Origin of the sequence: Clostridium ganghwense, from assembly GCF_026735165.1 — a bacterium.
In the GTDB taxonomy this organism is placed as follows: Bacteria; Bacillota; Clostridia; order Clostridiales; family Clostridiaceae; genus Clostridium_H; species Clostridium_H ganghwense.
In genome coordinates this window covers 57,672-115,342 of the sequence record NZ_JAPQES010000001.1, presented here as the reverse complement: position 1 = coordinate 115,342, position 57,671 = coordinate 57,672, and the positions used below count along the sequence as shown (strand labels likewise).

At 28.5% G+C, this 57,671-nt stretch carries 52 protein-coding genes (1 of these 52 only partly in view); 37 read left to right on the top strand and 15 right to left on the bottom strand.

Annotated features, from left to right (window positions below):
- Positions 1 to 18 carry the end of a nucleotidyl transferase AbiEii/AbiGii toxin family protein gene (locus tag OXH55_RS00555; protein ID WP_268047457.1) on the top strand. The gene continues 1,176 nt to the left of window position 1, outside the view, so only the last 18 of its 1,194 coding nucleotides appear in the window; the start codon falls outside the window, past its left edge; its stop codon occupies positions 16 to 18.
- A gap of 80 nt (positions 19 to 98) precedes the next feature.
- Here the strand turns inward: OXH55_RS00555 and ndk are convergent, their stop codons facing one another.
- Both ndk and trxA read right to left on the bottom strand, forming a co-directional pair.
- A complete protein-coding gene (gene ndk / locus OXH55_RS00550) occupies positions 99 to 494 on the bottom strand; it encodes a nucleoside-diphosphate kinase (RefSeq protein WP_268048997.1) in 396 nt (131 codons plus the stop codon).
- A 432-nt stretch (positions 495 to 926) separates the two neighbouring features.
- A complete protein-coding gene (trxA, locus tag OXH55_RS00545) occupies positions 927 to 1,190 on the bottom strand; it encodes a thioredoxin (RefSeq protein ID WP_268047456.1) in 264 nt (87 codons plus the stop codon).
- A 139-nt stretch (positions 1,191 to 1,329) separates the two neighbouring features.
- Here trxA and OXH55_RS00540 point away from each other — a divergent pair, with 139 nt between their 5' ends.
- Positions 1,330 to 3,147: an EAL domain-containing protein gene (locus OXH55_RS00540; RefSeq protein WP_268047455.1), complete on the top strand. Its 1,818-nt coding sequence runs from the start codon at positions 1,330 to 1,332 to the stop codon at positions 3,145 to 3,147.
- Between the two features lie 74 nt (positions 3,148 to 3,221).
- Here OXH55_RS00540 and OXH55_RS00535 read toward each other — a convergent pair whose 3' ends face one another.
- From OXH55_RS00535 to OXH55_RS00520, 4 genes are all read right to left on the bottom strand, one after another.
- Positions 3,222 to 4,259: an ABC transporter substrate-binding protein gene (locus tag OXH55_RS00535; RefSeq protein WP_268047454.1), complete on the bottom strand. Its 1,038-nt coding sequence runs from the start codon at positions 4,257 to 4,259 to the stop codon at positions 3,222 to 3,224.
- 59 nt (positions 4,260 to 4,318) lie between these two features.
- The gene (locus tag OXH55_RS00530) at positions 4,319 to 5,395 is read right to left on the bottom strand and encodes an ABC transporter ATP-binding protein (RefSeq protein WP_268047453.1); all 1,077 of its coding nucleotides are present in this window, start codon (positions 5,393 to 5,395) and stop codon (positions 4,319 to 4,321) included.
- 39 nt (positions 5,396 to 5,434) lie between these two features.
- The gene (locus OXH55_RS00525) at positions 5,435 to 7,150 is read right to left on the bottom strand and encodes an ABC transporter permease (protein ID WP_268047452.1); all 1,716 of its coding nucleotides are present in this window, start codon (positions 7,148 to 7,150) and stop codon (positions 5,435 to 5,437) included.
- Positions 7,151 to 7,943: 793 nt separating this feature from the next.
- Positions 7,944 to 9,374 (bottom strand): cation:proton antiporter, encoded by a 1,431-nt coding sequence (locus OXH55_RS00520; RefSeq protein ID WP_268047451.1) that lies wholly within the window; start codon positions 9,372 to 9,374, stop codon positions 7,944 to 7,946.
- Between the two features lie 484 nt (positions 9,375 to 9,858).
- Between OXH55_RS00520 and OXH55_RS00515 the strand changes: the two genes are divergently transcribed.
- Positions 9,859 to 11,241, top strand: coding sequence for a citrate/2-methylcitrate synthase (locus OXH55_RS00515; protein WP_268048996.1), 1,383 nt, complete (start codon positions 9,859 to 9,861; stop codon positions 11,239 to 11,241).
- Positions 11,242 to 11,435: 194 nt separating this feature from the next.
- Positions 11,436 to 12,101: a phosphatase PAP2 family protein gene (locus OXH55_RS00510; protein ID WP_268047450.1), complete on the top strand. Its 666-nt coding sequence runs from the start codon at positions 11,436 to 11,438 to the stop codon at positions 12,099 to 12,101.
- Between the two features lie 101 nt (positions 12,102 to 12,202).
- Here the strand turns inward: OXH55_RS00510 and OXH55_RS00505 are convergent, their stop codons facing one another.
- Positions 12,203 to 13,060, bottom strand: a complete 858-nt coding sequence (locus OXH55_RS00505; RefSeq protein ID WP_268047449.1) for a mechanosensitive ion channel family protein — start codon at positions 13,058 to 13,060, stop codon at positions 12,203 to 12,205.
- A 229-nt stretch (positions 13,061 to 13,289) separates the two neighbouring features.
- Here OXH55_RS00505 and OXH55_RS00500 point away from each other — a divergent pair, with 229 nt between their 5' ends.
- The 10 genes from OXH55_RS00500 (at position 13,290) to nagB (ending at position 24,778) form a co-directional block, all read left to right on the top strand.
- The gene (locus OXH55_RS00500; RefSeq protein WP_268047448.1) at positions 13,290 to 15,134 is read left to right on the top strand and encodes an AAA family ATPase; all 1,845 of its coding nucleotides are present in this window, start codon (positions 13,290 to 13,292) and stop codon (positions 15,132 to 15,134) included.
- A 124-nt stretch (positions 15,135 to 15,258) separates the two neighbouring features.
- Positions 15,259 to 15,738 (top strand): PTS sugar transporter subunit IIA, encoded by a 480-nt coding sequence (locus OXH55_RS00495; RefSeq protein ID WP_268047447.1) that lies wholly within the window; start codon positions 15,259 to 15,261, stop codon positions 15,736 to 15,738.
- Positions 15,739 to 15,942: 204 nt separating this feature from the next.
- Positions 15,943 to 17,292: a PTS transporter subunit EIIC gene (locus OXH55_RS00490; RefSeq protein WP_268047446.1), complete on the top strand. Its 1,350-nt coding sequence runs from the start codon at positions 15,943 to 15,945 to the stop codon at positions 17,290 to 17,292.
- A gap of 58 nt (positions 17,293 to 17,350) precedes the next feature.
- The gene (locus OXH55_RS00485) at positions 17,351 to 18,430 is read left to right on the top strand and encodes a DUF871 domain-containing protein (protein WP_268047445.1); all 1,080 of its coding nucleotides are present in this window, start codon (positions 17,351 to 17,353) and stop codon (positions 18,428 to 18,430) included.
- A gap of 78 nt (positions 18,431 to 18,508) precedes the next feature.
- The gene (gene glcT, locus OXH55_RS00480) at positions 18,509 to 19,357 is read left to right on the top strand and encodes a glucose PTS transporter transcription antiterminator GlcT (RefSeq protein WP_268047444.1); all 849 of its coding nucleotides are present in this window, start codon (positions 18,509 to 18,511) and stop codon (positions 19,355 to 19,357) included.
- A 224-nt stretch (positions 19,358 to 19,581) separates the two neighbouring features.
- On the top strand, positions 19,582 to 20,982 hold the full coding sequence (gene nagE, locus OXH55_RS00475; RefSeq protein ID WP_268047443.1) for an N-acetylglucosamine-specific PTS transporter subunit IIBC: 1,401 nt from the start codon (positions 19,582 to 19,584) through the stop codon (positions 20,980 to 20,982).
- A 73-nt stretch (positions 20,983 to 21,055) separates the two neighbouring features.
- Positions 21,056 to 21,973 carry a DUF7916 family protein gene (locus OXH55_RS00470; RefSeq protein ID WP_268047442.1) on the top strand — a complete coding sequence of 306 codons (918 nt, stop codon included), beginning with the start codon at positions 21,056 to 21,058 and terminating at the stop codon, positions 21,971 to 21,973.
- Between the two features lie 123 nt (positions 21,974 to 22,096).
- Positions 22,097 to 22,831, top strand: coding sequence for a GntR family transcriptional regulator (locus OXH55_RS00465; protein ID WP_268048995.1), 735 nt, complete (start codon positions 22,097 to 22,099; stop codon positions 22,829 to 22,831).
- A gap of 59 nt (positions 22,832 to 22,890) precedes the next feature.
- Entirely contained in the window at positions 22,891 to 24,039 is a 1,149-nt protein-coding gene (nagA, locus tag OXH55_RS00460) for an N-acetylglucosamine-6-phosphate deacetylase (RefSeq protein ID WP_268047441.1), read from the top strand.
- A gap of 13 nt (positions 24,040 to 24,052) precedes the next feature.
- On the top strand, positions 24,053 to 24,778 hold the full coding sequence (gene nagB / locus OXH55_RS00455; protein WP_268047440.1) for a glucosamine-6-phosphate deaminase: 726 nt from the start codon (positions 24,053 to 24,055) through the stop codon (positions 24,776 to 24,778).
- A gap of 34 nt (positions 24,779 to 24,812) precedes the next feature.
- Here the strand turns inward: nagB and OXH55_RS00450 are convergent, their stop codons facing one another.
- Positions 24,813 to 26,192 (bottom strand): MATE family efflux transporter, encoded by a 1,380-nt coding sequence (locus OXH55_RS00450; protein ID WP_268047439.1) that lies wholly within the window; start codon positions 26,190 to 26,192, stop codon positions 24,813 to 24,815.
- A gap of 221 nt (positions 26,193 to 26,413) precedes the next feature.
- On the opposite strand from OXH55_RS00450, the gene OXH55_RS00445 reads away from it, so the two are divergent.
- The 5 genes from OXH55_RS00445 to OXH55_RS00425 all read left to right on the top strand — a co-directional run bounded on the left by OXH55_RS00445 (position 26,414) and on the right by OXH55_RS00425 (position 28,223).
- The gene (locus OXH55_RS00445) at positions 26,414 to 27,025 is read left to right on the top strand and encodes a hypothetical protein (RefSeq protein WP_268047438.1); all 612 of its coding nucleotides are present in this window, start codon (positions 26,414 to 26,416) and stop codon (positions 27,023 to 27,025) included.
- Between the two features lie 122 nt (positions 27,026 to 27,147).
- Positions 27,148 to 27,330, top strand: a complete 183-nt coding sequence (locus OXH55_RS00440; protein WP_268047437.1) for a hypothetical protein — start codon at positions 27,148 to 27,150, stop codon at positions 27,328 to 27,330.
- A gap of 25 nt (positions 27,331 to 27,355) precedes the next feature.
- Positions 27,356 to 27,604: a spore coat protein gene (locus tag OXH55_RS00435; RefSeq protein ID WP_268047436.1), complete on the top strand. Its 249-nt coding sequence runs from the start codon at positions 27,356 to 27,358 to the stop codon at positions 27,602 to 27,604.
- A 23-nt stretch (positions 27,605 to 27,627) separates the two neighbouring features.
- Positions 27,628 to 28,032 (top strand): hypothetical protein, encoded by a 405-nt coding sequence (locus OXH55_RS00430; protein WP_268047435.1) that lies wholly within the window; start codon positions 27,628 to 27,630, stop codon positions 28,030 to 28,032.
- Complete coding sequence (locus tag OXH55_RS00425) at positions 28,029 to 28,223, top strand: hypothetical protein (RefSeq protein WP_268047434.1); 195 nt, start codon at positions 28,029 to 28,031, stop codon at positions 28,221 to 28,223. Before OXH55_RS00430 ends, OXH55_RS00425 begins: the two co-directional genes overlap by 4 nt.
- A 47-nt stretch (positions 28,224 to 28,270) precedes the next feature.
- On the opposite strand, the gene OXH55_RS00420 is transcribed toward OXH55_RS00425, so the two are convergent.
- A complete protein-coding gene (locus OXH55_RS00420) occupies positions 28,271 to 29,125 on the bottom strand; it encodes an SDR family oxidoreductase (RefSeq protein WP_268047433.1) in 855 nt (284 codons plus the stop codon).
- A 232-nt stretch (positions 29,126 to 29,357) separates the two neighbouring features.
- Between OXH55_RS00420 and OXH55_RS00415 the strand changes: the two genes are divergently transcribed.
- The 3 genes from OXH55_RS00415 to OXH55_RS00405 all read left to right on the top strand — a co-directional run bounded on the left by OXH55_RS00415 (position 29,358) and on the right by OXH55_RS00405 (position 35,330).
- Positions 29,358 to 34,442, top strand: coding sequence for an ATP-binding protein (locus OXH55_RS00415; RefSeq protein WP_268047432.1), 5,085 nt, complete (start codon positions 29,358 to 29,360; stop codon positions 34,440 to 34,442).
- Between the two features lie 85 nt (positions 34,443 to 34,527).
- Positions 34,528 to 34,866, top strand: a complete 339-nt coding sequence (locus tag OXH55_RS00410; RefSeq protein ID WP_268047431.1) for a YtrH family sporulation protein — start codon at positions 34,528 to 34,530, stop codon at positions 34,864 to 34,866.
- Positions 34,854 to 35,330, top strand: a complete 477-nt coding sequence (locus tag OXH55_RS00405; RefSeq protein WP_268047430.1) for a sporulation membrane protein YtrI — start codon at positions 34,854 to 34,856, stop codon at positions 35,328 to 35,330. Before OXH55_RS00410 ends, OXH55_RS00405 begins: the two co-directional genes overlap by 13 nt.
- Positions 35,331 to 35,362: 32 nt before the next feature.
- Here the strand turns inward: OXH55_RS00405 and OXH55_RS00400 are convergent, their stop codons facing one another.
- The gene (locus OXH55_RS00400; RefSeq protein WP_418921814.1) at positions 35,363 to 36,688 is read right to left on the bottom strand and encodes an aminotransferase class V-fold PLP-dependent enzyme; all 1,326 of its coding nucleotides are present in this window, start codon (positions 36,686 to 36,688) and stop codon (positions 35,363 to 35,365) included.
- A gap of 258 nt (positions 36,689 to 36,946) precedes the next feature.
- Here OXH55_RS00400 and OXH55_RS00395 point away from each other — a divergent pair, with 258 nt between their 5' ends.
- Entirely contained in the window at positions 36,947 to 38,554 is a 1,608-nt protein-coding gene (locus OXH55_RS00395; RefSeq protein WP_268047428.1) for a ClC family H(+)/Cl(-) exchange transporter, read from the top strand.
- A gap of 60 nt (positions 38,555 to 38,614) precedes the next feature.
- Here the strand turns inward: OXH55_RS00395 and OXH55_RS00390 are convergent, their stop codons facing one another.
- Positions 38,615 to 39,229 carry a hypothetical protein gene (locus OXH55_RS00390; protein WP_268047427.1) on the bottom strand — a complete coding sequence of 205 codons (615 nt, stop codon included), beginning with the start codon at positions 39,227 to 39,229 and terminating at the stop codon, positions 38,615 to 38,617.
- Between the two features lie 174 nt (positions 39,230 to 39,403).
- A complete protein-coding gene (locus OXH55_RS00385; protein WP_268047426.1) occupies positions 39,404 to 39,994 on the bottom strand; it encodes a superoxide dismutase in 591 nt (196 codons plus the stop codon).
- A 196-nt stretch (positions 39,995 to 40,190) separates the two neighbouring features.
- Here OXH55_RS00385 and OXH55_RS00380 point away from each other — a divergent pair, with 196 nt between their 5' ends.
- The 3 genes from OXH55_RS00380 (at position 40,191) to OXH55_RS00370 (ending at position 43,014) form a co-directional block, all read left to right on the top strand.
- Positions 40,191 to 40,847 carry a hypothetical protein gene (locus tag OXH55_RS00380; RefSeq protein WP_268047425.1) on the top strand — a complete coding sequence of 219 codons (657 nt, stop codon included), beginning with the start codon at positions 40,191 to 40,193 and terminating at the stop codon, positions 40,845 to 40,847.
- Positions 40,848 to 40,947: 100 nt separating this feature from the next.
- On the top strand, positions 40,948 to 41,622 hold the full coding sequence (locus tag OXH55_RS00375; protein WP_268047424.1) for a response regulator transcription factor: 675 nt from the start codon (positions 40,948 to 40,950) through the stop codon (positions 41,620 to 41,622).
- Between the two features lie 18 nt (positions 41,623 to 41,640).
- Entirely contained in the window at positions 41,641 to 43,014 is a 1,374-nt protein-coding gene (locus OXH55_RS00370; protein WP_268047423.1) for a sensor histidine kinase, read from the top strand.
- A 30-nt stretch (positions 43,015 to 43,044) separates the two neighbouring features.
- Here the strand turns inward: OXH55_RS00370 and OXH55_RS00365 are convergent, their stop codons facing one another.
- A complete protein-coding gene (locus tag OXH55_RS00365; RefSeq protein ID WP_268047422.1) occupies positions 43,045 to 44,418 on the bottom strand; it encodes an MATE family efflux transporter in 1,374 nt (457 codons plus the stop codon).
- 138 nt (positions 44,419 to 44,556) lie between these two features.
- On the opposite strand from OXH55_RS00365, the gene OXH55_RS00360 reads away from it, so the two are divergent.
- From OXH55_RS00360 to OXH55_RS00335, 6 genes are all read left to right on the top strand, one after another.
- A complete protein-coding gene (locus OXH55_RS00360) occupies positions 44,557 to 45,060 on the top strand; it encodes a flavin reductase family protein (RefSeq protein WP_268047421.1) in 504 nt (167 codons plus the stop codon).
- Positions 45,061 to 45,174: 114 nt separating this feature from the next.
- Positions 45,175 to 45,537 carry a transcription factor gene (locus OXH55_RS00355; protein WP_268047420.1) on the top strand — a complete coding sequence of 121 codons (363 nt, stop codon included), beginning with the start codon at positions 45,175 to 45,177 and terminating at the stop codon, positions 45,535 to 45,537.
- Between the two features lie 286 nt (positions 45,538 to 45,823).
- Positions 45,824 to 47,089, top strand: a complete 1,266-nt coding sequence (locus OXH55_RS00350; RefSeq protein ID WP_268047419.1) for a uracil-xanthine permease family protein — start codon at positions 45,824 to 45,826, stop codon at positions 47,087 to 47,089.
- Positions 47,090 to 47,320: 231 nt separating this feature from the next.
- A complete protein-coding gene (locus OXH55_RS00345) occupies positions 47,321 to 49,318 on the top strand; it encodes a methyl-accepting chemotaxis protein (protein ID WP_268047418.1) in 1,998 nt (665 codons plus the stop codon).
- 111 nt (positions 49,319 to 49,429) lie between these two features.
- Entirely contained in the window at positions 49,430 to 49,693 is a 264-nt protein-coding gene (locus OXH55_RS00340) for a YkuS family protein (RefSeq protein WP_268047417.1), read from the top strand.
- 236 nt (positions 49,694 to 49,929) lie between these two features.
- Entirely contained in the window at positions 49,930 to 50,547 is a 618-nt protein-coding gene (locus OXH55_RS00335) for an acetate uptake transporter (protein WP_268047416.1), read from the top strand.
- Between the two features lie 51 nt (positions 50,548 to 50,598).
- Here the strand turns inward: OXH55_RS00335 and OXH55_RS00330 are convergent, their stop codons facing one another.
- A complete protein-coding gene (locus OXH55_RS00330; protein ID WP_268047415.1) occupies positions 50,599 to 51,165 on the bottom strand; it encodes a hypothetical protein in 567 nt (188 codons plus the stop codon).
- Between the two features lie 201 nt (positions 51,166 to 51,366).
- Between OXH55_RS00330 and OXH55_RS00325 the strand changes: the two genes are divergently transcribed.
- The 5 genes from OXH55_RS00325 to OXH55_RS00305 all read left to right on the top strand — a co-directional run bounded on the left by OXH55_RS00325 (position 51,367) and on the right by OXH55_RS00305 (position 55,566).
- A complete protein-coding gene (locus OXH55_RS00325) occupies positions 51,367 to 52,230 on the top strand; it encodes a methionyl aminopeptidase (RefSeq protein ID WP_268047414.1) in 864 nt (287 codons plus the stop codon).
- A gap of 36 nt (positions 52,231 to 52,266) precedes the next feature.
- The gene (locus OXH55_RS00320) at positions 52,267 to 52,422 is read left to right on the top strand and encodes a hypothetical protein (RefSeq protein ID WP_268047413.1); all 156 of its coding nucleotides are present in this window, start codon (positions 52,267 to 52,269) and stop codon (positions 52,420 to 52,422) included.
- 96 nt (positions 52,423 to 52,518) lie between these two features.
- On the top strand, positions 52,519 to 53,391 hold the full coding sequence (locus OXH55_RS00315; RefSeq protein WP_268047412.1) for a DegV family protein: 873 nt from the start codon (positions 52,519 to 52,521) through the stop codon (positions 53,389 to 53,391).
- 5 nt (positions 53,392 to 53,396) lie between these two features.
- A complete protein-coding gene (locus OXH55_RS00310; protein ID WP_268047411.1) occupies positions 53,397 to 54,149 on the top strand; it encodes a hypothetical protein in 753 nt (250 codons plus the stop codon).
- 100 nt (positions 54,150 to 54,249) lie between these two features.
- The gene (locus OXH55_RS00305; RefSeq protein WP_268047410.1) at positions 54,250 to 55,566 is read left to right on the top strand and encodes an aspartate kinase; all 1,317 of its coding nucleotides are present in this window, start codon (positions 54,250 to 54,252) and stop codon (positions 55,564 to 55,566) included.
- Positions 55,567 to 55,704: 138 nt separating this feature from the next.
- Here the strand turns inward: OXH55_RS00305 and ilvD are convergent, their stop codons facing one another.
- Entirely contained in the window at positions 55,705 to 57,366 is a 1,662-nt protein-coding gene (gene ilvD / locus OXH55_RS00300) for a dihydroxy-acid dehydratase (RefSeq protein ID WP_268047409.1), read from the bottom strand.
- Positions 57,367 to 57,671 lie beyond the last annotated feature (305 nt).

Below are 57,671 nucleotides of genomic sequence, written 5' to 3'. Positions count from 1 at the left end.
TATTTTAATAAAAACTAAGAGTATATAAAGTTTTATTTAAAGGTAATATTATAGAATATTAAGGTAAAGTTTTAACACTACTTGCTATTTAAGTAGTGTTAAAACCAGATGCTTATTTCTTTTTGCGCAGTTTCTGTACTGTCAGAAGCATGAACTGAATTTTCAGTTTTAGAAACAGCAAAAGTTCCTCTTATAGTGTTCTGTTCTGCTTTTGATGGGTCTGTATTTCCATTTATTTTTCTAACCTTTTCTATAGCATTATCTCCCTCAAGGATAAGTGCACATAGGGGACTTCGTGTTATATAAGCTATTAAATCCTTAAAAAACGGTTTATCTTCATGAATTTTATAATGAAGGTGAGCCATATCTTCCGTGGCTTTTAACATTTTAAGTGCAGTTATTTTTAAGTTTTGTTTTTCATAAAAAGTAAGGATTTCACCTACAATGTTTCGTTCTACTGCATCAGGTTTTATTAGCACAAGAGTTTTTTCCATAAATTCACTACCTTTCACTTGGAATTATTTTTATATATTAATATATTATTCCAATATATATAGATTATATACTTAATAATATATTATGAATAAAATAAAATCTCTCTAACAAAGTTATTTTGTTAGAGAGATTTTATAGTTAATCTTTTGTTTCAGGAACTGCGTTAGGATGATTTCTTATGATTCTTTGATTGGTTTGACCTTTTTGATTTTCTTTTGGTGATGGTCGTTTCATACCTTTTTTTGCCATGTTTATCCCTCTCTTATAAAAGTATTCCTTATTATTTTTTACAGTATTTTTTATTTAATACTTATAGAATTTACATAAGTCGTTTTTTATGAATTTTATTTATGTCTTTTTTAGTTGTTAGGTTTAAAACTACAATAATTTTTTTATATTGTGTGCTAGCTCATCTTTTGGAGTAAATCCAACTATAGTTTTTTTAGTTTTCCTTTCTTAAATATTATTATTGTTGGTACACTTGATATTCTAAATTTTCTAGCTAATGTAGGACTTGAATCAACGTTAATTTTCACAAATTTAACTTTAGTTCCTAATTCTTTAGCTAATTGATCAATTATAGGTGATACCATTCTACAAGGACCACACCAAGGTGCCCAAAAATCAGCAACTACAACAGATTCATCATTACCTATTTCTCTATTAAATGTTTTATCATTTACTTCTGTTATCATATATAATCCCTCCTAAAGATATCTTATACCCTAACAGGGTATGCGGAGAAGGACAGTTTTGTGCAAGTAATTTTTAATAAAATAATTATTTTAGGTACATTTCATTATGAGTATTTATATTATATATTGAGGTGATATTATGTCTTATAAGTTAGAAAAACTTTTAGATGTAATAGTATTACAACAACTGTTATATATGATATATAAATATATGGAAGTTCCATCAAAAATAATAGATGTTAATAATAATGTATTAGTTACGTGTGATCCTAATAATAAAATATGTATTAATATCACTAAAGAATTTTTAAATAAATTCAAAAGTGGACAAGGATATATAGAAATACAGTGTATAAATGGATTGAACAATATATGTATACCTATTATTGTAAATAAAGAGGTAGCAGCAGTAATTTGTGAAGCTATATCAGAAGATAAACAAAGAGAATCAATAAACTTTATTTGCCAATTAGCAAAAAATTTTGGATATATATGTTCACGAAAAATACAATTATTAATAGAAGAAGACCAATTAAATGAAAGATATGAAGAGATACGAGGAGTTTATGAAGCATTAATAGTAGCAGAAGAAGAAATTAGAAAGCAATTTGATAAACTTATGAAAAGCCAGAAGCTTTTAAAAGAAAGGGAAGAGAAAATTTATAATTTGGCTTTTATAGACTCTCTCACAGGACTTCCAAATAAAAATTCATTGTATAGAGATTTGGAAAATATGTGTGAGAAAAAGAACTTATTTGCTCTTATATTTATAGATATTGATAAATTTAAAGAAATTAATGATACATTTGGACATACTTTTGGAGATAAGGTATTAGAGGAATTTAGTTTATTTCTTAATAAATTTACAGGATATAAATATAGAGTATATAGATGGGGTGGAGATGAATTTGTATTAATATTAGAAACAAAATTTGCTGCAAATACAAAAGAATTTTTAGAGAAGATGAACAGTGAACTAGGAAATACAATTATGATAAATGATAAGGAAATTTTTATTACATCAAGTATGGGAGTAAGCATATATCCTGAGCATGGTAGTACACCAGAGGAACTTATAAAAAATGCAGATATTGCTATGTATACTGCTAAAAGTTTAAGAAAAAACTCTTGTGTAAATTATTATAAAATATATGATAAAGAATTTTATATAAATAAAATTAAAAAAATTACTCTAGAAAAAGACTTAAGAAAAGCTTTTGATAATAATGAATTTTATGTTTTTTATCAACCTCAAATAGATATTAAAACTGAAAAGTTAATAGGAGCAGAAGCTTTAGTTAGATGGATAAATAAAGAGGGTAAGGTAATTGCACCATCAGCATTTATTCCGTCAACTGAAGAAACTGGACTTATTGTACCTTTAGGAGAATATGTTTTAAAAACATCCTGTAATCAAGCTAAAAGATGGCATGATATAGGATATCCTAATTTGAAGCTTTCTGTTAATTTATCTGGAAGGCAGTTGGAAGATAAAGAACTAATTTCTACAGTAAAAAAAATATTATATGATACTAAATTTAATCCTAAATATCTTGAGCTTGAAATAACAGAAAGTATTGCAATGAAGAATATGAATTTAACAATTCAACTTTTAGAAACCTTAAAGGCTATAAATATAAATGTAGCTCTAGATGATTTTGGAACAGGCTATTCTTCATTGAATTATCTTAGACAATTTCCTATAAATGTGTTAAAAATTGATAAATCATTTATTGATAAGATAACTACGAAGTCTGCTGAAAGTGAAATAATCAAATGTATAATAAGTTTGGCTCACTCGTTAAATTTAAAGATAATTGCAGAAGGAATAGAAAACATTGAACAGCTAAAGTCTTTGAAAAGTATTGATTGTGATGAAGGGCAAGGATATTATTTTAGCAAACCCCTTAGTGCTAAAGCGTTTGAAGAATATTTAAAAAATCATTATAAAGCTTAATAATGATTTTTAAAAAGGGTTAGGACATATACTAGTGTCTAACCCTTTTTAGATATAAACTATTTTAAATTATATTAATTATCCATAACTTTATTTCTGAAGGTTTCTTTAATTGTTTCATTGTCATTTGCAATTTTAGCCCAATTAACTTTAAAAGCTCTTCCAGAGAAGGTACTGAATTCAGGAGCACCTTTTGGAGGAGTTACGTCTTTACGAACAGAGTGCATCCAACCTTTAACTATAGCTTCTTGACCTTCTTTAGATAGCCACCAATTTTCAACAGCTTTAGCTGCTTCTATATTTTGTGAAGTTTTAAAGATAGATATTGGACTTGGAACTACAACAACACCATCTTCTGGATAAACGACCTTTAAAGGTTCACCTTTAGCAGCCATTTTTAAAATGTTTTCTTCTAATATAATACCAACATCATATTCGCCAGTTATTAATTTATTTTGAACTTTAGAGTTACCATCTTCTACTTTTAGACCATTAGCTTTTAATTTTTCGAAATAATCCCAACCAAATGCATCAGATAAAGCAGCAGTTGTTACAAAAGCAGTACCTGAAAGTAGTGGATTTGGCATAGCAATTTTATCTTTCCATTTTGGATCTAATAAATCTTTAAATGACTTTGGAGCATCTTCTTCTTTTACTTTGTTTGTATTATAAGCAATTATCATATTAGAAATTCTAACACCTGTCCAATATCCTTCAGCATCTTTTGATTCTACATCCTTACGATTAGGAGCATCATATTTAAGTAGAAGATATTGATCTTCTAATGTTAAATAATAAGATGGATCTGCAACCATAAGTAAGTCTGCACCAATTTTATTAGCTTCGATTTCACCAGTGAGTTTAGTTACAACTTTTTCTGTTCCACCTTGAAACCACTCAATTTCAAGATTAGGAAAAGCTTTTTTTAATGCAGGTTTTACACTTTGAATAATATCTGGATATATAGAAGTATAAATCATAAGTTTGCCGCTAGGCCCCTCTACCTTTTTTTTAGTGTCATCAGTTGCTTGATTACCGCAACCAGTAAATAGTGCTAATAGTAAACAGGAAAGCATAGCAAGAATGGTAAAAATTTTAAACTTCTTTTTCATTTTACAATCTCCTTTATTTTATATATTTTATAATTTATTAAAAATTATAAACAAAAATATTAAATAGCTTTTTCATTTACTTGGATTTCTTCGCTTCCAGGAAAAACTATAAGTTTGTTAAATTGTAAATATATTTCTTCACCATCTTTATAATCTGCATAAACATTAGATTCATCTGTTACACGAATGGTTTGACCGTTAACATTTATTCTACAGTCTGCTGAGTTACCTAAATAAAATTTACGAAGTAATATACCTTTTATTCCTGGTCCATTTCTACTTATAGAAATATTTTCTGGTCTTACGGCAACAATACCTTTTCCAGTAAAATCATTTTTCATTTCAAAACTATAGTCTAATTCAGGTATTATTACTTTATCTTTTTCAACATCTGCTTTTATAAAGTTTACAAGACCAATGAAATCTGCAACGAATTGATTAACAGGGTTTTCGTATATATTCATTGCAGTATCTACCTGTTGAATAACTCCTTTATTCATTACAACAATTCTATCAGACATGGCCATAGCTTCTGCTTGGTCGTGAGTAACATATATAACAGTAATCTTCAATTTTTTTTGAAGGTCTTTTATTTCAAAACGCATGCTTTCTCTAAGCTTTGCATCTAAATTACTTAAGGGCTCGTCTAAAAGTAAGAGACTAGGTTCTGCAACTAAGGCTCTAGCTAATGCAACTCTTTGTTGCTGTCCTCCAGATAATTGATTTGGATATCTTTTTTCGTATGCGTCAAGATGAACAGCTTCTAAAGCTTTCATAGTTTTTTCTTTGATTGCATTTTTATCTAACTTTTTTATTTTAAGAGGATAAGCTACATTATCAAAAACTGTCATATGAGGCCAAACAGCATATGATTGAAAAACCATACCAATATCCCTTTTTTCAGGAGGTACGAAGGTTTTTGATTTAGAAGAACTAACAATAGTATTTCCTATACGAATTTCTCCACCAGTAGCTTTTTCAAAGCCAGCCACCATCCTAAGGGTAGTAGTTTTTCCACAGCCTGAAGGGCCTAAAATAGAAACAAATTCTCCATCTTTGATTACTGCATTAAAATTATCTACAGCTTTAACTTGGCCAAATTGCTTAATAATATTTGTTAAAACTATTTCTGACATGATTATTCTCTCCTTTGCTTATTTAAATTTTAATCAATATTAAATTCCAATATTTCCTTTTGAGAATTTTCTCATGATTAAATTTCCTCCAAGAACTATAAACAGTATTAAAACAGAAAGAACCGAAGCACTTTGAGGATCTGCATAGGTTTGAAGTTCATATAAAAGAACACCTATTGTTTTGGTTTTTGATCCGTACAAAAGTATAGACATAGTCAATTCATAAAAGCAAGGCATAAAAATTAAGAACCAACCTGCTATAATTGAAGGAGCTATAAGAGGTAGAATAATGTCTTTTAAAGTTCTAAGCCAAGAGGCACCAGAATTTAAAGCAGCTTCTTCTAAAGATTCATGTACTTGAGAAAGTGAGGCAGAGATAGTTCTAACGCCCATCATTAGGTATTTAACTAAATAAGCTATAACTAGGATTGCTATGGTAGAATATAGGTTCAAACCAAATTTACCTGAAAAAGTTATAATCATGGCTAAAGCAATAACAACACTTGGTGTAGCAGATCCTAAAGTTACTAAAAAATCAGGTATTTTACGACCTTTTACATTGGTTTTAACTACGAGATAAGAGATTAAAAGCGCTACAATAGTACCAATTACAGCAGTAATTGTTGCATATATAAAACTATTTTTTATAGTTACCATATATTCTGGATTTGAAGCTGCAATGGACCAATTTTCAAATGTAAGATTTGATAATGAAATAGGCTTAGACATTGTTTTCAATAAAGAAGTAATGACAATAGAGCCTAAAGGTAAAATAACAGCAATAAAACCGTAAAGACTTACAATAAAGGTAATTAATCCTTTCCATTTTCCAAGTTCTACAAGAGTTGGTCTTGTGCTTTTACCAGAAATAGTAACATATTCTTTTGTAGCAAGTACTGTAGTTGTTAAGAATAAAATTAAATTAGCTACAACCATTAAAGAAACGGCAAGGGCTGTTGCTTCTGATACTCCTTTGCTAGAACCCATATATACATAAGAGACTATTCTAGTGGTAAGAACTTCTATTCCGCCAGGCATACCTACTATTGATGGAATACCAAAAGCTGAAGCAGCAGATACAAAAACTAGAAGTCCACCTGCAAGTATACTAGGGAAAGTAAGAGGTAAAGTAATATTAAACATTGTACGAAGAGGAGAAGCACCGGATATTCTTGCACCTTCTTCTAAAGTAGGATCCATTTTTTCTAGAGCACGAGATATAGTTATAAATGCAAAGGGAGAATAAAAAAGTGTTAATACCCATACAAGTCCACCTGTAGAGTATATATTAAAGGGGGCAGAAGACAAATGAAAAACTTTCATTAAAAATTTATTTAGATATCCAACATTAGGATTTAATAATTGAGTCCATGCTATACCTCCAACGTAAGGTGGAATCATGTAGGTGGTTATAAAAAATGTTCTGAAAAATTTTTTAGCAGGTAAGTCTGTTCGTCCTACTAACCAAGCTAATGGAAACGTTATAACTAAACTTAATAGCATAACTAATAAAGAAATTTTAAAAGTATTTATAAAAGCGCTCCAATTTGCAGATTTTGAATATACTACATTATAATTTTTAATGCTAAAATTTCCCTCTAAGATAAAGCTTTTAATTACTAAATAAATCATAGGAATAACTTCGAAGATAACTAGAGCTAGAACTGCCAAAATAATTATTAACCATTTAACGTTAATATGTATTTTAGAAGATAATGATTTCTTTTCAGATATCACTATAGGGGTTTTGTCCATATATTTTTCCTCCTTTTAAAGTTATGGCTTTATAAATAATAAAACATTCATCGCCTCCTCACATATTTTAAGGTTTTTATGTTTTTTATTTAAGAGAGAATATATACTATATATAGTTACAAAGATAGAAAATAATGATAAGTTATATTATAATTTAAGGATGTATATTATATAGGAGAATAAAGTATAGTAGATAAGAATGGAAATGTTAAAAAATGTAAAAAGTATCAAATAAATAATAGCACAATGAAAATTTCAAGTCAATTTATCTATGGGGAAATTTTCAAATGAGTGATTTTCAAATACTAAAAAAGGTAGATGTATAAACATCTACCTTTATCCTAAATATAGGAATCAAAAGTTTAAAATTAGTTTAACTAAATATTTTATACATCCACTGTAACTCCCATAATCACACCCTACTAAAAAAATTTTGCAAAACACTGTAAACATTTCATACAATCCTTTGGATAACACAAAATATCTACTACACTTACAAAATAATTTTAAGTTTTAAACGGATTTCTGTGCCTTACAATGGTTTGCTTTGATTACTGAATATAGATGAGTAACAGTAATCACTAATAATGTCCAATGCAAACACCTCCAGTATATTTAAACTGTTACCAATTCAAGTAATACCTTTAGCTCTGTCTACGGACTTTTTCATACCAAAGCTTCAATAATTAACTGAATCTTTAATATTGTTTAGTTAAATAATTTTAAATCTTTTGACATTAATTATGATAACCAAATTTTGATTTTATATACTTGATGTTTTTAGCTTAAAAATTTACCCGTTTAACAATTTTATTACATCTTCTGATTTATTTGCTAGTCCAGCAATAATAAGTCTATCACCCTTTAATATCTTTGTATCTGCTACTGGTAATATTTCAATATTATTTCTTACTATCATAAAAACTCTGAACTTATAAGGAAAATCAATCTCTTTTAATGATTTGTCGAATAATTCTTCATTCATTGGCACTATTTCCATAATGCATATCTTATTAACAGATGAATTTGCTGATTCTTTAATATTGTCAGACTTAAATATTATATCAAAGCAAAGAGGAAATAATATACATGATATAACTGTTGTAACAACGAAGGAGGAATAGTCTGCAGCAGTAATAATTTGTAAATTATAAGCCATTTGTGCACCAACTATTAATAAGCTAAGTTGTGAAGAAAATATAAAAGCACCAGATATAGCTTTATTAAAATCATATGTAAAGTTCATAAGTAGTGATGGTATTAGTTTAACTGTAAATATTACAAGTAAGAATAGTGGTATATTTAAAAGAGCTTGAGGATTCTTTAATATAGAAGATAAATCTAGATTAACACCAACCATAATAAAGAATATAGGAATTAGAAATCCATATCCAAGTATATCTAATTCATATTTAAGTTCCTCTTTTTGTTTATCAAGTATAAGTGAAAAAATAAAACCTGCAAGGAAAGAACCTAATATTATTTCAGTACCAATTTTATCTGAAATAGTTACAAGCACAAGCATTAGTGCAAAAGCAGCACGAACTCCTATATGCAAGTTTGAAAAAAAAGAAGAAGATAAATCAAATATATGTGAAGTTTTTTCAATAATTTTAAAGATAATAAATGCTGCTATAAATAAGATTATGAATAAAAAGTTTTTATAAGTTAATCCATGTGTAATAGTAGAGGAAATAAGTGTTAGGGCTATTAAACACACAAATTCACAAATTAATGTATATATTAATAGGAGTTGTCCGTAGTCTGTGTTTAGTATCCCTCTTTCCTTTAAAAATGGAACAATTAGTCCAGGGGCAGCAGCTGTAAATAAAAAAGTCATAAATAAAATATCTTTAATAATACCTAATTTATACATAGGTTTACACATGAGGTATGAAACTAATAGAGAAATGCCAAACATTCCAAAACACATAAGTACACGAAGAGCTACTTTCTTTTTTTCTTTTCCAATCCTAACTCTATCAATATCAATTTCTAATCCGCTTAGAAACATGAGATAAGCCAGACCCAGGTGCGATAAAAAGCTTATCCATATGTCTTCGTGTACAAGATTTAAAAAGCTTTTTCCTATTATAATACCTACGAAAATTTCTCCAACAACAAAGGGTATTCTAAATTTTTTTATAGCATTTACAAAAATAGGAGTTATAAATGCAAAAATGGTTAGTATTAGTAATGAATCATAATTTATAGCTTCTGCCATTAATAACACATCCAATCTCTCATGAAATTTTTAATAATACATAATTTATGTATATAAAGTTTATATAGATATAGTTTAACAAAAAAAGATAAAATTACAACTATCATATGAATAAAATATATTTATTTTAATATGTGTAACTTTTAAAAAATATATAAATATATTAAAAATGCAAACCAATATATAGAAATGTGCAATGGATTATTTAGATGAAATTTTAAAAATAATAATTGCAAAGTTGAAAAAATTTTAAAAGTATTTTGTAGTATCTAAATATATATTAAACAAAAGGAAAATGCGAATATAAAAGGCGTTGAGAATGTTGTTGACTTTGAATTTTAATGATGGTTTTGAAAGAAATACAGAATAAAATGAAATAATAGAAAAATAAATATTCAATTTTACACAAAATTCTATTTCATAATAGCTTGTTATGTGGTAAAATATATTAAATCAACTATTTATTTTATGGGGGGGCTGACAAATAGTGATTAATTTTAGAGATAGTATATTTACGCATAATGTATTTAATGAAAATATTTTAAATGAATTAACATTTTTAGCTGAAAAGAATAATGTTATTGATTCTCAATTTTATAGTGAATATGATATTAAAAGAGGACTAAGAAATGAAAATGGTACAGGGGTTTTAGTGGGACTTACTGAAATTGGAAATGTGCATGGATATATAATGAAGGAAGGAAAAAAAATTCCTGACGAAGGTATGTTAACTTATAGAGGTATGGATGTAAAAGAAATTGTTAAGGGCTTTCAAAGGGACAAAAGATTTGGATTTGAAGAAGTAAGTTATTTACTTCTTTTTGGAGAACTTCCTAATAAAGATAGATTAGAGGAGTTTAAATATCTTTTAGGAGAATGTAGAACTTTACCTGATGGTTTTACTGAAGATATGATTTTAAAATTTCCAAGTAATAATATAATGAACAAATTAGAAAGAAGCATACTTGTCGCTTATTCTTTTGATACTAATCCAGATGATATAAGTGTAAAGAATATATTAAGACAAAGTATAGAATTAATTGCTAGAGTTCCTACAATGATAGCTTATGGATATCAAGCTAAGGCTCATTATTATGATGAAAAAAGTTTATATATACATTCACCTAAAGCTGAGCTTGGAACGGCTGAGAATATATTACATCTTATAAGACCTGATAATTATTATACCAGGACTGAAGCTGAACTTTTAGATTTGGCATTAGTGTTACATGCTGAACATGGTGGAGGTAATAATTCAACTTTTGCCACTCATGTAGTGTCATCAACAGGAACGGATTCTTATTCCGCTATAGCAGCTGCTGTTGGTTCACTAAAAGGGCCTAAGCATGGGGGAGCTAATATTAAGGTTAAGAGTATGATAGAAAATATAAAAGAAAATATAGACGACTGGGAAAATATCAATGAAATAGAAAATTATCTTGTTAAAATATTAAAAAAACAAGCTTTTGATAGATCAGGATTAATATATGGTATAGGACATGCGATATATACTATTTCAGATCCTAGAGCTGTTATGCTAAAAGAAAAAGCTTTGAAATTAGCACAGGAAAAAAATAGAGTACAAGAATTTAATCTTTATAGAAATATAGAAGATACGGCTATTAAGATTTTCAGAGAAATGAAAGGAAGAGAAGATATATCAGCAAATGTAGATCTTTATTCAGGATTTGTATATGATATGTTAAACATACCTTCAGAATTGTATACACCATTATTTGCAGCAGCTAGAATGGCAGGATGGTGTGCTCATAGAATAGAGCAGGTTGCAAGTGAACCTAAAATTATAAGACCTGCATATAAGAATGTAGAAGATAATTGTAAATACATTCATTTAAGGGAAAGATAAAACCTAGAAGATACAAACTTCTAGGCTTTTCTTTTGTAAGATAAAGGTATTTAAAACAAGAAAATCTTTTTATAAGTAAAAATTTAAGGAATTATTAAGAATTAAGGTAAGGATTTTTTAAGAGAATTAATTTAAAATTATATAGTAGAGACTGTATATAATTTTAAAAAGGACTATTAGAAAGGAGAAATTACATGAAAAAGTTAAAGGACAATATAATTCCATTAAGTCTTATGATATCAATTCCAATTTTAAATATTTTTTATGGGATATTAAACAATGATAGTAGAGGCGTTTATAGTTTGATGACTAGTATAGATCGAGTAATTCCTTTTACAAAGAGTTTCATTATTCCTTATATAATATGGTATCCTTTTATATTTTTAATAATGGTATATTTATGTATAAAAGATATAAAGGCTTATTATAAAACATTACTTTGTTTAAATATAGGATTTATTGTTAGTTACATCATATTTTATTTTTTTCAAACAGCAGTTTCGAGACCAGTACTTGGTGAAAGTGATATATTGATAAAACTAGTAGGGATAATTTATAAAACGGATAATCCTTATAACTGTTTTCCAAGTTTACATGTATTAACTACTTATTTTGTTATGAAGGGAATAAGTGAAGTTGAAAAAAATAAAAAAATTACTTTACCTGTAAATATTATAGGAATATTAATAATATTATCTACATTATTTATTAAGCAGCATGTAGTTTTAGATGTGATATTTGCCATAGTATTAGGAGAAATTATTGTTAGAGTGGTTAGTGTCATGCGTATGGATGATGTAGATACATGGATAAAGAAACAGTTCTCAACTTTGATAATGAAAAACAAATTGGAGAATTAATTAAAATACATTTAAAAATTAAGATTATAACATATAAAAAAATAAAAACTATCTTGTGAAAAAGATAGTTTTTATTTTTTAGTAGTAATACACCTGATAAATTATAGCATATTGATATCCTTTTGTTTTTCAAATTCAGTAAGAATACTTTCAACAATATTATGTTCTATATTTCTAAAATTTCTAGATCTACAAATAAATCTTAAGGTTAAAACTATTTTCCCAACATCAATAGAAGTGTAAATTGTATGTGAAAGATTTTGATAATAAATAGGATGAGTTTTAGAAGCTATTTCTAAAGAATGTTTAGCATCTTCTTCAATATTACCAAGTTCATTTTTTGCAATGTTCATTATTAAATCTTTAGCTTTTTTCCAATTGCTATTAAGGGTTAGTGTAATCTCAAGTTCATTCCATGTATATGGAAAAGTATTTGTTTCGTTTATTACTTCAACTGAAAGTAATTTTATATTTGGAATATATACAAGTCTTCCAGTACTTTGACCGTAAGTCTTATTAGTCTGTGTAACTTCGATAATGGTAGTATAAAACCAATCTATTTCTAATATATCTCCAATACTGTCTCCAATTTTAATTCTATCTCCTACTTGAAAAGGTTTATGAGAGTTTATAATAAGCCATCCAAGAAAATTTGACACTAGGTCCTTAAAAGCAAAAGCTAAACCAGCAGAAAATAGTCCTAGAAATGTAAGGATATCTTTAGATTCATATATCCATATTGGAATTATAAGTAATATAAAAAATATTTTATTAATTACAGAAAATATTTTTTTATATTTTATTGTTTGATGAGAGCTCCAATTGATTCTGTTAATAACTTTAAATGTACTTCTATTAATTAGATGAAGTAAAATGAATAGAGCTATAGTTATGATAAGTTTAACTAAAATACTTACTGTTTGAAATTTAATTCCTAAATTTAATACAAAATCACCCAATTCTTTAAATCCTTTCTTCTTATATTTATACTTATTTTACTAAAATTTTTAGGTTTTTTATAGTATATAATTCAGATTATAATAAAAATATTTCCAAAAAATAATTATATATCAATATTAAAAAAAATTAAAGATAAAAAAGAATTGTAAATATTTTAAAAAATATTACTTGTATGGTAAAATATTCTTAGATATAAATTAAAAATAATTATGATATTGAGGTGATGTTTTGGCTAAGTTATTTCCAAGTCTAGAAGAAATAAATGAAAAAAGTATAGAAGTAACGGAAGGAGAAAAATCTCTATTAGAATTTTTAAATAGTGAACTGGATAATGCTTATGAAGTATTTTTTAAGCCAAACTTAAATGGGGACAAGCCTCAAATTGTAATAATAAAAAAAAAATATGGAATAATTATAATTGGAGTGAAGGATTGGAAGTTAGAAGATTATTATTGGAATAGAAGTAGGGGTTTTAGGAAGAAAAGAGATTTTAATGTATTTAAGTCTCCTTTTGAACAAGTAAAAGAGTATAAAAATAATATGTATGATTTACATAATGAAAGCTTATTAAAAAAAAGTATAGAAAATAAAGAAGTATATAATTTGATACAATGCGGGATATATTTTCACAATGAAAGTGTTGCTAAGGTAAAAAGAGAGTTGTTTTTGAATAGGGATACTGAATATGAAGAAGTTGAAATTATAGGGAAAGATTCTCTTGAAAGGGAAATTTTTTATGAATTTTTGACGAGAAATCACATGTATGGTTCTTCTTTTAACAAAAGTTTTGATGACAAAACATATGAGAGTATAAAGGCATTATTGCAACCACATATACATACAAGAGATTGTGGAAAAAGTATTAACTATAGTAATAAACAAATTAAGCTTATGAAAAGTAGAGCAGGCAGTAAAAAAATCAAAGGTGTTGCAGGTTCAGGAAAAACCTTAATGTTGGCACAAAGAGCTGTAAATGCAAATATAAGAACAAAAAATAAAATTTTAATTTTAACATATAATATAACTTTAAAAAATTATATATATGAAAAAATGAATTCTATTAGAGAAGAATTTAATCCAGTAGATTTTGAGATAAACAATTATCACAGGTTTATAAAATTTCAGTTAAATAATTTAGCAATTCCTTTTAAGTGGCATTGTGATTTTGATAGTGAGGAACTTGGTAAATACTTAGAATCTGCAAAGAATAGAATAGAAAGATATGATGCTATATTTATTGATGAAGTGCAAGATTATAAATTGGAATGGCTTAGAATTATAAAAAAATATTTTTTGAAGAAAAATGGTGAGTATGTTCTTTTTGGAGATGAAAAACAAAACATCTATATGAGACAGCTTGAAGAAAATAGAACTTCTCAAACTAATGTTTTAGGGGCATGGAATGTTTTGGATCAATCTTTTAGACTTTCAACTAAGTTAGTAATTTTGGCAATTAAATTTCAGAAAGAATTTCTAGCTTCAAAGTATAATGTAGATGAAGTAAAGACTTTTAATATACAGAAAACTATGTGGGATGATAAAGGTATAATAGAATATTTTTATTTTGATAGTTTTGAATTAAGGGAAATATTTAATAAAATACATTTTATAATATATAAAGAGAAGATAAAGCTTAGTGATATATGTATTATAGGATCATCAATTAAAAATTTAAAAAAGATAGATTTTTATATAAAATCAGAAAGAGGTTATGAAACCGAAACCACCTTTGAGTCGGAAGAAGAATATAATAAAGTTAAGGCAAGATTAATTAATAATTTTGAAAATACAATAGAAAAAAACAAATATAATAAGAGATTAAAAAGAGAAATTCAAAGAATTAGAGATAGTAGAAAATACAATTTTAAAATGAATAGTGATAAAATAAAGTTAACTACTATTCACAGCTTTAAGGGATGGGAGGCAGACACTTTAATACTTATTATAGATAATACAGAAGAGATGATAGAAGAGATTATTTATACTGGAATAACTAGATGTGTTAATAATCTAATTATAATAAATGTAGGAAATGTAAAATATGATGAATTTTTCAAAGAGTTATTGACATAGATATTTATACCATTTATAATTAAACATGACGTGTAACTGTTAAATATGGCATGAGTCTTTGGGACTCATGCCTTTTGTTTTAAAGTAAATTAATTAAGTATAAACTTATTTAGGAGGAATTTATATGTTTGGATTTTTTAAAAAGGCATTTAAACTTGTTGCACCAGTAGATGGAAAAGTTATAGACTTATCAAAGGTACCAGATGAAGTTTTTTCTCAAAGACTAGTAGGAGATGGAGTTGCTATAGATTCAACAGGAGATACAATAGTAGCACCAGCAGATGGAGTTTTGAAGATGATTTTCAAGACAAATCATGCTTTTGCTCTAGTTTTAGAAAATAGAGCTGAAATATTAGTGCATATAGGTCTTGATACTGTAGCATTGAATGGTTATGGATTTGAAAGAATAGCTGAAGAAGGAAAAAGAGTAAAAAAAGGAGAACCTATTATAAGAATAAATAGACAAGCTATTGAAGAAAAAGGATGTTCATTAATCACTCCTGTTTTAATAACTAATATGGAAATTATAGATGAATTGAATTTTAGTATTGATAAAGATGTAAGAGCAGGAGCAGATGAAGTTGTAACTTATAAAACTAAATAAGCTATAAAATATACTGAAAATAGCATATAATTTATTTATTAACATATTATATAAGTGTATACATGATATACAATTTTATGGTTTGTATATTTTTATAACGAAAGTGTGTTACTATCAATGCACATAAGAGCTTAGAAAATAGAGAGAAAGACTTTATATTTTCTGAGCTCTTTTTTTATTTATATTAAAAGGAGGTATCATTGTATGTCTAATTCAATTAAACCTAAAGATATTGCTGAGCATGTTCTGCAGGTTGTAGGAGGAAAAGAAAATATAGTCTCAGTTGCTTATTGTATGACCCGTCTTAGATTAGACATTGTTGATGAAGAAGTGATTGATAAGGAAGCTTTAAAAAAAGTTGAAGGGGTTATGGGATTGGTAGAACAAGGAGGACAAATCCAAATAATCCTTGGACCTGGTAGAGTAACAAAAGTTGCAAATGAACTTGGAGTAATCACTGGTATGAAGGTTGGAGAATTAGATGAAGCAAAAATAAGGCATGATGAAATTAAGGCGAAAAATGCAACTCCTTTTAAACTATTACTTAGAAAGATAGCAAGTATTTTTATACCACTTATACCTGCATTTATTGGTTGTGGTCTTGTAATGGGAATAAATAATATGGCAATTAAGGCCACTAATGGAGCGTTTGCAAAGACTACATTTGGTGGAATTTTAGTAGTAATAGGTGGTGCTGTATTTTTTGGACTCAACTTATTTGTTGGTGTAAATGCTGCAAAAGAATTTGGTGGTTCACCAATGCTTGGTGGTACAATGGCAGCAGTTATCACTTCACCAGCTCTTGCAAAAGTTGCAATAGGTGGAAAAGCTTTGTTACCAGGTAGAGGTGGAATTATAGCTGTTTTATTAGTAGTAGCTTTTTCAAGCTGGTTTGAAAAGAAGGTTAGAAAAGTTGTACCAGAGGTTTTAGATTTATTTTTAACACCTTTAATAGTTGTTCTAGTATCAAGTTTTGTTGCAATATTTGTACTACAGCCAGCAGGTGGAGTTATTTCAGATTCTATAGGTTCAGCTGTTAAAACAGCTATTGCTGGTGGTGGAGCTATAACGGGATTTATTTTAGGCGGAACCTTCTTACCACTTGTTATGACAGGGTTACATCAAGGATTAACTCCAATTCATGCAGATTTATTAAAGGCTACAGGAGAAAATTTATTACTTCCTATACTAGCTATGGCAGGTGCAGGACAAGTAGGAGCAGCTATTGCAGTTCTTGTTAAAACTAAGAGCAAGAGATTAAAGAAAACTATAGCATCCGCTCTTCCAGTAGGCATTATGGGAATAGGGGAACCTTTAATATATGGCGTTACATTACCACTTGGAAAGCCGTTTATAGGAGCATGTATAGGTGGAGCTTTTGGTGGAGCAGTTCAAGCAGCTTTAAATGTTGCTTCAACTAGCATGGGACTATCAGGACTACCATTAACTGTAATAACTAATAAACCTCTATTATATTTGATTGGTGTAGTATCAGCATATGGAGCAGGGTTTATAGCTACAGCTTTTTTAGGATTTGAAGATCCAATAGATTAATTTAACGATGTTAATTATTATACGTTAACTGATTAGATATATTTAGGAGGTAGCAAAAGTGGCAAAGGGAATATCAATTTTTATAGGTATGGATTATACCTTAGAAGAAAATTTAAAATATATAGAAATGGCTAGAACAAAAGGTTTTGAAAGGATTTTTACATCACTTCATATTCCAGAAGCAAATTATGAAAAAGTATTAGAAGATTTTAAAGAAATTACAAAACTTGCAGACAGATTGAACATGAAAATTGTTGCAGATATTTCACCGAGAGCTTTTAGTTATCTTAATGCAAATATGAATAACTTGAAAGTCATTGCTGATTTAAATATATATGGAATTAGAGTGGATTTTGGATTTACCCCAGAGGAAATTGCCACTTTTACTAAAAATTCATATGGATTAAAAGTAGAAATTAATGCTAGTACAATTACTGAAAGATTTCTACAACAGTTTGAAAAATATCAGCCAAATTATAAGATGATTCAAGCTTGTCATAATTACTATCCTAAACTTAATAGTGGAATATCGGTAGAAAGCTTTAAAAAGAAAAATGACATGCTAAAAAAATACAATATAGAAATATCAGCATTTATACCGTCTCTTCAAAATAAAAGAGGACCTATTTATGAAGGACTTCCAACTCTTGAAATTCATAGATTTATGAAACCTGAAATTTCAGCTAAACATTTATATGCTTTAGGAATAGATAATGTGTTTTGGGGTGACAGTATACCATCACAATTAGAAATTGAAAGTGTAGGTCAGCTTAGCCAAGATATTTTAGAATTTAAAATTAAGCTTTATACTAATTGTGAAATTGAAAAGAAAATTATTTTTAAAGAGTATCATATAAATAGACCTGATAGCGCAGAGGATGTAGTTAGGTCTACAGATTCACGAATGTTTTTAAAAAAACAGGATGAAATCAATCCTTATAACAATAGTGAGAGAAAGTCAGGAGTTATAACTATTGATAATAAAGAATATTTGAGATATTGTGGTGAACTTCAAATTTGCAAAAAGGATTTGCCGCAAGATAATAGAGTGAATGTAGTTGGAGAAATAATTGATGAAGAAAAATTTTTAATTAATTATATAGAAGATGAAACTAAATTTAGATTTAAAGCAGTTTAAATTTATGTGTACTAATGATGAAAATTATAGTAAGTAAGAAGTACCTATAAACATAATTTAAAAGGTGGTTATGTAAATATGAAGAACCATAATTACGAAATAAAAAAAATATTTAATAATAACGTAATATTGGTATCTCAAAATGGAGAAGAGAAAATTATTTTACGAAAAGGATTAGGCTTTGGTAAAAAAACAGGTGATATAATTTCAGGAGATACTCCTATTGAAAAGATTTTTGTTATAAAAGATGAAGGGAATTCTAGTAAGTTCAATCAATTATTGACTAAAGTAGATGAAGATATTGTAGGAATGTGTGAAGAGATTATTCTTATGGTAAGTCATAAACTTAATGAAGAATTAAATGAAAAGATTCATATATCTCTTATAGACCATATTGCTTTTACTTTGCAAAGACTAAAGAAAAACGATGAAATAATAAATCCATTTTTAGTTGAAACAGAAACTTTATATAGAAAGGAGTTTCAAATAGCAGAAAAAGCTATTAGAATTATTGAAAATTATACAGGGATAAAGGTACCTGATGGAGAAATAGGATTCATAACCTTGCATATTCATTCTGCTAGAAATAAAGGAAATCTTTCAAATACAGTAAAGTATACTTTTTTATGTAATTCTATAGTTGAATTTATAGAGGACAGTCTTAATATATATATTGATAGACAATCTTTGGATTATGCAAGATTTTTAACTCATATTAGATTTGCTATAGAAAGAATCCTTACTAGTAATCCAATAAAGAATGAATTATTGAGTGTTATAAAAAAACAATATAAGCAGTCATATAAATTAGCTAAAAATGTGGCAAAAATAATTGAAAGAGAAATAGAGATTAAAGTTGTTGAGGATGAAATAGGATATATTAGTATTCATATAGAAAAATTTAAAAATTCTGCTACAATATATTGACAATTAACTATAAATGAGTTACACTTAAATTAACAATAATAGAATAAAATGTAAAATATTTTTCGGTGTGTAACCATAAATATGAATGGGCAAGAGCTGGAAAAGGGGAACCTTTTCGGCTCTTTTTTGTTTCTCGATTTAGATATTTATACTAGTTAATAATTCTATGTTTTACGCATGAATTATGATATATGCAATTATAAATTATTTCAGGAGGGAAAGTTATGGCAAAGTCAAAAGGTGGACTATTATCAAAGCTTCAAAGACTAGGTAAAGCACTTATGACTCCAGTTGCTGTATTACCAGCAGCAGCATTGTTATTAAGACTGGGACAGCCAGATGTTCTTAATATTAAATGGATGGCAGCAGCAGGTGATGCTATCTTTGGTAATTTAGCACTTATATTCGCTATTGGTATTGCTGTAGGACTTGCGGAAGAAAATAATGGAGTTTCAGCACTAGCTGCTGCTGTTGGTTATTTTGTATTAACTAAAGTAGCTACTACTTTTAATGACAAAATCAATATGGGAGTACTTGCAGGTATTATAGTAGGTATCTTAGCAGCTTATTTGTATAACAAATATAAAGCAATTAAAGTTCCAGATTTCTTAGGATTTTTTGGAGGTAAACGTTTTGTACCTATTATCACTTCAATATATACTTTAATTTTAGGTGTTATATTTGGATATGTATGGCCAGTAATTCAAAATGGAATAAATTCAGCTGGTAACGCTGTAGCGGGTTCTGGAACTATAGGAGCTTTCTTCTTTGGATTCTTTAACAGATTATTAATACCTTTTGGATTGCATCACGTTGTTAACTCTTTATTCTGGTTTCAATTTGGTTCATTTACAGATGCAGCAGGAAAGGTTGTAAATGGAGACCTTTCAAGATTCTTTGCAGGAGATCCTACTGCTGGAACATTTATGACAGGTTTCTTCCCAATCATGATGTTTGCTCTTCCAGCAGCATGTTTAGCTATGATTACTGCGGCTAAGAAAGAAAACAGAAAAGTGGTAACAGGTATGCTTTTAGGTATAGCATTTACATCCTTCTTAACAGGTATAACTGAACCTATAGAATTTGCATTTATGTTCTTAGCACCAGTATTATATGTAATACATGCATTACTAACAGGTGTTTCTCTTGCAGTTACTTCAGCATTGGGGATGAAATGTGGATTTGGTTTCTCAGCAGGATTAATAGATTATGTTCTCAATTTTGGGATTTCATCTAAGCCAATTGGATTATTAGTATTAGGATTAATATTCGGAGCTGTTTATTATGTAATATTTTTATTTTGCATAAAGAAATTCAATATTCCAACCCCAGGTAGAGGGGAAGAAGAGAAATGTGTTGGTTTATCAAAATTAGATAATGATGGACTTACGATGAAAGCAGCTGAAATACTAGAAGCTATAGGAAATAAAGAAAATATTGAAGTTATTGAAGCTTGTATAACAAGAATAAGATTAATAGTTAGCGATGGGTCAAAAATACAAGAGGCTAGATTAAAAGAAATAGGTGCTACTGGAATTATGAAGATTAACGAAAATAATTATCAAATAGTTGTTGGTACAATGGCAGATCCATTAGTAACTCGTATTAAAGCCTTAATGAAATAATAAATAAATTTAGCCAAGTACAAAGGCAGTTATAGCAATTGTTTTTGTGCTTGGTTTTAATTGGAGGTTAAAGATGAAACGGTTATTAGATTGTAATTATTCGGATTTAAAAGGAATAAGTAAAAAAGAATTACTTGAAGCTATTACTGCTAGTGAAGGAAGGACTTTAATTGCTGAAATTATAGGACTTGCTATGCCGTTATATTATAATGTAAGTAATGCAGAGATTGCAGCAGCTTTTGGAGCAGACATTATTTTGTTAAATATGTTTGATGTATATAATCCTGTTTTCAATGGAATTCCTAAAGTTGATAAGGATAACATAATAAAAGAGATAAAAAGACTTACAGGTAGAGTGATAGGAATTAATTTAGAACCAGTAGATAGTGAAATGGAATCTGTAGGGGACATACATGAGATTTCCAAAGGAAGATTAGCTACTAGAGAAACTGCTGTTAAAGCTTATGAAATGGGAGTAAATATGATAGTTTTAACAGGAAATCCTGGAACAGGAGTTTCTAATAAGGCTATTGTATCTTCAGCCAAAAGTATAAGAAAAGATATAGGAGATAAAGTTATTCTTTGTGTTGGTAAAATGCATGCAGCAGGTTCATTAAATGAAGCTGGTGAAAACATTATAACAAAGAAAGATATAAAAGAATTTGTAGAGGCTGGAGCTGATATAATTCTTATGCCTGCTCCAGGAACGGTGCCTGGAATAACGGTTGAATATATTAAAGAGCTTATAGTATATACCCATAACTTAGAGGTATTAGCATTAACTTCTATTGGAACTTCTCAAGAAGGAGCTGATTCTGAAACTATTAAAAGAATTGCACTTATGTGTAAAATGGCAGGGACAGATATACATCATATAGGAGACGCAGGATATACTGGAATTGCAGTACCAGAAAATATTATGGATTATAGCATTGCAATAAGAGGTAAACGACATACTTATATTAGAATGGCAAGGTCTATAAATAGATAATATATGGAAAAATAAATGGAACTAACTATACTTAAAAGATAATGTTATTGAATTGTTCCATTTATTATGATAAAATTGGTATATACAATATAACAATATATTATTATGAGATTTGGAGGTTGAATTTTGAAAAAGGTTTCTAAAGAAAATCCAATACCGCTATATTACCAATTGAAAGAAATACTGCAAGAAATGATTGAAAATGAAGAGTTAAAGCCTGGTGATTTGATACCTACAGAAAGACAACTTTGTGAAATTCAAAATGTAAGTAGAATGACTGCAAGGAAAGCAATAATGGCCCTTGTGAATGAAGGTGTACTTTATAGAGAACAGGGAAAAGGAACCTTTGTTTCACAGCCTAAGATAAATCAACCTCTTTCTGAACTAAGTAAAGGGTTTACAGAGGCATTGGCTAAGAGAGGGCTTAAAAGTTATACAAATATATTATCCTTTGATATAAAAGATTCAACTTTAGAAAATAGAAAGCATTTAAATTTAATAGATGATGAAAAAGTTATAGAATTAAAAAGATTGAGAACTGTAGAAGATGAGCCTTTTGGTGTAGAAGATGTTTGTATTCCGTATAGATTATGCCCAGATTTAACTAGAGAAATGTTAGAAGGCAGATCTTTATATGTTGTATTAAGAGAAAAATATGGATATTGTCCTGAAAGTACAAAGCAAACTATAGAGCCTATAAAGGTAAATGAATATGAAGGTGAATTATTAAACTTAGAAAGTGAGGATTTAGCTTTGCTTGTTAAAGGAACTGCATATTTAAGTGATGGAACTGCTATGGAATATACAAAGACTACTTTTAGGTGTGATAAATATAAATATGAGATAAGACTTAAATAGCTATTATCTTATTTTACAAATATTTCATGTATAAAATATATAATAAAGAAGGGATTATTATGAAAGCAATAACAAATGGAAAGATAATTACTGAAGAAGGTATATTGCAGAATAGTAGTATCTTATTTGATAATAAAATTAAATACATTATTAGTAAAGACAAGCTTGGTGAATATGATTTAGAAGAAATAATTGATGTTAATGGAAAATATATATCTCCAGGATTTATTGATTTGCATATTCATGGCAGCGGTGGTAGTGACACTATGGATGGAAGTATTGAAGATATTATAAAAATCAGCAGTACTATCTGCCAAAATGGAGTTACAGCATTTTTACCAACTACAATGACAATGAGTAGAGAAGCCATATATAATGCATTAGAATGTGTTAAAGAATGTATGGGTATGGAATTAAATGGAGCAAAGGTCTTAGGTGCTCATCTGGAAGGTCCTTTTATAAATGAAAAGTATAAAGGAGCTCAGAATCCAGAGTTTATACAGAAACCAAGTTATGATTTTGTTCAAAATTATTTAGATGTAATCAAAATAATCACTCTAGCTACTGAAATGGATGAAAATGATGAATTTATGAAAAAGATGAAGGTTCATCCTGATGTTGTTTTATCAATAGGACATACAAATGCAACTTATGAGGAGGCTATATATGGTATAGAAAAAGGAATTACCCATGCAACACACATTTTTAATGCTATGACTCCTTTGCACCATAGAAAACCAGGAGTTGTAGGAGCTGTACTTGGAAATGATGTTAACTGTGAACTTATTGCAGATACTATACATGTTCATCCGGGATTATTTCAATTTCTTGTAAATGTAAAAGGAAAAGATAGACTAGTTCTAATAACTGATTCTATGAGAGCAGGATGTATGAAGTGTGGAGAGTATGATCTTGGAGGTCAAAAGGTTATTGTTGATGAAACATCTGCAAGACTAAAAGATGGAACTCTTGCTGGAAGTATTCTCACTCTTAATGTTGCACTTAAAAATATGTATAAACATACTAACCTAAAAATTGATGAATTGGTCAAAATGGCTTCGTTAAATGGAGCTAGGGAATTTAAGATTGATAAATTTAAAGGAAGTTTAAAAGAGGGTAAGGATGCAGATATAACAATTTTTGATAGTGAATTTAATGTATATCTTACCATAGTAGAAGGTAAAACAGTATATAATAACTTAGATTAGGGGAGGGCTTAGAATGAGAATAATTGCTGTTGATAATTATGAAGAAATGAGTATAAAGGCTGCAAAAATTATTGCTAGTCAAATAATACTAAAACCAGATAGTATTTTAGGTTTAGCTACAGGTTCTACTCCTGTTGGAATGTATAAAGAACTTATAAATATGTATAAAAATAGAGAACTAGATTTTAGTAATGTTAAAACTTTTAATTTAGATGAATATTATGGATTAAGTGAGGAAAATGATCAAAGTTATCATTACTTTATGAGGAAAAATTTATTTAATTATATCAATGTTAAAGAAAAAAATATTCATATACCTAATGGGAATGTTGCAGATATAGAAGCGGAATGTGAGAATTATGAAAAAGTAATAAAAGAATCAGGAGGAATAGATATACAGGTTTTGGGAATAGGTGGTAATGGACATATTGGTTTTAATGAACCAGATATAAATTTTGAAGCTTCTACTCATTTAGTTAATCTTACACAAGATACTATAGAAGCAAATTCAAGATTCTTCTCTTCAATAGAAGAAGTTCCAACAAAAGCTATAAGTATGGGAATAAAAACTATAATGCAGTCTAAGAAAATTTTGTTGCTTGCAAATGGAGAAGGTAAAGCTGATGCAGTTTATGGAATGATAAAAGGGAAAATATCGCCAGAGGTTCCAGCTTCAATTTTGCAGCTCCACAATGATGTAACTGTAATTGTAGATAAGGAAGCTAGTAGTAAATTATAAGGATATTACGTGGTAATATCCTTATAATTTTTAATTATGCTAAAACTTCTTTATTATCTTTAGATTTTTCTAAACGATTTAGTTCTTTTATATCTCTATATAAGAAGTAACCAGTAACTAAAGCAGCAGCTATATCAGCTAGCGGCTGAGAAAGCCAAAGTCCTTCTAATTTTAAAAATCTAGGTAAAATAATGATTATAGGAATTAATACAATTACTTGTCTTAAGAAACTAAGGAAAATAGAGATTTTAGCTTTACCAATAGCTTGAAAATAATTTGCACCAACTATTTGATATCCTACTATGGGAAGAAACATTAAATCTATTCTAATTCCATGAGCACCGAGTTTTATAAGAGCTGGATCATTTTTACTAAACATGGATATAAGAACTTCAGGGAAAAATTCTACTACTATAAATCCAATAGAAGCTATAGTTATTCCTGAATATATACCAAGTTTTAGAGCCTTTTTTACTCTTTTATAAGATTTAGCACCATAGTTATAACCTAAAATTGGTTGAACACCTTGGTTTATACCAAAAATAGGCATAAAGATAAGCATACAAATACTAGCTATAATTCCCATGGCTGCAACAGCAATATCTCCACCATATTTAAATAAACCTTTATTGTATAGTGCAGTAACAGCACCAGCAGCAAGTTGCATTGAGAATGGAGAAAGACCTATTGAAAATATTTCTAATGAAATTTTTATATTTAAATTAAAGGTTGATTTTTTTATTTTAAGAGTACTTCCACTATTTTTACTTAAGAAATAATGCATAACTAAGATTGTATTAACTGTTTGTGAAATAACTGTAGCAATAGCAGCTCCTTTAATCCCTAAGTTGAATACAAATATAAATATAGGATCTAAAATTATATTTAAAATTCCTCCAACAAGCATAGTTCGCATTGCGATTTTAGGATTACCTTCAGAACGTATAATATTATTTATACCAAAGCCAATATTTTGAAATACAGCCCCAACAAGAATAATTACTATATATTCTTTAGCGTATGGAAGACTTGCATTACTTGCACCAAAAAGTTTTAAGATTGGATTAATAAATGTAAGTCCTAAAATACTTATAATAACAGAAATTACAATATCTAAAATTACACTTGTGCTAAGAATCTGCTCAGCCATAGCTTTATCTTTTTCACCCAGTTTAATAGAAACTAAAGTAGAAGCACCAATTCCAACTAGCATTCCAAAAGCCATAATAATACTAGAAATAGGAAGTGTTATAGCAAGTCCAGCTAAACCTATTTGTCCTACACTTCGTCCAATGAAAATTCTATCTATTATATTGTATAATGCATTAACAAGCATTCCGATAATTGCAGGTATAGAAAACTTCCATAGTAAAGTTGAAATTTTTGCACTACCCAATTCTTTTGAATTATCCATAAAATCTTTCCTTTCTTATGTGGTAATACTAAATTAAAGATATTAAACAATAAGTATATCATATATTTTCCAATTAAGCTATGTTTTCCTGAATGATTGTTCATAAAATGAGTACAAAATTATTGCAACTATATACGTCATTAATTATTAGAATAAAATAATTTTCTATGGAAAATATAGTATTATAACTTTATCTTCTTAAGGAGAGGAGTTGTAAGTCGGTGTTCTTATTACAAATTATTCCTGAAAAATACATATCAACAATATTTTCAACTGCTGCAATTATTACTGGATCCTTAGTAGGTGGACTATGTAGTTGGATTATAACTAAACATTCTACAAAAGATAATAGAAGATATGATTATAATGAAAAAATAAATAAAATTTGTGAAAATATAAATATTATAAGATTAGATATATGTAATGCTATATTCCAGAGTATAAGAACTTTAAAATATTTTAATAATGAAAATAGTGTAAACAAATATCCAATACCAATAAATAAAGATTATTCAAAAGTAGTGGCTTCTCTTACAAATAAATTTGAGTTAAAGGAAATGAGTTATATATATCAATTATATGGAATTATAGAAACATTAAATACTCATATTAAAGATCTTCATTATGATGATAAACAAGGCTGTGAATTAATTAAACAGGATTGTGAACTATTTTTAAAAAAGCTTTATGGAGAAAATTTTATCAAAATAATAGAAATAGATATAGAAGAGACAACTTATCAAGAGTTATACGATAATGAATTAATAAAAATAGACTATAGAGAAGTACTAAAAAAATTAGATAAAAACACTTGTACTAAAGGTTATAAATAATGTGAAGAATAATTTTACATTAAAGAATAAATGAAGAATTTATATAAAGATTTATTTAGTATATTTAAGTTAAATGTGATGAAAAATACTAGAGAAAATTATAATTCAAAGGAGGAGTTAGAATGGCACAGTTAAATCAAATAGAATTACAAAATTTAAGACACCTTGTAGGCGGTTATCAAACTACTGCTTCTAAACTAAATGATTATGCTAATCAGTGCCAAGACCAGCAAATTAAGCAGATGCTTCAACAAGCAGCTGCATCAGCTCAAAATACTACACAAAAATTAATGGGATTTCTATAAATTAAGTTGAAAAGAGGGATAAGTTATGCAAGAAAAGGAAATGGTAAATGACGCGTTGTCTACCCTTAATAATAGTATTACTGAATATGGTGCTATTATAGCTCAATGTGATAATCAGGAATTGAGAAAATCAATTCAACAATTGAGAGATGCAGACGAAAAATTCCAATACGACTTATATAAAATTGCAGTTCAAAAAGGTTATTACAAACCAGCAGTACAAGCAACTCAGCAAGAAATACAACAAGTTAGAGCACAATTAAGTGAAGAATAAGGAGTATAAGAGGAGGGATTTTGGTGAGTCATAATAAAGATAATCATGAAAATAGGACAAAAGGTATGAATGGAAAAATAGAAAATGAGCATAGAGTTGAACAATTAATGAATACAGTAGAAAATTATACTAGAACAGAACGTCATATGGAACAGCATTCAGATATTGGAGATCCTAAAAGACTTGATCATGCAAAAGAAATACAAAGAAAAAGAGAAGAAGAAATGGAAGAGTTAAAAAATACAATTGTTTATGGACCAGAAACTTCTAGTGGTGGGGTTAAAAATGACCTAGAGAATTTACAAAAAAATTATGAATATGCGCAAGGATATATGGAGCATAATGCTGACAATATGAATAAACAAAACTTAGAAAATTTAAAGAAAAAACAAGAAAATAGAAGAGAAAAAATGGAGGAATTAAAGTGAACCATAAACAAAATCATTTAGAAAGACATCCATATATAACAGGTAATGAGAAAATTTATGAGTCTAAAGAAGTAGAAATAGCTAGAGAAGCTGAAGTAGAAAATGTAAAAAATACTTTTGAAGATATGAATAAAAAGTATAATACTGAGAGGGAAAATATAGAGCATAAATATGGTCATGATTCATATTAATATAATCATATAAAATGGAGGTTAGCATTTTGGCTAACCTCTAAATATTAACTAGTTGTAATTTTTCCACCGTTTATATGTATTACTTGCCCAGAGATATATGAAGAATCTTCAGAGGCTAGAAATGCATAAGCACCTGCTACTTCACAAGGCTGACCTGCTCTTCCCATTGGTGTATTATGTCCAAAATTAGCAACCTTTTCTTTGGAAAAGCTGGAAGGTATAAGTGGAGTCCAAATAGGTCCTGGAGCAACTCCGTTTACTCTAATTCCGGCATTAGCTAAATTTAGAGATAGGGAACGTGTAAATGTATTAATTGCTCCTTTAGTTGCTGAATAGTCAATCAAAGTTTCATGACCTTCATAGGCGGTAACAGAAGTAGTGTTAATAATACTGCTTCCTTCTTTCATATGAGGAACTGCTGCTTTTGTTAGATAAAACATTGAGAAAAAGTTTGTTTTGAAGGTTAGCATAAGTTGTTCAGCAGTAATATCCATGATACTGTTTTGAGGATATTGAACGGCTGCGTTGTTTACTAATATGTCAATATGACCAAAGGTGTTAATCGTATCATTTATTATTTTATTACAAAACCCTTCTTCACCAATATCTCCTGGAATTAGAAGACACTGTCTCCCTTTTTTTTCAATCAAAGTTTTAGTTTCCTCTGCATCACAATGTTCATTAAGATATGATATGACAATATCTGCACCTTCAGCTGCAAAAACAAGTGCAACTGCTTTACCAATGCCGCTATCTCCACCAGTAATTACAGCAACTTTATTCATTAACTTATTACTTCCTTTGTAGTTGGGATTTTCAAAAATTGGTTTTGGATTCATAAGAGCTTCAAGACCAGGTTGAGTATCTTGATGTTGATATTCAAAATCTTTTGGATACATATATAAACCTCCATTGTTTTAAGTATTTATATTTATTTTGTTTACTTGTAGTATTTTTATTCAAATTCTTATATATAAAAATTTGAATAAAAATACTACAAAATTAGATAATACTCATCACGATACATTTACATATATACAAAAAAATGGTACAATATTTGGTATGTATATATTTATTTGTATATATATGTAATAATTTATTTATTATGGTATAAGGGGGCGGTGCTATATTATGCATACACCACAGGGATTTAATGGGTATTCTCTCCATAATTTAATTTGTTCAAATAATATAATGGATATAGAAACATTTCTAGAAGTAGCACTTAATCTTAGTCAAATCATAGGACAATTTCATAAAAACGGTATTATTTACAAATATATAAATCCACATAATATTCTTATCGATATTGATACAAAAGATGTAAAATTTGTAGAACCTAAGGATATATCTAGTGATATGGTAGGAAATCTTCCTTATATGTCACCTGAACAAACCGGAAGGATGGCTAGAGAAATAGATTTCAGTACAGATTTTTATTCATTAGGAGTAACTTTTTATGAAATGCTTACAGGCATGCTTCCCCTACAAGGAAACAATGAAATAGAATTAACATATTCACATATTGCAAAAGAACCTTTATATCCTCATATAATAAATGAAAGAATTCCTCAAGTTATTTCTGGAATTATAATGAAACTATTATCAAAAGATCCAGAAGATAGATATAAAAATGCTTATGGACTTAGAAATGATTTAATTAGATGTATGATTGAATTAGAGGAAAATGGGCATATTGAAAAATTTCAATTAGGTGAAAAGGATATTACAAATAAACTTAAGTTTTCAGAAAAGCTATATGGAAGAGATAAGGATATAAATGAAATTATAGAAAAATATTATAGCGTTAAAAATGGAAATAATGAGGTAGTTTTAATATCAGGAGCTGGGGGTATGGGAAAGTCTACTTTAATGAATGAAATACATAGACGAGTAGTAGCTGATGGAGGTATATATATATCTGGAAAATGTACACAGTACAATAACAATACTCCATATTCTCCAGTAATTCAAGCAATTACTAAGCTTATAAAACAGACACTGATGGAAAGTCAAGAAAAAATAGAAGAGTTTAAAAAAGAATTTTTAAAGGCTGTTGGAAACAATGGACAAATTATTACTGACTTTGTTCCTGAGGTTGAATATATTATTGGAAAACAACCAATAGATGAAGAACTTACAGTTGGTGAAGGACAAAATACATTTAGTATGGTATTTGTGAAATTTATTGAGATTTTTTTAAGAAAGAAGTATCCTATAGTATTTTCTTTAGATGATTTACAGTGGATAGATTCTGCTTCATTGCAATTTGTTGAAATGCTAACAAATTACACTAAGGATAGCAGTCTCTTGATTATTGGTACATATAGAGAAGAAGAGATGCATAAAAACTATATTTTATCAAATCTAACTGAAAGAATAAATACAAAAGGAGAAAATTTAACAACTATAAGTTTAAAGCCTTTTGGAGAAAATGAAGTAAATAGTTTAATTTGTGATACATTACATTGCGGTAGAAGTTCTTCTTTACCATTAGTAAAATCAATTACTTGTAAAACTGGAGGAAATCCCTTTTTTATAAAGATATTTTTAGAATCAATGGTAAATGAGCATATATTAGAGTTTAATTATGAAAAAAATTGTTGGAAATGGGATATAAATAAGATTACAAAAATAAAAGTAGATGAAAATTCACTAAATTTACTTATAAAAAAAATAAAAAAGTTACCAAAAGATACAATTGAGATTTTAAAATTAGCAGCATGTATAGGAACAGAATTTGATTTAAAAATATTGTCACAATGTAATGAAAAATTATTATCCCAAAATGTAATAAATATACTTCCAGCAATAAGAATGGGAATTATATCTCCAGTTAATAAACATTATAGTAACCTTTCAAAAGATGGTACTATTAGTTATATAAATAAGGTTACTCATATATACATATTTTCTCATGATCATATTCACGAACAATTTTATTCAATGATTAAACAGAATGAAAAAAAAGAATTTCACCTTAAGATAGGTATGGTTCTCTTAGAAAATGTATCTTTCAGAGAAATAGAAGGTAATGTTTTTGAGGTTGTAAATCAACTTAACAGAGCATACGAATTGATTAAAGAAGAGGAACAAATATATAATTTAGCAAAACTTAATTTGGAAGCTGGAAAGAAAGCAAATGCATCTGCAGCTTATAAAGTGGCTTTAGATTATTTAAGATTTGGATACAGATTATTAAAAGAAGATAGCTGGGAAACACAGTATAATTTAACTTATGAAATTTGTATAACACTTTCTGAATATGAATGTACTAATGGTGATTTCCAAGCAGGGGAGGAATTATTTAATATTGTTTTAGAAAATGCTAAGACAGCGAAAGAGAAGGCGGTAGTTTATAATTTAAAGATTATGTTTTTTACTTCCTTGGGGAATTTTAAGAAAGCTGTGGAAATAGGACTACAAGGATTAAAATTATTTAATATATCTATTCCACCACATCCACATAAGGTATATATATATACTGAAATAATGAAGATGGAGAGATATCGAGGATATCTAAAGTATATAAATATAAGTAATGAAGAAGAGATATTTAATGAAAAAAAAATAGAAAAGAATGATAAAGAAGCGATAAAAAAAATCTTTAGTAACTTGAAATTAGCTTCAATGTATTACAATAAAAATTTATTTTATTTATTAACTTTAAAAGAAATGAATTTTATTTTAAAATATGGAACTGGAAATGATGATATAAGTGCATATATAGACTATGCTATATTGTTAAATATGTTTTTTAATAATTACAAAGAAAGTTATGAGGTGGGAATAAAGGCTTTAAATAGATTTGAGAATTCAAATAAATCCTATGTAAGTAAGGCTTTGAGTAATTTTTCGAATATGATTGTTTTATGGAATAAAAGCTTTGACCTAGCCATTGATTATGCACATAAAGCTTACAATTCCTGCTTAAATTGCGGAGAGTCAATGTATACAATATATTGTGCATATTCTTTAGTTGGTTTTTCTTTTATGAGGGGAGATTCTCTAGATAAGATATATGAGAAGAGTAATAAGTATTTAGAGGTTGCTAAAAAGATAGAGTATAATCAAGCAAAGCTTGGAATACTACTGATGAGACAACTCATATGTAATTTAAAAGGAGAAACTACTCATAGAGATAGTTTAAGTAATGATAAATATGATGAGAATATAGATTTTGAAATAGATAGTGAAATAGGTACTATGGGCTATCATACATATAAATTATTTATAAGTTATATATATGGTGATTTTAAAGAAGGCAAGATTTATTTAAAAGAAGCTGAAAGAGAAGGAGAGTTTTACAAGGGAACTTTTATATATGCTCTTAGTAAAATTTACGCTTCTCTTACTATGACGGCAATATATAATAATAGTAGTAAAGAAAAACAAAAATTTTATACTAAGAAACTTAAAAATAATTTAAAAATAATAAAGAAATGGTCAGAGAATTGCCCAGAAAATTTCTTAAGTTATTATTTATTATTAAAGGCAGAGTTTTATCGTGTAAAAAATGATTATGAAAAAGCAGAAAGGTTTTACTATAAGGCTATGAAGAATGCAACAAAAAATGGATTGTTATTAAATATGTCTATTATTAGTGAAATTATGGGGTGTTTTTATAAAGAAGAAGAAAGAATTTGTGTAAGCTATATAAGACAAGCATATAGATTATATAAAAGATGGGGAGCTACTGAAAAATTAAAGGATTTGAAAGAAAAATATTCCAAAATATTTTTGGATGATGAGGAAAGAGATGAAAAAAGACTAATATCAAAGCCTTATACAGCAGAAGATATGGTTGCTTGTGCTATAACTGAAGTAGATAATCAAAAATTTGACCTTGCAGCAGTTATAAAAGCTTCACAAGCTATTTCAGGAGAAATAGTACTTGAGAATCTGTTAGAAAAATTAATGAAAATATTAATTCAAAATGCAGGTGCTCAAAGAGGATATTTAATTTTAAATCAAAATAATAGTTTGATAATTGAAGTAGAAGGAAGTATAAATGAGCTTAACTCTATGGTAACAAAACCTGTAAAAATTAAAGAATATAATAATATTGCAAAATCAGTAATTAATTATGTTGCACGAACTAAACAAAATATAGTTTTAAAGGATGCATCCAAGGAGAATATGTTTATACATGATGCATATATAGTGAAAAATAATATAAAATCTGTTTTATGTTCTCCTATAATAAACAAAGGTAAATTTATGGGAATTATATATTTAGAAAATAATTTTGCTACTGATGTTTTTAGTGAACAAAGATTAAGTATTGTTAACTTTTTATCTTCTCAAGCAGCAATATCTATAGAAAATGCTTATATGTATAAAACAATAAAAGAACTTAATGCTCAATTAGAAAAGAAGGTTGAAGAAAGAACTAAATCTTTAAATGAAACTATGAAGTATGAAGAATTAAGGACTGAATTTTTTGCAAATATTTCACATGAACTTAGGACACCTCTTAATGTAATTTTTGGGGGACATCAAATGCTTGAACTGTTAATAAAGAATAATATGCCAATGGAAAAAGGGGATAAAATTGAGAGATATTTAGCAACAATGAAGCAAAATTGTTACAGACTTGTTAGACTTATAAATAACTTAATTGATATTACAAAGATAGATGCTGGATATTTTCAAGTTAGTTTAAAAAACAGAAATATTGTGGATATAGTTGAAGCTATTACTCTTTCGGTAGTAGAATATATAGAAAATAATGGTGTGAATTTAATTTTTGATACTGATGTAGAAGAGAAATTTATAGCTTGTGATCCTGATAAAATAGAAAGGATAGTGCTAAACTTACTTTCAAATGCTTTAAAGTTTACTAATGCAGGAGGTAACATATTGGTAAACATGTGTGATAAGGGGGATAAAATAGTTATATCTGTAAAAGATGATGGAATAGGTATACCAGAAGAAAAGCAAAAGACAATTTTTGAAAGATTTGTTCAGGTAGATAAATCTCTATCAAGAAACAGAGAAGGAAGTGGTATAGGTTTATCAATTGTCAAATCTCTTATTGAAATGCATGGAGGAAGAATAAATCTTATAAGTGAATGGGGAAAAGGTAGTGAATTTATAATTGAACTACCAAATAGAACAGTAGAAGAAGATAGAGATCATTCTAGTAATCACAGTTACCTAGCGTCTAATAAAATTGAAAGGATAAAAATAGAGTTTTCAGATATATACTCATAGACACTTTAATTTATCAAAGTAATAATGAAGATACTAGTATCATAAATATATAGAAACAATTTTTTGATAGAAAAAGGTGATATTAGTGTCTAATTTTATTTCTAATATTATATATAGTTTTTTTATTTCTTTTGGAGTTATAATTGGAGGAAGCTCTTTTGCTGGACTAGGTGCATTAGTAAATAATCATCCACCTTTTAAAACTATGGTGGATTTGGCAGATTCTATAAAGATATGGGCAGTGGCAATAGCTTTGGGTGGAACTTTTTCTTCCTTCCAATTGATTGAAGAAGGAATTTTTAGAGGAGAAACAACATCCCTTGCTAAGCAAATAATATATATATTAGCAGCACTTATTGGAGCTAATTTAGGGGTTAGATTTATTAAATTAATTCAGAAGTGTGGTCAAATATGGATGCAGTAAATAATAAGAAAAGGTATTTTTTATTTTTTATACTTGGTTTATTTATAGGGGGAATGTTGGGAGTAATAGTTATAAACCTTTTAATAAGCTATAGAATAGATAATTATATGAAAGAAATTCAGCGTTTAGAAAAAGTAATAGAAGAGAAGGAGTTTCGACTTGAAAGACTTGAGGAAAAAATAGACAATAAAAGGCTTATGGTAAATGACATTCAGATTCAGCTTAAATATGAAGATGAGGAAGAAAATGATGATATAGTAAAGATTGCTTTAGAAAAACATGTTAAAGATAAATTTAAATGCTTATTAGGAAAAGAAATTGAAAAGACTGATGGAGAAGTTTTATTAGAAATTATAGATAATAGAATAATGAAGATTGGAAGCAAGGAATATCAGCTTAAAGTAAAGAGAATTATGATATCGCAAGTGGTTAAATTTTGGATAGAAATTAAAGTGCTAAAATAAGAATGTTGCGACGCAACATTCTTATTTTATGGTTATATAGTAGAGCCATATTTATTTATATAAGCTTGTTTATTTAAAACAATTTTATTAAGAATACTTACTAACTTATCTATTTCTTTTGTGGTGTTATAAAGTCCAAAGCTTATTCTAACCATTCCAGGTTTACGGCTGCCAGTTTTAATTCTAGTTATTACTTCTTCCTTTGTCATACGCAGAAGTCTCTGTACATAAGGGTGGGCACAAAAACATCCACTACGAACTGCAATACCTGATTCATAGGAAAGGATTTTTGCTACCACTTCATGTGGGATATTTTCAATGTTGAATGGAATAACACTTATTCTTTCTTTAATGTTACTTTTAGAATAGTATATTTTAATATCAGGAATTTCTTTTAATTTATCAAGAGTATAATGTGTTAAAGTATTTTCGTGAGCTTCAAGATTTTTCATTCCAATTGAAGTAAGGGTTTCTATAGCAACTGCTAATGCAACTACGCCCATTACGTTTGGAGAACCTGCTTCATCTTTGAGAGGAGTTTCAGTCCATTTTATATAATCGTGAGTAACTATATCTATAGTTCCTCCACCTGGGTAATCAGGAGGAATATTTTCAAAATCATTTTTACATCCAATTAAAACTCCAGTTCCAAAGGGAGCATACATTTTGTGAGCTGAGAAGACAAGATAATCTATATGCTTAGGGGAAGTATCTGCTTTTATATCTACAACAGCGTGAGGTACAAGTTGTGCACCATCTACCATTATTTTAGCGCCATATTTATGTGCAAGCTCTGCAGCTTTATATATGGGATTTCTATATCCTGTAACATTAGAAGCACCAGTTATAGTAACTAGTTTAACGTTACCATCATAATTTATTAGCTTTTCTTCTAAATCTTCTAAGGAAAGCACACCATATTTATCTACAGATACATAATCTATAGCGTATTTTCTCCAAGGTAAGTCGTTTGAATGATGTTCCATATCTGTAGATAAAATAACACCATTTTTATATTTCTTATAAAGTATATTTGAAAGCTTATTTATAGCTTCAGTTGCATTTTTTACAAAGATAACCGTATTAGTATTTAAGTCAGCATTGACAAATTTAGCAACAACTTTTCTTGTTTCCTCATATATTTTTGTGGAAATTTGAGATTTATATCCAAATCCACGATGAACGGAAGAATATAATGTTAAAAAGCGCATAACTTCTTCTGCTACTGATACAAAAGGTGGAGTTGTTGCTGCATTATCAAAATTGATAGCTTGTACATACCTTCCGTTTGCTAAGGGAGCTTTTATATTAACTCCAACTACTAAATCTCTATAATTAGAAGTACTCATACTTATCACACTCCAACTAGTACTCTATAATACATTTTATTAGGAATTCTACAAAAAGGTGTTATAATAAATGCTATATTATAAATAAAAATTTGTTTTATAAAATACTACGAAAATTCGTGAAATAAAAAGTATACTAAGGAAAAACATATAGTAATGGAAATATTATATATGAGATTATATTAAATATAGTTGATTATATTATTTTATAGGATTATAATTAACTTGTAATTAAAAACTAAATAAGTATACATTGGAGGAAGGATTGTGAAAGAGAAAGATAAAAATGGGATTTATAATACTTTATTTCATTGGCAAAAATTCCGGTTAAAGCTTGTTGGAGAAGGAATTGCTATAGGAATATTATCAGGATTATTGATAGTATTATATAGATTTGCAGTAGAGAGATCAAGCCATATAACAAAAGAACTATATTCCAAGGTATCACAAAATGTAGGGGATATTATTCTTTTGTTTATTGGTTTGGTGACAATTGCTTACTTGGTAGGCCGAATGATGAAGGAAGAACCTATGGCTACTGGAAGTGGTATTCCACAGGTAGAAGGTATTCTTCTTAGAAAGATGGATATGAATTGGCTTAATGTTGTAGTCAAAAAATTTATTGGTGGAGTTTTAGCTCTTGCAGCAGGGCTATCTTTAGGAAGAGAAGGTCCATCGGTTCAAATGGGTGCAGCCATTGGTCAAGGGTATAGTAGAGGATTTAAGAGAGTAAAAATTGAAGAAAAGTTTCTAATTACAAGTGGTGCCAGTGCAGGTCTTGCCGCTGCTTTTAATGCGCCTTTGGCAGGAGTTATATTTGCCCTAGAAGAAGTGCACAAAAACTTTTCACCATTAGTGTTAATATCTGCGATGTCTGCATCGCTTACGGCAGATTTTATAGCAAAACAATTTTTTGGACTTAAACCTGTGTTTGATTTTCATGAATTATCAGCATTACCTCTTAGATATTATGCATATTTAATAGTATTAGGTATTATTATAGGAATCTTTGGTGTGGCATTTAACAAGGCTTTGACCAAAACACAAGATATGTATGCATCTCTGAAATGGCTGTCTGTTGAATTTAGACCAATCATTCCTTTTATAATTGCGGGAATAATAGGATTGACTAATCCAAAGTTGCTTGGTGGTGGACATGAACTGATTATGGAACTAACTAAAAGTAATTTTACCATAGCTATGTTGTTACTTTTCTTAGCAATTAAATTTTTCTTTACTATGATAAGCTATGGTTCAGGTGTACCAGGTGGTATATTTTTACCTTTATTAGTAATTGGGGCTTTAACAGGAAATATATATGGAGCTACTTTAACAAAAATAATCCATATTGACCCTAAATATATTACAAACTTTATGATTTTAGCTATGGCGGGATATTTTACTGCTATTGTTAAAGCACCTATTACAGGGAGTATTTTGATTACTGAAATGACAGGTTCATTTACTCATTTACTTCCACTAACTTTAGTTTCTATTACAGCTTATATTATAACGGATGTTTTAGGTTCTGAACCTATTTATGAAACTTTATTAGAAAGATTTTTGCATAATAAAGGTGCAAATGAATTTATAGGAGATAGTAAAAAGAAAGTACTTATTGAGAGTGTGGTAACGCTAGGCTCAATTGTAGCAGGTAAGAAAATAAAAGACTTGAAATGGCCAGAAAAGTGTTTGCTTGTAGGAGTTAAAAGAGGAGAGAAAGAACTTATTCCTAAAGGAGATACAACTATTTATGCAGGCGATTATATTATAGTTTTAGTTGATGAAGACAAAGCTTCAGACATAACAGAGGCTATATCTGAAATGTCTGGACGATGTATAATAGAACAAGAATTGAGAAGTAAGCATGCTTAAAATAAAAGACTATATTTGCTAATGCAAATATAGTCTTTTATTTTAAACAACTATTTTTTATTATGCCTTAGAATAGTTAGTGATTACAATTGTATTATTAAAGAAAATGTAATTAAATATATGTTTAGAATTTGGACGCTTAGCAGTATATCCAAATTTAGAAGTTTCAGATGAAGGAGGGTAAGAAGATTGTAATGCTATTTTAAAATTTTTAAATAAGTCATTTTGAGTAACTAAATCTGTCTTACAGTAATTAACTCTAGCATAGTTCTTAAAAGCTTCATGAACATTAATTACATTATAATTTATAAATCCTTCTTTGGAATCTACTAGAGCGATATTTCCAAGCATACTACTAACAGGAACAAAATGGATTTTCTTTGCTACTTGTTTATTTATATATTCTGTATCTTTGCTTATACCTAGAGTTTTTAAAGGAATATAATTAAACAAAATCTTATGAGAATCGTTACTAATAAAGCAAAAAGCATAATCTTTATAAACAGCTATTTCTTCTTTAAAGTTTGAAAGAGAAGAATCAATTGGTAATAGTTGAGAGGTATTATGTGCCTCTACAGATAAGCTTTTGAGTTCTTTATTCTTTGACTCAAAATTGTTATTATGATTCAAATAGTTAACAAGAGCATTGTAAGTATTTAGATAAACTTCTTTCATTATATATATTTACCTCCTTAAAGGAATATTAAAGCAAATAAAAATTTTATTTGAATACTTTGCTTATACTGTAAAATATGTGCCCATAATATAATTTATGACTAAAAGAGATTAAATAAAAAAGAAGCAAAAGAATTAATTTTTAAATATCTTTCTACTTCTTTTTTATTATTTTTAAGATAAGGCTTCTAAGTATCGTCTATTAACGTCATCCCAGTTTACGATATTCCACCAATCATTTATATAATCAGCTCTTCTATTTTGATGTTTTAGATAATATGCATGTTCCCATACATCAAGAATTAAAAGAGGAATGCATCCCCACAAAGTTAAATCTTGGTGTTTTTCAATTTGAAGTATTTCAAGCTTTTGGAATTTAGGAACCCATACAAGTGTACACCATCCAGAGCCTTCTACACCTGCTGCTGCAGCAGAAAACTGTTTTTTGAAGGCTTGAAAATTTCCAAAATCTCTGTCTATTCTACCAGCAACTTCACCAGAAAGTGTAGAACCACCAGGTATCATATTTTCCCAGAACATAGTGTGTAATATATGTCCAGAACCGTTGAAGGCAAGTTCACGTTCCCAGTGCTTTATAAGAGAAAAATCTCCTTGGTCTCTTGCTTCTTGAAGTTTAGTTTCAGCTTTATTAAGTCCATTAACATAACCTTGATGATGCTTGTCATGATGAATTCTCAATGTTTGTTCATCATAATAAGGTTCTAATGCATTATATGCATAAGGTAATGAAGGTAAAGTAAACATATTGATCACCTCATTAATAAATTTTGTCTATATTATATTATTTTACCATACTTAATAATTATATGTATTAATATATTATTGTATTCAATAAATAAATTTCACATAATTTCACATAATTTTGAGATATTTATTCCAAAATGTATCATTATAATAAACTCATAAAGAAACACAATATTTTAAGAGGAGTTGTGATAATATGTTAAAATTAAAGAAAATTATTTTGTCAGGAGTACTGGCAGCTTCAGTGTTAGCACCAAGTGCTGCTTATGCGCAAGGATCTGTAAAAGAAGGAACGATTGATAGACAAACAAAGATTGAGCAAAGACAAGAAAAAATGGAGAAAATGAAAGCACATCATGAGAAGGTATTAGATAAAGCGAGTAAATATGTTGAAGGAATAAAAGAACAAGGAAAAGAAATATTAAATGAAAGAATAGAACTTAGAAAGCAGTTATCAGAATTAAAGAAAGATATAAGAAAAGATAAGAGACTTCCAATGAAAGAGGAAGTGAAAGAAGAAATTAAGAGTATAAAAGAAAAAGTTAAAAATGGTGAAATGACTAAAGAAGAAGCAAAAGAATATATGAAGAGCAAGAAAGAAGAAATTAAAGCTGAAATGGATAAGAATAAAGAAGAGTATAAAAATCAGCATTCAGAAGAAATAGAGGCAAGAAAAGCTCAATCAGAAAAGACAAGAGTATCTTGGAAAGCTTTTGTAGAAGCTGTTAAATCTAAGGATTCAGAAGCTATACAAAAAGCATTTGATGTTTATGTAGAAAATGTTAAAGAAGGAAATAAACTTTTACAACAAAGAATAGATACAATTAAAGCTGAAATTGCAAATAACCAATAATAAAAATACTTCGATTAAGGATATGTTTAAATTAAAGCATATCCTTTAATTTTATATTATAATAAAGTTAAGTAAATACCTTAGGGTAGGAGGAATAGTTATGTTCTATAATATTTATTTAGTAGAAGATGAGGAGAACTTAAATAATATATTAACTTCGTATTTAGAGAAAGAGGTATGGAAAGTAACTTCTTTTTTAAATGGAAGAGAGGCAGAAGAAGCTATTAAAAATCAGCCTCATTTGTGGATTTTAGATATTATGCTTCCTGATATGGATGGATATGAATTAATAAGAAAAATAAAAGCTGATAATAATGATATACCTGTTATTTTTATTTCAGCAAGAGATGAGGATTTAGATAGGATTTTAGGTCTTGAAATGGGCAGTGATGATTATTTAGCTAAACCTTTTCTACCTAGAGAGTTAGTAATTAGAACTAAAAAATTACTTAAAAGAATTTATAACAATGATAATTCTATAAATAAGTCTAAGATAATTAAGATTGATGAATATTATATAGATGAAGAAAAAAGAAGTGTTAAGGAAAATGATAAGGAAATTGATATAACTTCAAAGGAATTTGATTTATTAATATTATTTATAAAAAATTCTTCTACAGCTTTTTCAAGAGAACAGATTTTAGACAAAATTTGGGGTCAAGATTATTTTGGAAATGACAGAGTGGTGGATGATTTAATAAGAAGGCTTAGAAAGAAAGCTCCTAAATTAAAGATAGAAACTATATATGGGTATGGATATAGATTATGTGAATAAATATGAAAAGGTGGAGTTATGAAAAATAAATCATTGGTATTTCAAATTTGGATTGTTATAGCTGGTATTATATTAGGTTTATCTATAATATTAAGTGTAGTTTTTCCTTTTGCTTTGAGAAATTTTTTTACTGAAGAGAGTTATAAGACTATTGAAGCAGCACAAGCTAGAGTGATTTACGGAAAGATAAAGAAAGATTTATTCAGAGATGAAAATAATGTTAAGCTTGAAAAGAACTTAGATATAAGAGAGGTAGCTCATATAAGATATGTATCAGGAGCTAAAAATGAAGGAGCAAAACTTAGAGTTAGTAAATTGATAAAATATTATAATTTGCCTGTTAAGTTTTGGGGGGAAGTATTAAAGCAAGCAAGAAACCAGCAGGAAGAGAGTAAAAGATATGTAAAAAATATAAGAAATAAAAAAATATTTTATGTAATTAGAAAATATAATCATAAGGGAAGACAAGAATTTATATTTTCATATATGGGAGATACATATAGAAATAGTTTAGCTAGGGAACTTCTTAAAAAGCTGATGCTTATAACTACTATTACAATTTTAATAAGTTTATTTTTAGCAGTATGTTTTGCAAAATACTTAACTCGTCCTTTAATTAAGCTTGAGAAAAGTGTAAAAAGAATTGCAAAAAGGGAATGGGATGAGCCTATTAACATAGATAGAAAGGACGAAATAGGTAGCCTTTCTAATTCAATTGAGTATATGAGAAGAGAACTTATAAAAAGAGATGAAGCTCAGCAAAGTATGCTTCAAAATATATCTCATGAATTAAAAACTCCTGTTATGGTTATTAGAAGTTATTCTGAAGCTATAGAAGATGGTATTTTTCCTAAGGGAGACTTGAAAAGTACTATTAATGTGATAAATGATGAAGCTAAAAGATTACAAAAAAGAATAGGTGATTTAATTTATTTATCTAAGTTGGAGTATATGTCAAGACATGAAATACCTAAGAAAACTATAGATTTAAGAGAGCTTATGGAAGAGATTATTGAAAAGTTTCAAGTGGCAAATACCAGTATTGAATGGAAGATCCAATTAGAAAACATAAATATTTTAGGAATAAAGGAACAGTGGAATGTCGTGGTGGAAAACTTATTAGATAATGCAATGAGATATACTAAAGAAGAAATAAGGATTTCCTTATATAGTAAAGAAAAATTTGCTTTTATTTGTGTTCATAATGATGGAGAAGCAATAGATGATGTTTTAATTGACAATTTATTTGATAAATTTAAAAAAGGAAAAAAAGGTAAATTTGGATTAGGTATGAGTATAGTAAAGACAATAGTGAATTTTCATAAAGGAGAAATTAGTGCTGTAAATGAAAAAGATGGAGTTTCATTTTATATAAAGATAGAGAAAGTTTAAATGGACAAATCATAATATTTGTCCATTTTATTAAGCTGAAATTTTATTATGAATAACTTTATTTTGCCACTTTCCAGATAAATAGATAAGCATTCCTATACCACATATAATAGCATTACTTAAAACCATAGAATACCAAATTGATGTAGGTCCTAAATTTGTAAATCGTTGAATGCAAACTATCATAGGTAATCTAAGAAGCCAAAGTCTTCCCATGTCCATAAACATAGAATAAAAAGTGTGACCAGATCCTTGAAACGTTCCTCTTAATATTTGAAAGATACCTATAAGAGGAAGACAAGCAGAAATTATTTTTAAGTATTCTTGTCCTTGTATAATAACTTCAGCGTCTTTTGAATTTGGAACAAACACTTTAATTACATTTCCAGCAAATAAAAATAATATCGCTCCTCCAACAATTGAGAATATAGTAGAGATTATAATTGCTGTTTTAAAAGCATGTTTAGCTCTAGAAGTTTGATCAGCACCTAAATTTTGCCCTATTATTGATGCAAGAGCACTACCTATTCCCATAGCAGGCATCATAACAATTGAATTAATTTTATTACCTATATTAAAGGCGGCTAGAGTATCGTTACCGTATAAAACAATAAATATATTAAGGATTATGAATCCTAAAGCGGCACCGGATTGTCCTATAGAAGAGGGAAGACCTACTTTTAAAATTTTATTAATAACACTTTTTTGAAGTTTTAGATTTTTACGAGTAAGGTGAACACCGTTGTGGTTAGTGAATAAAATATAAATTATATAAGGTGTAAGTATTAGTTTTGAAATTACAGTAGCTATTGCTGCTCCTTTAATTCCCATATTAAGTTTTAAAATGAATAAAGGATCTAAAATTACATTTGTAATTACACTAATTGTACTTAAAACCATAGGAGTAAAAGTATCCCCTTGAGCCTGTCTAATAGCTCCAAAAACCAGAAAAATAAATAGACAAGGAACATCGAGAAACATAATTTTTAAATATATGCAGCTGTTTGTAAAAAGAGCATTATCAGCTCCCATAAGTTTTACAACAAAAGGAGTTATAAAATATCCAATTGCTGCAAGGGCAATACTTAAAATTATTGAAAAAGAAAAAATTTGTGATGCAATTAAATTTGCTTCTTTCTTTTGATTAGAACCTATATATTGAGATATTAAGGATGTACCTGCTATTGTAACTCCCATTCCAAATGATATCATAAGAAAAAGTACGGGCCATACAAAACCAGTAGCGGCAACTTCTACAGCGCCTAGTTTACTAACCCAATAAGTATCTGCTAAATTATATAAGGTTTGTACTAAATTATTAAACATAATAGGAAAAGCTAAGGTTAATAAAACTTTTTTCATATCCCCATATAATATCATTTCTCTTTTGTGTTTGTAGTTCATAAATATCCCCCCATTGTCAATAGGGCCATTGTAACATATTATATAAAATATGTATACAAAACTAAAGCTACCAATTAATATATAAATAATAGGTATGTTAGAATTATAATATAAACAAACTATAAAGGAGGAATTTTTATGGCAGTTAATTTCACTGAAAATCTTGAAAAAGGAATGGAATACCTTCATAAGAGAGGGGCTTTTTTAACAACAAAAGTTGATGATAAAGTAAATACTATGACAATAAGCTGGGGAAGTATAGGATTTGAATGGAATAAGCCAATTTTTACAGTGTTTGTTAGGAAGTCACGATATACGCACCAGTTTGTTGAAAAATCAGGAAAATTCACCGTTAGTATACCTGTAGATGATTCAATGAAAGAAGATTTAGCTTTTTGTGGTAAAAAATCAGGTAGAGATGTAAATAAATTTGAAGAGTGTAATCTAAAGATTGAAGAAGGAAAAGAAATTAATGTTCCAGTTGTTGGAGAATGTGGTCTTGTTTATGAATGTAGAGTTGTATACAAACAAGATATGGATTTAAACCTTATAGATGAAGAAATTAGAAAGGTTAAATATTCAGATGAAGATATTCACACAGTATATTATGGAGAAATAGTAGCATGTTACTTAAATAAATAATGGATATAAAAAACTCCAAGCGTAAAAAAAGACGCTGTGGAGTTTTTTTATGAATTTTATTGCTTGGAAAACATATATTTAAATATAAAATAATGAACACAGGAGGGGGATTTAATGAAATTTAAAGTGGAAAAAAAAGAGACTTTAACAGCAGTAGTTGCAGCTATTGGGTTATTATCAATTCCTGCATTGGTAGTAAGGGATAGAATTAAGAACATAAGAGCTGAGGAAGAAGAAAAGAGAATTATTAAAAAACTAATAAAAAATACAGTAAACCTAGAAGAAAATTTAACTAATGAAAAAGTAACTGAGTATATAGAGTTTGTACGACAAATAAAAATACCAAATAAGGTTATGTGTAAAAATATTGCAAGAGATGGTTATGATATGGTTAAAGCTAGTGAGAATATAGAGGATAATTTGAAATCAAATCTTAGAACTATCCTGGAATGTAAAGGAGTAAGAGAATTATATTAGATAATTTTTAAAAAAAATGTTGTATAAAATAACAAGATATGATAAAATTAATTAGGTTAAGCAAATAATCTTTAATATAGTCCAGTGAGACTGACAAGATTTAAAGTTATGAAACTATGTATTTTTATTTTGTAAGATAGTTATAACTTCTTGTCAGCGGACAAGAAGTTTTTTTATTGCAAATTTATAAAGTAATAGTTTACTTTTTAATTCAGTCCTGTGAGGCTGAAAAAAGGAGAAGAATCATTTTTTCTCCTTAGTATTTAAAATATAAGGAGGTTTTTTTATGTCAGAAAACGTATTGTCAAAAACAAATGTAGAAGTAGAAGAAAGTTCAAAAATTCTAGAATCATCTAAAAAGGTTATTTTAGCACTTCAACATTTAATAGCAATGTTTGGAGCTACTGTTTTAGTACCAATTCTTACAGGATTTGATCCATCAGTTGCGCTTTTATCAGCAGGAATGGGAACCCTTATATTTCATTTCGTAACAAAAAGAAAAGTTCCAGTATTTTTAGGTTCTTCTTTTGCATTCATAGGAGGCATACTTGCAGTTAAAGAAATGTTTAATGGAGATTTAGCTTATGCTCAAGGTGGCATAATGGTAGCTGGTCTTATTTATGTAGGGCTATCTTTATTAGTAAAAAAAATAGGTGTTGAAAAAATCAAGAAATATTTACCGAATCAAGTAGTTGGACCAATGATAATAGTAATTGGATTAAATTTAGTACCTGTAGCATATGGAATGGCGTCTAATAACTTTATGGTAGCAGGTATAACATTATCAATAGCACTAATAATTACTTTTAAAGCAAAAGGATTTATAAAACAACTTGCAATTTTAATTGCAGTAGTAGTAGGATATATACTTTCTCTTAAGATAGGAATAGTTGATACATCAGTAATAAGTAATGCACCAATGTTCGCAATGCCGAATTTTTCACTGCCAAAGTTTGATTTAGGAGCTATTGCAATAATAGCACCAATAGTACTTGCTGTGTTTATGGAACATATAGGAGATGTAACAACTAACGGTGAAGTAGTAGGAAAGAATTTTATAGAAGATCCAGGGTTAAATAGAACTCTTTTGGGAGATGGACTTGCAACTTTATTTGCTGGATTTGTTGGAGGACCTGCAAATACAACTTATGGAGAAAATACAGGAGTTCTTGCGATAACTAAAAACTATAATCCACAGATACTTAGAATAGCTGCAGTATTTGCAATAATGTTAGGATTTATAGCTAAAGTAGGTGGGTTCTTAAGAACAATACCGGTACCTGTAATGGGCGGAATAAGTTTGATGTTATTTAGTATGATAGCTTTTGTAGGAGCAAAAACGTTAAGTGGAGATAAAGTAGAATTTAATGTTAAAAATATACTAGTTATAGCAACAATATTAGCTTTAGGACTTGGAACAGGATTTGTTGAAAAAAAATATGGAATATCAATAGGAATACCTATAACAGCAACAGTGAAAATTACAGGATTAAGTTTAGCTGCTATAGTTGGAGTTGTACTTAATGCAGTATTAAATAGAAAAAGAGCATAGTAAAAAAAGAAAGGGCATTGCTAAGCAATGCCCTTTCTTTTTTTACAATTATATATTTAAAATGGAATATTTTTGTCGTTTTATCTATTTTTATTTGTAATATTTTGATATAATTTAATAACAAATGAAAAAAGGGGAGTGTTATTTTAAATGGATAATCTAAAAAGGCGGTGTTATTGAGTAATTATTTATAAATATGCAAATTAGTTATTCAGAAAAGGAGAGAAAGTTATGAAATTGAGGATAAAACATAAATTAATAATTATGTTTGTTTTATTAATCTCTATTCCATTGTTTACATTAGGGATGATGTCCTATTCAAAATCTGCGGGTATTTTAAAAACAAATTTTAAAGAAGCTACACTTGAAGTTGTAAATCAAAATAAAATGGCAATAAATAATTATCTTAAAGGTTATGAAGAAACTCTAAAACAGATGTCTTATGAAGCTAATGTACAACAAATTTTAAGTAATCCTGAGTACTTGACTAGGGTTATGGGAAATCTTGAAAGTTTTAAGAAAGGTCATGAAGAGGTTCTTAGCATTTATTTAGGTACTAAAAATAAAGATACTTATATATATCCATCAATAAAAATTGAAGAAGGATATGATCCTACTGAAAAAATGTGGTATAAAGAAGCTGCTAAAAATGAAGGGATAATTTGGACGGAGGCTTATGAAGATGGATTTACTGGAAAGTTAATCGTAACAGCAGCTGTACCTGTTTATAATACCTTTAATAATAATGAACTTGTTGGAGTATTAGCTGTAGACATTTCGCTAGATACTTTATCACAAGAAGTAAACTCAATTAAAATTGGTGACAAAGGTTATGTGTATATATTAGATAAGGATAATAGAATAATAACACATAAAAATAAAGAACTTATATTAACTAATACTGATCAAAAAGAAATTATAAATGCTATAAAAGAAAACAATGAAGGGTGTGTAGACTATAAATGGGAAGAAAATGGAGTGATGGTAGATAAGTTTGCTTCATTTACAAAGTTTGATAAATTGGGATGGAATATTATTGGGAGTATGTATTTGGATGAAATAGATGATAGTGTTGAAGGAATATTAGATATTAATGTGACCATTGGGGTGTTAGCTTTATTGATAGCTATTTTAATATCAATAATTTTTGCAAATAGAATAACAAAACCAATTAATTCACTTGTACAAGATATGGAAGAAGTTAAAAAGGGTGATTTTACTGTAAAATGTAATATAAAATCTAAAGATGAAATAGGTACTCTAGGAACAGGTTTTAATATAATGATTGAAACTGTTGGAAATTTAATAAATAATGTACAAGCTGTATCTAAGGAACTAAATTCATCATCGCAAAATTTAGCAACTAATTCTGAAGAAACTAGTGCTTCAACAGAAGAGATAGCACGAGCGGTTGAAGAAATATCAGTGGGAGCTACAAAACAAGCTGATGATGCAGAAAAATGTGTTCAGATTACTTATGATTTATCAGAAAAATTTAATGATTTGTCAGATAACACAAGAAAGATTGAAACTGTTACTGATGAAGTAACTAATGAAAATATAAATGGAGTTAAAGTTGTGGAAGAATTACATACTAAAACAGAATCTAATAAAAAAGGTATTGAAAAAATTGAATATGCAGTAATTCAATTAAATGATAATGTTAATAATATAAATTCCATACTTGATACAATAAATGCTATTTCAGAACAAACCAATTTATTAGCATTAAATGCTTCCATTGAAGCTGCAAGAGCAGGAGAAGCTGGTAAAGGTTTTGCTGTAGTTGCTGATGAAATAAGAAAACTTGCTGAAGGTTCTCAAGATGCTACAGATGAAATCAAGAAAATAATAACCGATATTGAAAATGATAGTAATAACACTGTAGAAATAATGCATGAAGTTAAAACTATGGCAAATGATCAGGCGAGTGCTGTTGATGAAGTAAATAATTCATTTGCTAAAATATCTAATTCTGTGAATAATATAACAGATAAAATCCATATTATGACCAAATTTGTTAATGAGTTAAATGACGATAAAGAAGTGATAGTAGATTCTATCCAAAACATATCATCAATATCTCAAGAAACAGCAGCTTCATCTGAGGAAGTAACAGCTTCAATTGAACAGCAAAGTACTGCAGTTGAAGAAGTAGCAAGTGCAGCTGATAGGCTGAATGAACTAGCTATAAAGCTTGATGAAGAATTAAATAAATTTAAGGTTTGATAAATCATACAAAGTTATTACTTCTCTATTATTAAGTAAAATAATAAATTAAAGAAAATAGGAAAAAATAAATAATGACGTTAATTTAAAATAATAGTAGAGGTGATAACGATGAAAAAAATAGCAGTTGAAAAGCAATTAAGTAATATTAAAAATTATCTTTCTAATGAAGGATATTCTGTAGAAGAAATTGATAAAAATATTAAAAATACTACATCATCTTTTGATAAATTTGATGCTGTAGTATTAACAGGACAAAGTATAAACATGTTAGGAATGGAGGATACGCTTACTTCTACACCAACAATTAATGCAGAAGGTTTAACACAGGAAGAGGTTAAAAGACAAATAGAAAGTAAAATTACAAGAGGATAGAATACAATAGAGTAAAATAAACAGAAATAAATAGGCTCACAGAGAAAATATTTTTCTCTTGTGAGCCTATTTTAAATAATATTAAATATAAATTCAAGAATTTCAATATAAATATTTAGTGATATTTATATTTATGAAAAAAAAATATAAAAAATTAGAAAAAACATAATTAATTGACGAAAAACAAACTTTATGTTAAATTTATAACAAACACTTAATTTTATGGAGGTATACTAATGTCGAAATGCGAAACACAAAACATTAAAATTACTAATGCAGATCCTTCAGCTCTTGGATTATTTGGATTAGCTATGGTAACTTTAGTAGCATCAAGTCAAAAACTTCATTTTACAGAAGGCGTATCTTTTATAATCCCATGGGCAATATTTTTAGGGGCTTTTGCGCAATTATTTGCCTGTATTAACGATTCAAAGAGAAATAATATTTTTGGAACTACAGCCTTTGGAGGATACGCATTTTTCTGGTTAGGAGTTGCAATGTCATGGTTGATTAAGGCAGGAGTTTTTGGACAAACACTTGCATCAAGTGCGGATTCAAAGCAATTAGGATTTGCTTTCGTTGGATATTTAATTTTTAGTATTTATATGACAATAGGAGCAACAGAAACAAATAAGGTATTATTCATAATATTTTTCTTGATAGACTTTTTATTTATTGGCTTATCTTTACATTCATTTGGTATTGCACCAGAATTATCGCACAAGCTTGCAGCAATTTCAGAACTAGTAATATCATTAGTTTCATTTTATGGTTCAGCAGCATGTGTTTTAAATGCTCATTTTGAAAGAGAATTTTTACCGGTTGGTAAACCAATGGGTATATTTAAAAAATAAATAAGGAAATAAGGATGTTGCTCTGCAATATCCTTATTTATTTTTCTTATTTCATTTTGAGGAACTATCTGTAAGGGGGCAGTTGATTCTATTACCATTATTTCTAAATGTTCCATTACCATTTTTTAAACCTTGGCCTCTTTTACCTTGACCATTTCCTTTAGGGGCACCAAGTCTACCTTGCCCAGGTACAGCATTTGAAGCATTTTCTTTTATAGCTTTTTTATAAGTTTCTCCATCTTCCTTTAAAATGGTTCCTTTTGCAACAGCATCATCTATAGCTTTAGTTTTAGCCTCAATTAAAGCTGCTTGTAAATCTTCATGAGAAAGACCTTTTTCTTCAGCAAATTCACTTATAGTTTTACCTTCTGTTCTAGCATTACTAATATCTTCATCAGTAACATTTAACTTTTCTTTTATTACTGAAGTTGCGAAGTCATATCCTCTAAAGCCAGTAGCACGTCTAAGCCCAATTCCTGTAGAAATATTTGTATTTGTATCTGTATCTGTATTAGGATTAGTTGGTGTAGATGTACTAGCAGTATAAGCATATGCTGTAGCTCCAAGTCCTATTGTAAGAGAAAGTGTTAATGCAGTTAAAATATTTTTCTTTTTCATAATATTTACCTCCTATATATATTATTTTTGAAAACTTGTTTTTTATTTATCTTATGAGTTAATAATACAGAATAAATTTGATTAAAATATGTTATAATTGTGATGAAATTGTGAAAATATGATATAGTAATAATTGAAAGGTAAAAAATGATATAATATAAAGAGAAAAGTATTATAAGTATATTTTTAGAAGGTGAAGTAATGAGAAAATTATCAAGAAATGATTTATGCTGGTGTGGTAGTGAAAAGAAGTACAAAAACTGCCATCTACAGCAAGATGAAAAGTTGTCAATTATGGAAGCAGAAGGACTTATAATTCCTCCTAGAGAAATAATAAAAACACCAGAGCAGATAGAAGGTATAAGAAAAAGTTCACAGGTTACTAAAAAGGTTTTAGATATGGTAGCTGAAAGAATAAGAGAAGGTGTAACAACTGATGAAATTAATACTTGGGTTCATGAGTACACTTTACAGTTAGGAGCAGTACCAGCACCATTAAATTACATGGGATATCCTAAAAGTGTATGTATATCAATAAATGAAGTTGTATGTCATGGAATACCTAGTGATAGAGTTCTAAAGAATGGTGATATAGTAAATGTTGATGTAACAAGTATTTTAAATGGATATTATGGTGATGCCAGCAGAATGTTTATAATTGGAGAGGCATCAGAAGAAGCAGTTAAACTAGTTAAAACGGCTAAAGAATGCTTGGATATAGGAATTGAACAAGTTAAGCCTTTTGCAACAATTGGAGATATTGGATATGCTATTCAAAAGTATGCAGAAAGTAAGGGTTATTCTGTTGTACGAGAGTATGGAGGACATGGTATTGGAATACAATTCCATGAAGAACCTTTTGTAGATCACTGTGCACAAAAACACACAGGAATGATATTGGTTCCAGGAATGACTTTTACCATTGAACCAATGATAAATGAAGGTACTTATAGATGTAAACTTCTTGATGATGGGTGGACTGCACTTACTGCTGATGGTAAACTAACTGCTCAATGGGAGCATACTATATTAGTTACAGAAGATGGTGTTGAAATATTAACTTAATGTAACTTAAATATTCTATGAAAAAGGAGAAAAATGATGTCACAAAAGAATATTGAAATGATGAAAAAAATAATTGAAGAGAAAAAGAAAAAAAGTTCTAATCAAAATAATAATGAAAGACCTACTAAAGCAATGGGTCAGACTAGAAAAGCCATTAGAAGTCATAATGGTGGAGGATTATTTGATAGATAATATTTTAAGACCTAGATGAGAAATCATTTAGGTCTAATTTGATTATATATTTAATATTTTACAAACAAAATTAATCAAATGGGGGGAAGATAAAAAATGGCTGTTAAAATAGTTACAGATAGTACTTCGTATATACCAAAAGAACTAATAAAAAAATATGATATTTCTATAGTTTCTTTAAGTGTTTCTTTTGGTAATGAAAACTTTAGAGAAACTGATATAGATAATGAAAGCTTTTATAAAAAGATGGATGATTATGATACGTTCCCAACTTCATCACAACCATCTGTAGAGGAGATATACAAGATTTTTGAAATGCATGTTAAAGATGATAATGAAGTAGTTGGAATTTTTATTTCATCTCATATGAGTGGTACGTTTTCTACAGCAGGTCTAGTGAAAAATATGATTTTAGAAGAATATCCAAATGCTAAGATAGAACTTATAGATTCTAAATCTAATTCTATGCAGCTTGGATTTGCAGTTCTTGCAGCAGCAGAGGCAGCAAATAAAGGGAAAAGCTTAGAAAATGTTGTAGAGGATGCAGATAAAAATATAAAGAGAAGCAGATTTGTATTTTCACCAGACACACTTGCTTATTTAAAAAAAGGTGGAAGAATTGATGGAGCAAGTGCTTTAATAGGGTCGCTTTTAAGAATTAAACCTATATTGACAGTAGTAGAAGGTAAAACAGAAATCTTATCTAAGGTGAGAACGTCTAAAAGAGCCATACAAACAATAATCAATACTTTTAAAGAAGATACAAAAAAATTTGGTTTTGGAGATGTAATTATTCATCATATAAACTGTGAGGAAAGAGCTAAAAAGATAGCCAAAGTATTGGAAGAACAAGTTGGAAAAGTAGTTAAGATATGTGATATAGGTCCAGTTATAGGAACTCACGTTGGACCTGGTGCTCTTGGACTTGTATATTATACTGAACAAGAATTAAAATTAAATACAGATTGATAGATATGAAAAAAGAAAATTTAGTTTATATAAAATTAGAAAACAATCAAATTATTCGAAACAGAAAAAGACTTAGGGAAAACTTTATAGATGAATCTCATAATATAAATAATGAAGAAATTAAGTCTATTTCAGAGAAAGATTTAATATTATTATTCAAATTATATGATAAGTACTTTTTTAATGAATATTTTAAGCAGAATTTTAGAGGAAAAATAAGTTTTTCACTGTCAAATAAAATGACTAGAAGTGCAGGCAAAACAATAGTTCCAAGAAATTTATCAAGTTTAGAGGAAACTAGTGAGAGATATGAAATAAGGATAGGAGTGAATTTTTTCTTTCATTATTATGAATTAAAAAGAAAGAAAATTGTAAATGGAATAGAAACAAAGGATGCACTTCATTCTCTTTTAATGGTTTTTGAGCATGAACTTATTCATTTTATAGAATTTTATGTCTATAAAGAGTCTAATTGTAAGAAGAATAGATTCAAAGATTTGGCTTATAATATTTTTGGACATGTTGATGTATATCATTCACTTCCTACTATTAGAGAAATTGCTTATGAAAAATTTGGTTTTAAATGTGGAGATAGAGTATGTTTTGTTCATAATAAAAAAGAGCTTATAGGTATAGTAAATAGTATAAATAAAAGAGCAGCAGTTATGGTGTTGGACAAAAATGGTAGGTATATTGATACAGAGAAAAATAGATATACTAAGTATTATGTTTCCCTAAATTTACTAAAGAAAATATAAGAAAATAGAAAATAATAAAATACTTGAAATATTTCGAGAGTGTGATATTATTTATAAATATACAAAATTATATAGGGAACTATACTAGGGGTGATGAAAAATGAATAATATTGTAGTTGTAAAATTTGGGGGCAGCTCTCTTGCAAATGCAGAGCAATTTAGAAAGGTAAAGAATATTATTTTAAGTGATGAGAGAAGAAGATACATAGTACCTTCAGCACCAGGTAAACGACATAGTAAGGATTATAAAATTACAGATCTTTTTTATCTATGTCATGCACATGTACAGCAGCACATTTCTTTTGATGGTGTTTTTGAGATTATTGAAGAACGGTATAAGGAAATAGTAAGAGAATTAGATATTTCTTTAGACATAGGGGGCTATTTAAAAGAAATTAAAAACAAAATTGCAGAAGGAGCAACACCAGATTATACTGCAAGTAGGGGAGAATATCTAAATGGATTGATACTTGCTAATTTTTTAAATGTAGACTTTGTAGATGCTGCTGAAGTAATTTTGTTTGACAAATATGGATATTTTGATTCTGAGAGTACTAAAAAAGCAATTAGTGAAAAATTAAATTCTATTGAAAGAGCTGTTATTCCAGGCTTTTATGGGGCTATGCCAGATGGAAATATTAAGACTTTTTCAAGAGGAGGATCTGATATAACAGGATCAATTATAGCTCGTGATGTAGAAGCTAAATTGTATGAAAATTGGACAGATGTTTCAGGTTTTTTAATGGCAGATCCTAGAATTGTAGAGAATCCAAAGCCTATAGAAGAAATTACTTATAAAGAATTGAGAGAGCTTGCTTATATGGGAGCTACAGTGCTTCATGAGGAGGCAATTTTCCCAGCAAGGGAAGGTTGTATTCCAATTAATATTAAAAATACTAATGCACCTGAGGATAAAGGAACTATTATCATAAATGATGATGAGGGTAAAAATCAAATGGGAACTATTACTGGTATAGCAGGAAGAAAAGATTTTACTGTTATTGCAGTAGAAAAGGCATTCATGAATGCAGAAATAGGTTTTGGAAGAAGACTACTTTCTATACTAGAAGCTTATGGAGTCTCCTTTGAAAATATGCCATCAGGAATAGATACTATGTCTGTAGTAATTGCAGATTCTCAGCTGGATAATAAATTGGATAAAATTTTAGAAGAAATAAAAAGACAGTGTAATCCAGATACTATTCAAGTTATTCCTAATATGGCGCTCATTGCAACAGTAGGTAGAGGAATGGCAAGGTCTATTGGAATATCAGAAAAAATATTTACATCTCTTGCAAGAAATAATGTTAACATTAGAATGATAGATCAAGGGTCTAGTGAAATGAATATTATAATTGGAATAGAAGCAAGTGATTTTGAAAGAGCTATAAATTCAATTTACAATGCTTTTGTATAATGCCATTCTGATGAGGTACTAGGAAGAAAGTACTAGGTTATAGGATAGGATGTTTTGCTAAATTAAAACTAAAAACTAAACAAAAATAAGCCTAAAAATAGATGAAATCTATCTTTAGGCTTTAATTTTTTACTTGTTTTATTCAAGAACTGCTCCTTTACTAGCAGAAGTAACTAATTTACTATATCTGCGTAAATATGTTCCTTCTGGAGCTTTTGAAGGAGGTTGTTTCCAATTATCGAGTCTTCTTTGTATTTCATCGTCTGGTAAATCCAAAATTATTTTTCTATTTGGAATATCTATTTCTATTAAATCGCCTTCTTCAATTATTGCTATTGGGCCACCTTCAGAGGCTTCTGGTGCTATATGTCCAATACAAGGACCGCGTGTTCCACCTGAGAAACGACCATCAGTTATAAGAGCAGTACTTTTTTCAAGTCCCATACCTATAACAGCAGCTGTAGGACTTAGCATTTCTCTCATTCCAGGACATCCCTTTGGGCCTTCATATCTAATAACTACAACATCTCCTGCATGAATTTCTTTCTTCATTATAGCTTCAAAAGCATCTTCTTCTGAGTCATAAACTCTTGCTGGACCTTTGTGTTGCATCATTTCAGGTTCAACTGCTGATTGTTTTACAACAGATCCTTCTGGTGCAAGATTACCTTTTAAAACAGCAATTCCACCTTCATTGGAGTAAGGGGTATCTAAAGGTTTTATTACAGAAGTATCCAGTACTTTTGAATTTTTCACATTATCTTCTAAAGTTTTTCCTGTAACTGTTATTGTATCAGAATATATAAGATCTGCTTTTAACAGTTCATTTAGTATAGCTGAAATTCCTCCTGCTTCATCTAAATCTATCATATGATGAACACCAGCTGGACTTAATTTAGTTATATGTGGAACTATTTTACTTATTCTATCAAATTCATCTAAATCTAGATTAATCTTTGCTTCATTAGCTATAGCAAGCAAGTGAAGAGTAGTATTACTTGAACCACCTATAGCCATATCAAGAGCAATAGCATTTTTAAAAGCTTTTTCTGTCAAAATATCTCTAGGTTTAATATTTTCTTTAACTAAATTCATTATTGAAATTCCTGCTTGTTTAGCAAGTTGTTTACGTCTTCCATAAGGTGCAGGAATTGTTCCATTACCAGGTAAAGCCATACCTAAAGCTTCAGCCAAACTATTCATACTGTTTGCAGTAAATAAGCCAGCACAGCTTCCACAAGTAGGACAAGCACTTTGCTCTATTTTTAGTAATTCTTCATCTGAGATTTTACCTTCGGCATGAGAACCTACTCCCTCAAAGGCATGAACAAGGTCAACTTTTTTCCCACAATTGTTTCCAGGAAGCATAGGACCACCACCTATGTAGATAGAAGGAATGTTAAGTCTTGCTGCTCCCATTAACATACCAGGAACTATCTTATCGCAACTACCGATAAGAACTAATCCATCAAATTTATGTGCCATGCAAACCGCTTCTATAGAGTCTGCAATAAGTTCACGACTAGCTAATGGATATTTCATTCCACTATGATTCATAGAAATACCATCACAAATTCCTATAGCGGGAAATTCAATTGGAGTTCCACCAGCAGCAGATATTCCAAGTTTTACAACTTGAGCTAATTCATCTAAATGAAAATGACCGGGAATTATTTCATTATGTGCATTAACTACTCCAATTAATGGTTTATTAAGATCTTCTGGTAAATACCCCATAGCATAGAACAGAGATCTATGAGGTGCACGTGCAGCTCCTTGAGTAACTTCTTTACTATTCAATTTATAAGCCCCCTTAATTATTAAATAAATCTTAAAATATAAGTATACTTACTTATATTTATAAGATGCTTTTTAATATTTTCATTTAAATATACAGTAAATATTATGGAGTGTCAACAGTAAATGTAATACTCTAAAATTAGTTTATTTATGTTTAAATTTACTGGATTATAGATAAGATTGGAACTTATAATTTCGTAACTTTGGACAAGATACGTGAATATAGTAAGATTAATATTAATAAAATTTTGCTGTTGACATTTTATTTTAATGGTTATATAATCTTTAACATAAATTAAATTGAA

Excerpts from the sequence above, each read along its gene's own strand:
- OXH55_RS00525 (WP_268047452.1), bottom strand. The coding sequence starts at position 7,150 with ATGGACAAAACCCCTATAGTGATATCTGAAAAGAAATCATTATCTTCT.
- OXH55_RS00470 (WP_268047442.1), top strand. The coding sequence starts at position 21,056 with ATGAAACGGTTATTAGATTGTAATTATTCGGATTTAAAAGGAATAAGT.
- OXH55_RS00490 (WP_268047446.1), top strand. The coding sequence starts at position 15,943 with ATGTCTAATTCAATTAAACCTAAAGATATTGCTGAGCATGTTCTGCAG.
- OXH55_RS00435 (WP_268047436.1), top strand. The coding sequence starts at position 27,356 with ATGCAAGAAAAGGAAATGGTAAATGACGCGTTGTCTACCCTTAATAAT.
- OXH55_RS00360 (WP_268047421.1), top strand. The coding sequence starts at position 44,557 with ATGGCAGTTAATTTCACTGAAAATCTTGAAAAAGGAATGGAATACCTT.
- OXH55_RS00340 (WP_268047417.1), top strand. The coding sequence starts at position 49,430 with ATGAAAAAAATAGCAGTTGAAAAGCAATTAAGTAATATTAAAAATTAT.
- OXH55_RS00380 (WP_268047425.1), top strand. The coding sequence starts at position 40,191 with ATGTTAAAATTAAAGAAAATTATTTTGTCAGGAGTACTGGCAGCTTCA.
- OXH55_RS00315 (WP_268047412.1), top strand. The coding sequence starts at position 52,519 with ATGGCTGTTAAAATAGTTACAGATAGTACTTCGTATATACCAAAAGAA.
- trxA (WP_268047456.1), bottom strand. The coding sequence starts at position 1,190 with ATGATAACAGAAGTAAATGATAAAACATTTAATAGAGAAATAGGTAAT.
- nagB (WP_268047440.1), top strand. The coding sequence starts at position 24,053 with ATGAGAATAATTGCTGTTGATAATTATGAAGAAATGAGTATAAAGGCT.
- OXH55_RS00535 (WP_268047454.1), bottom strand. The coding sequence starts at position 4,259 with ATGAAAAAGAAGTTTAAAATTTTTACCATTCTTGCTATGCTTTCCTGT.
- OXH55_RS00520 (WP_268047451.1), bottom strand. The coding sequence starts at position 9,374 with ATGGCAGAAGCTATAAATTATGATTCATTACTAATACTAACCATTTTT.
- OXH55_RS00305 (WP_268047410.1), top strand. The coding sequence starts at position 54,250 with ATGAATAATATTGTAGTTGTAAAATTTGGGGGCAGCTCTCTTGCAAAT.
- glcT (WP_268047444.1), top strand. The coding sequence starts at position 18,509 with ATGAAGAACCATAATTACGAAATAAAAAAAATATTTAATAATAACGTA.
- nagE (WP_268047443.1), top strand. The coding sequence starts at position 19,582 with ATGGCAAAGTCAAAAGGTGGACTATTATCAAAGCTTCAAAGACTAGGT.
- OXH55_RS00510 (WP_268047450.1), top strand. The coding sequence starts at position 11,436 with ATGAAAAAGTTAAAGGACAATATAATTCCATTAAGTCTTATGATATCA.
- OXH55_RS00365 (WP_268047422.1), bottom strand. The coding sequence starts at position 44,418 with ATGAACTACAAACACAAAAGAGAAATGATATTATATGGGGATATGAAA.
- nagA (WP_268047441.1), top strand. The coding sequence starts at position 22,891 with ATGAAAGCAATAACAAATGGAAAGATAATTACTGAAGAAGGTATATTG.
- OXH55_RS00375 (WP_268047424.1), top strand. The coding sequence starts at position 40,948 with ATGTTCTATAATATTTATTTAGTAGAAGATGAGGAGAACTTAAATAAT.
- OXH55_RS00355 (WP_268047420.1), top strand. The coding sequence starts at position 45,175 with ATGAAATTTAAAGTGGAAAAAAAAGAGACTTTAACAGCAGTAGTTGCA.
- OXH55_RS00420 (WP_268047433.1), bottom strand. The coding sequence starts at position 29,125 with ATGTATCCAAAAGATTTTGAATATCAACATCAAGATACTCAACCTGGT.
- OXH55_RS00350 (WP_268047419.1), top strand. The coding sequence starts at position 45,824 with ATGTCAGAAAACGTATTGTCAAAAACAAATGTAGAAGTAGAAGAAAGT.
- OXH55_RS00530 (WP_268047453.1), bottom strand. The coding sequence starts at position 5,395 with ATGTCAGAAATAGTTTTAACAAATATTATTAAGCAATTTGGCCAAGTT.
- OXH55_RS00320 (WP_268047413.1), top strand. The coding sequence starts at position 52,267 with ATGTCACAAAAGAATATTGAAATGATGAAAAAAATAATTGAAGAGAAA.
- OXH55_RS00440 (WP_268047437.1), top strand. The coding sequence starts at position 27,148 with ATGGCACAGTTAAATCAAATAGAATTACAAAATTTAAGACACCTTGTA.
- OXH55_RS00405 (WP_268047430.1), top strand. The coding sequence starts at position 34,854 with ATGGATGCAGTAAATAATAAGAAAAGGTATTTTTTATTTTTTATACTT.
- OXH55_RS00335 (WP_268047416.1), top strand. The coding sequence starts at position 49,930 with ATGTCGAAATGCGAAACACAAAACATTAAAATTACTAATGCAGATCCT.
- OXH55_RS00540 (WP_268047455.1), top strand. The coding sequence starts at position 1,330 with ATGTCTTATAAGTTAGAAAAACTTTTAGATGTAATAGTATTACAACAA.
- OXH55_RS00345 (WP_268047418.1), top strand. The coding sequence starts at position 47,321 with ATGAAATTGAGGATAAAACATAAATTAATAATTATGTTTGTTTTATTA.
- ndk (WP_268048997.1), bottom strand. The coding sequence starts at position 494 with ATGGAAAAAACTCTTGTGCTAATAAAACCTGATGCAGTAGAACGAAAC.
- OXH55_RS00450 (WP_268047439.1), bottom strand. The coding sequence starts at position 26,192 with ATGGATAATTCAAAAGAATTGGGTAGTGCAAAAATTTCAACTTTACTA.
- OXH55_RS00495 (WP_268047447.1), top strand. The coding sequence starts at position 15,259 with ATGTTTGGATTTTTTAAAAAGGCATTTAAACTTGTTGCACCAGTAGAT.
- OXH55_RS00390 (WP_268047427.1), bottom strand. The coding sequence starts at position 39,229 with ATGAAAGAAGTTTATCTAAATACTTACAATGCTCTTGTTAACTATTTG.
- OXH55_RS00330 (WP_268047415.1), bottom strand. The coding sequence starts at position 51,165 with ATGAAAAAGAAAAATATTTTAACTGCATTAACACTTTCTCTTACAATA.
- OXH55_RS00370 (WP_268047423.1), top strand. The coding sequence starts at position 41,641 with ATGAAAAATAAATCATTGGTATTTCAAATTTGGATTGTTATAGCTGGT.
- OXH55_RS00310 (WP_268047411.1), top strand. The coding sequence starts at position 53,397 with ATGAAAAAAGAAAATTTAGTTTATATAAAATTAGAAAACAATCAAATT.
- OXH55_RS00385 (WP_268047426.1), bottom strand. The coding sequence starts at position 39,994 with ATGTTTACTTTACCTTCATTACCTTATGCATATAATGCATTAGAACCT.
- OXH55_RS00325 (WP_268047414.1), top strand. The coding sequence starts at position 51,367 with ATGAGAAAATTATCAAGAAATGATTTATGCTGGTGTGGTAGTGAAAAG.
- OXH55_RS00415 (WP_268047432.1), top strand. The coding sequence starts at position 29,358 with ATGCATACACCACAGGGATTTAATGGGTATTCTCTCCATAATTTAATT.